We start from the raw sequence: 56,471 nt of genomic DNA, 5'->3' as shown, positions 1-56,471 counted from the left end.
CAGGAACCAGAGGAGGCACGTCAGGTAGAGCGGCCAGGCCAGCCAGCGGAGTCTCGACCAGCCCGTCACGCGTGGGCGGGGCGGAGGCACCGGGCGCGGCTGCCCGGCCCGCACGTCGTGCGGGGCCGGGGGGAGGGTCTTGGTCATGCGCACCGAACCTACCAACCCAAACTTGGAGGACTCTGGGTGAAATATGACCGGTTCGTAAGAACGCTCGATCCGGTCGACACCCGGTTCGACGGACGATCCGAAGGACGGTTCGACAGGTGGGTCGACAGGTGGTTCGACACTCCGTTCGACCGGCCGTCGGACACCGGCGGGCGCCGGTGGGGCACCGTCAGGCCACGATGCCCAGCTCGTGCGGAGTGTTGTTGAAGCGGCGGCCCCCGGCCGGGGTGACGGTGACGATGTCCTCGATCCGCACCCCGAACCGGCCCGGCAGGTAGATTCCGGGCTCGATCGAGAAGCACATGCCGGGCACCAGCGGCCGTTCCTCGCCCTCGACCAGGTACGGCGGTTCGTGCGTGGTGGTGCCGATGCCGTGCCCGGTGCGGTGGATGAAGTACTCGCCGTACCCGCCGTCGGTGATCACGCGGCGGGCGATCCGGTCGATCTCCTGGCAGCCGATCCCGGGGCGGACCGCCTCGAAGGCGGTCTGCTGGGCCAGCCGGACCAGGTCGTGCACCTTCCGCACCTCGTCCGGGACGTCCGGGCCGACGTGCACCGTCCGGGTGGTGTCGGAGCCGTAGCCGTCCTTGAGACCGCCGAAGTCCAGCACCACGGTGTCACCCGTACGGATGACCCGGTCACCGGCCTCGTGGTGCGGGTCGGCGCCGTTCGGGCCGGAGCCGACCACGGTGAAGTCGACCTGGCTGTGCCCGTACTGGATGAGCAGCGCGCCGAGGTCGGCGGCCACGTCGGTCTCCCGGCGGCCGGCGAAGTCGACCTCCAGGATGCCCCGGTAGGCGGCGTCCGCCGCGCCGCCGGCCGAGGCCAGGCGCTTCAGCTCCTCGGTGTCCTTGACGGCGCGCAGCATCGGCAGCGTCTCGGTGAGCGAGGTGAAGGAGACGCCGGGCAGCGCGGCCTGGAAACCGAGCAGGTGCAGCGCCCAGGTGTTGTCGGAGACGCCGTACCGCCCGGCCGGGTCGAGCAGCGGGCCCGCGGTGGCGAACGGGTCCGCGCCGTCGGACCAGTCGAGCAGCCGGACGGCCGGGGCGCCGACCGCCTTCTCGGCGTCCGGTCGCTCCAACGTGGGGACGACCAGCGTGGGTTCGCGTCCGGCGGCGAGGACGAGGGCGGTCAGCCGCTCGGTGATCGCGGTGGGCGTGTAGCCGCACAGGTAGGCCAGGTCGGGGCCGGGGGCGACGACCAGGCCGGACAGTCCGGCGGCGGTGGCCTCGGCGGTGGCGCGGGCCATCCGGGCGGTGTGGTCCTCGACGGTGAAGGGGCGGGGCACGGTGGTTCCTCCTCTGCGGCCGGACGGGCTCTGCTGAGCCTCCGTCGCGTCAACTCCATCACTTGGCGGTGGAGTTGGTGAAGCCCGAGGGGGGCGTGCGGCGCGATCCGGGCGGTGGGGCGGGCCCTTGCCGGCGGCCCGGGGTGGCCCGGGTTGGGCCTTGGACGGGTTCCTCGGGGGCAGGGTGAGGTGCGGCAGGGCGAGGACCGGGCCGTGGGCCACGGCCCGGACGTGGCGCAGAGCGGCCAGCGCGGCGGCGGCCAGCAGGGCGAGCGCCGGCCAGGACGGTCGTCGGGTGGCGGCCGTTCCGCCGGGGCCGCCGATGTCGCCGGTGCCGCCGCGACCGGGCGGGGGTGTGTCCGTGGAACTCATCCGGTCCTCCTCCCGGCGCGGCGCCACTCGGCCTCGGCCGGCCCCACGGCCGTGGGTTGTGGGGGCTGCGTGAGCCGCGCGGGGGTTCAGGCGCCCGGTCCGGCGCCGCGGGGTCGCGGCCGATCCCCGGGAGGACCCCGGGGGCGAGCCGTACCCGGCCAGTTCACCCGGTTGCCGGGTCCGCCGCATGCGGCGGGGGCCGTGCGGGTGACCGGCGGCAGGCCCGGGGCGTCAGTCCTGTCCGGCGGCCGGCGCGGCGGCGGGCCACGTGGCGCGGCGCAGCGTGGGGCTCGCGGTCGCGGCCAGCAGGGCGGCGGCGAGCAGGGCGCTGATCGCGACCAGCACGGTGGCGGGGGAGGAGCGGTCCAGCAGCAGGCCGGCGACGAAGGTCCCGGCGGGCATGCCGGCCGTGAGCAGCGTCATGGTCGCCGCGATCACCCGGCCGCGCAGCGCGTCCGGCACCTGGCGGAAGACCAGCAGGTCGAGCATCACCCGCAGGGACGGCACGCCCGCCCCGAACACGAACAGGGCGGCGAAGACGGTCGGCGCCCCGCCGGGCAGCAGCGGCGCCAGCGGGACGGGTACGGCGCTCCAGGCCACCGCCAGCAGCAGCACGCCGGGGCCGGCCAGTCGGTGCAGCCGGGCGACCAGGACGGTGCCGGCCAGCGCCCCGACCGCCTCGCCGGCCAGGGCCAGGCCGATCCCGGCGCTGCCGGTGCCGTGTTCGCGCAGCAGCACCATGACGGGCAGCAGCAGCGCGGCCCCGGTCAGATTGATCACCAGCAGGACGGCCAGGGCGGTCCGCAGCAGCGGGGAGGCGGCGAGGACGCGGAAGCCGGCCAGGGCGTTGCCCCCGGCGCTCCGGCCGGCAGTCCCGGACTCGTGCGGGCTGGGGAAGCGCACCACGAGGGCGGCGGCCAGCGCGAGCAGTGAGGCGAGTGCGGCCCCGAGGAAGGGGACCGCGCGGCCGAGCCCGAACAGGAACCCGGCCAGCGGCGGTCCGGCCAGCGCGGCGCCGCTCATCCGGGCCTCGTCCTGGGCCAGCGCCTGGGACAACTGCTCCGGCGGGACCACCGAGCGCAGTGCGAGCAGCCGGACCGGGCCGCTGTAGGAGACGGTCGCGCCGATCACGGCGGCGACCAGCAGCAGGTGGACCAGGTTCGGCGGGCCGAACGCCAGGGCGGCCGGGACGCTGGCGAGGGCGAGCAGCCGGGCACCGTCGGCGGCGATCAGCACCCGGCGGCGGTCCACCCGGTCGGCCACCACGCCGCCGTGGACGCCCAGCAGCAGGGTGGTGGCCATCTGTACGGCGCCGAAGGCCCCGGCGGCGGTGGAGGAGCCGGTGAGCGCGAGGACCAGCAGGGGGAAGGCGGTGTCGCCGATCACCATGCCGAGGGTCGCGGAGGCCTGGCCGGCCCAGAGGGCCTGGAACCGCAGGTTGCGCCGCAGCGGTACGAGCGGAGGAGGTGCGGGCGCAGGCGGTACGGGCGGAGGCGGGTCGGCCGGTTCGGGGTGCGCCGCTGTCGTCGCCGTCGGCTGGTCCGTCATGTCCGGCCTCCATCGTTCGCGCTCTCGCCATCGTTCACGTTGAAGTGAATGGTTACGCAATCATGATTGCTCACGCAAGACTGATTGGTAGTGGAATGGTGATCGATGGCTCAGCGGTGAGCGCTCACCGCGACGTGATTGCCGACGGAGCGGGCGATCTGGAAGGGTGGGCCCGTGGCCGAGCACGCACCGGAACCCGCCGACAGCGGCGAACAGCAGCCCGTCACCTGGGTCAAGGAGCGCCAGGTGTCCGATGTCGCCGTGCTCAAGGCGCTGGCCGACCCGCTGCGCCTGGCCATCCTCGGCGCCCTGCAGTCCTCCGAGGACCGCCCGCTGACGGCCAAGGAGCTCGCCGCCCGGCTCGACGAGCCGCAGACCAAGCTCTACCGGCACATCAGGCAGCTGGAGAAGGCCGGGCTGGTCCTGGTGGCCGGCACCCGGCTGGTCTCCGGCATCGTGGAGAGCCGCTACCGGGTCGCCCAGGGAGCGATCCGGCTGGCGCCGGAGATGTTCACCGCCGACTCCCCGGCCCGTTCAGGGGCGTACGACGCCATGCTGGCCGCGATGGACCGGGTGCGGACCGACTTCCGCGTCAGGATCGCCGAAGGCCGGCTGGACTTCGGCCGGCCGTCGGGCGGCTCGGGCCCGCCGTCCGGGCTGTTCGCGGACTTCGCGCTGCGGCTCAGCCCGGACCGGCTGGACCGGCTGCGCTCCCAACTGGCCGGAATCTTCGACGAACTGAACGAGGAAGGGCCGAGTACGGCCGAGGACGCGCTGGACGTGACCGTCTTCACCCTGCTCTACGGTCTCCGACCGGGCACGGAATCATAAATTCCGGGCCGACTGTCGGCGCGGTGGGACACCATGTCCGGCATGTCCTACGAACTCCAGGCGCTGATAGGAACATCGGAGCTGCTGACGGTCGCCGCGGCGGAGGTCCCGGCCGCCAGGGTGGTGCCGTTGCGGCAGGGATTGGCGCTGATCCCGGTCACCCCCGCCGTCCTCGCCGCGCTCCAGGGGGACGGCAGCGTGCGCAGGCGGGGCGGCGGCGGGGCCGGGTTCGGCTGGCACTCGGACGGCTTCGAACTCCGGCTGGCCGCCTGGTCGAAGGCCGGTCCGATCGCCTGTGTCGAGGCGGAGTACTTCGGCGGCAGCGGCACCCAGCGCGCCGCCGTCTGGACGGACGGCAAGGTCGTCCTCGGTCCGCTCACCATCGGCGAGTTCGAGCCCGCGCCGGCCGAAGGCACCCCGATCTCCCGCGCCCTGCGGGGCATCGGCGCGCGCACCGAGGAGGGGCTGGCGGACGAGTTCGAGTCGGTCGGCCTGGCCAGGCGCCGCAGCACCGACGGCTGGGCGGAGTCGGCCGGCTGAACCGGGTGCGGGCGCCCCGAGCCTCTGCGGCCGGACGGGCGCAAGGAACGGGGGCGCGGCACAGAAGAAGGTTTCGGTGCCGCGCCCCCGTTGCGTCCCGTGGCCGCTCCGAGCCCGCGTCCTCGCCGGCCGGGGCCCCGTACTAGCGGTAGTTCACGTACTGGATCGCGAAGTCCAGGTCCTTGCCCTTGAGCAGGGCCTGCACGGCCTGGAGGTCGTCGCGGCTCTTCGAGCTGACGCGCAGCTCGTCGCCCTGGACCTGCGCCTTGACACCCTTCGGGCCCTCGTCACGGATGATCTTCGCGACCTTCTTCGCGTCCTCCGTGGTGATGCCCTCCTTGATGTTGGCGAAGATCTTGTACTCCTTGCCGGACAGCTGCGGCTCGTTGGCGTCCAGCGCCTTCAGCGACAGGCCGCGCTTGACGAACTTGGTCTGGAGGATGTCGAGGACGGCGCGCACACGCTCCTCGCCGTTCGCCTTCATCTCGATCTTCTCGCCGGAGCGGCTGATCTCGGCGCCCACGTTCTTGAAGTCGAAGCGCGTCGCGATCTCGCGGGAGGTCTGGTTGATCGCGTTGTCGACCTCCTGCCACTCGACCTTCGAGACGATGTCGAAACTGGAGTCGGCCATGGGTGTTGGTCTCCTTGATGCTCTGGCTTCACTGGCGCGGGCCCGCCACACCGGGTGCCCGCGGTCCCAGCCTATCCAGCGCCACACCGGCCCCGCCCGTAGCGGCGGCCCCCGGCTTCTTGATCGTCGCGTGATCTATCGAGTGGCGGAGCACCCCCCGGGATCGGGTATGGTTTACCAAGTCGAACGGGGTGAACGCCCCGGGAAACGAAGATCCTGGCTGGTTGCCCGAGCGGCCAAAGGGAGCAGACTGTAAATCTGCCGCGCAAGCTACGCAGGTTCGAACCCTGCACCAGCCACAGGATAGAAAACAGGCCCTGATCTGCGGAAACGCGGATCAGGGCCTGTTTCGTTGCGTTCGAACGCCGGTCACGCCGGATGGTCGTTTTGGGTGGTTTGTCTCACCTGGTTTCGCCCGGATCCCAGTCCTGACCAGCGCATACGGACCAGCTACGGACCAGGATCCGGGGCCGGCGGCGCCGGGCGGTTCCGGTTGAGCCGCTTCGAGATCAGCTCGTTGGCGTACTCGACGGTGCCGTGCAGGCACTTCGCGTAGACCCGGAGCATGACGGCGACGCTGTGCCCCGCCCGCCGGGCGACCTCCGTTGGGTCGACTCCGGAGTTCAGCCCGAGCGAGATCCCGGCGTGCCGCAGGTCGTACGGGCGCTTGCCGAGCTTCGTCGCGCAGTCGGCTGGCGACAGCACCTCGGCCCGGGCCCGCTGCCAGACGACTCCGTAGCCGCTCTCCTGCACCATCCCGCCCCGGGACGTCCGGAACAGCCGCCCGTCGGGTGCCGCACCGAAGGCCTCGATGTGCTCCCGCAGGATCGCCACCAGCTCGGGCGGGACCGGGACGCGCCGGGTCGCCTTCTCGGCCCGGTGCTTGAGCCCGCGCTTGTCGTGCGACGTCCCGTCGTCCGTCCAGGACGAGCCGACCCGCGGCCGGGTCTCGTCCAGGACGACGTAGCCCCATCCCTCGACCGGGAGGTGGCAGCGGGCGAGCGTGAGGAACACGGCCTCGGCCGGCCGCAGCCAGCCGTAGTAGAGGCAGGCGAAGAAGGCCCGGAGGTGCGCCCCGCGCTTCCCCTGGCGTCCGGCCGCCTCGATCAGCGCCGCGGCCTGGTCCTCGTTGACGACCACGCCGGGGTCGACCTCCTCCTCGGTCTCCGGCGGCTGCCACTGGACGGTCGGGAAGGGGTTGGCGGTCAAGTAGCCCTCCTCCACGGCGTAGCCGAAGAGGTGGCCGAGGATGCGGCGCTTGCGCAGGATGACCGAGGGGGCGGCCTTCTTGCCGTCGAGCTTCACCGCGAGGGCGTTCAGCAGTCGGCGCACCATCGGCGGCTCCTCGAAGGCGGAGACCGACACGGACTGCTTCTGCACCCAGGCCAAGGCCTTGGCCCAGTCCGCCGGCGGCTCCTCCTCCCACGCGTTCACGTTGAACGCCCAGCTGTAGAGCGCCCGGCGGACGATCCGCTTGTCCGGCATGCCGGCCTTCGACTTCACCAGCTCGAACGTGACCGTGGCGAGGGCGTCGGCCCAGGTCGTGCGGGTCTTGGCCGGAGCCCCTTCCCACCGGGCCTCGACGTACCGCCTGCCGAGCTCGTACCAGGTGATCTGCTTCTCTCTGCGGAGCTCGGAGAGCGGCAGGCCCCGGTCGACGTCGAACGGCTGCCCGTCGCGGAGGGCGGAGATCAGCTCGGACTTCCGGCCGTCGGCCGCGGTCTTGGTCAGGAAGGACTCGGAGAACTCCCGCCCCGCGACGGTCCAGCGGACCATCCAGGGGGCCCGCCGGTCCGGGCGGTGTCGGTGGTCCCAGAACTTGACCTTGTACGAGGTGGGCATCAGGCGGCCACCTCGCAGGCGGCGAGCCACGAGTCCAAGTCAGCCCGGTCGACCCGGACCTGGCCGTTGGGGAGCTTGATAAGGCGCGGCGCCTGGCCTCGGGCGCGCATCCGGTAGAAGGCGGCACGGGACATGCCGAGTTCGGCGAGCACGACGGGGAGCTTGAGCAGTTCGCGCTTGGGCATGGCGAAGTCTCCTGCTGTGGGTGCGGATTGATGCCTGTGGCGTGTTGTGAGCCCTCTCGCGGGCGGACGCGGAGGGCGGAAAGCATCAGGGCTGTCAGGGGAACTCGCTGACCTGCGGATATGGCCCCTGCCGGGGCGTCAGGAGTTGTCAGGGCTGTCAGGGGATACCCGGAATCCCCTGACAGCCCTGACGTTCCCTGGCGGGCCGTCTGGTGGCGATTGGCCTGGTCAGGGCTTTGCCCTGACATCCCTGACGGTTACGCAGTCGCGTCCGGAGCCGTGGGGGTGCTCACGGCCGGGTGGACGCGGTAGGTGACGGCCTGGGGGCGGCCGCGCTGACCGTTGGCGGTGGGCTGGTCGGTGCGGAGCCAGCCGTGCTGTGCCAGCAGGTGCAGGGCGGGTTCGACGTCGGCGACCTTCTTGAACCGCCGGGACGACGCGACGGCGTCGTGGGCCTTGATGTGGGTGCGGTGGGTGCCGTCCTTCTTCGGCCGCTGGAGCCACTGGAGGAGGGCGTGGGCGTCCTCGGTGGCGGGGTCGGCGGCGATGAGGTCGAAGACCGCGAGGGTGTGAGCGGTGTAGTAGTCAGCGATCTCGGCGGCGCGGTCGACGACGGCGGCCTCCAGGCCGGCGCGCCAGGCGTTGCTGTCCCGGTCGGAGGCGATGTGGTCGGCGAGGTGGAGCAGAACGGCGATTCGCGCGATGTGGCCGACGAGCTTGCCGGCCCAGTCCTTGATGTGGGCGAGCGGCTGGTCGGGGCGGAGCTGGACCTCTACGCGCTCCTGGAGGCGCTCGATGGCGAGGTCGGCGGCCTGGTCCATGAGCACGGTGACCGGGTCGGTGAGGTCGGTCATGGCGCGGAGCAGGCGGGTCAGGTTGCGGTCGTAGGCGTTCGCGACCTTCTCCGGGATCGGCGCGGTACGGACCTTGCGGTAGCCCAGGTTGGAGGGCGGCAGGGAGTAGAGGAAGCGAGCGAGCAGGCCCCGGTCGCGGGCTCCGGGGGCGGTGCCGAGTTCCTGGAGGACGGCGGGCTGCGGGGTCACGCCGATGGTGAGGGCGGGCTTGTCGACCGTGGGCTGCTCGCGGGTGATGCGGTCGGACTGGAGCCGCTCGCCCTTGTGCGCCTGGAGGAACACCCCCAGGTTCGGCTTGCTGCTGTAGCGGCCGACCATGCTGTCGAACAGGTCGCCCTCCGGGGAGAGCGCGGCCAGGCACCGGTGGACGGCGAGCTGGCTGGTGACGGTCTCCGGGGTGATGTCCCCGGACAGCGTCAGGCGCGGGCTCGGCGGGACGGCGATCTCCTCGGCGAGCATCTTCGCGGCGGAGATCTCCGCGACGAGCCGGGAGCGGTCGAGGTCGGGGTTCTTGCGGGCCTTGGCCATCAGGGCGTCGACCTCCGCGAGCGCGGCGTCCTTGGCGGTCTCGGCCTCGATGATCACCGCCCTGGCGCCGGCCTGAAGCTCCGCCTCGACCTTGTAGACCGGGCCCATCGTGAACGCGAACACGTCGGACTTCCGGCTGGCCGGGGGCATCGCGCAGGTCAGGTAGAGGTTGGACTGCTCGCGCCAGCCGGGCCGGATCTCCACGTTCACCCGGCCGCCAGCGGCGGTCGACAGGGCGGCGAGGGCCATGGTGGCGGCGGCATCGGGCGGGGTCTGGGTGAACTCGGCGACCGCGGCGACGTAGGCGCCGACCCATCCGGGCAGGGCCTGGACGGGGAAGGTCGGCAGGGCGCCGTGAGAGCCGAGCGGGACGGGGTCGAGCCAGGTGTCTCCGGCGGCGAGGTCGGCGAGCATCGAGAGGGCAGCGGTGCGGACGGCGTCCAGGTCGGCCTGGTCCTCGCCAGCCATGGCCATGTTGGCGAGGCGGCTGGTGGCGGTGCCGATCCGGCGGCGCTCGGCGGCGAGGCGCACGATCTCGGCGTAGTAGTCGCCGTTGGCGGCGGTCGGGGTCGCCTCGACGCAGGCGTGCAGGTAGCCGGGCCCGCCGACGCGGCCCAGGTCGCCCTGGGCGCGCAGGACGCCGGCCAGCAGCATCGGGTCGACCGGCCGCTCGCCGCCGGCCATCCGGGTGATGGCGCGCCAGATCGTCTCGTGCGCGGGGTGGTAGAACGCGCTCGGATCGCCGAGCTGGGCGGCCAGCGCCGGGATCTGGGCGGGGTCGAGCAGGGCGGCGCCGATCACGGCCTGCTCGGCGGCCTTCACGTCAGCGGGCTCCGGCCGGAACGGGATCACGTTCAAGGAGTTCTCGGTCACCGCTCCTCCTCGTCGGGGAGCTGGTGGTGGTCGAGCCAGGCGAACGCGGAGGTGGTCTGGGCGCGGTAGTAGACCTCGATGGCAGCGTCGGGGACGCTGCCGACGTGGACGCGCGGGTCGACGAGGCTGGCGTACAGGCGCGCGCCGTGGTGCACGCAGGCCTTGGCGGCGTCGCCGTGCCGGTTGAGGACGGTCACGGCGTCGCGCGGGCCCTCGCAGGGGCTGGCGTCGCCGAGGTGAGCGGCCTCGCAGCGGGGCTGCGGCGAGGTGGTGTTTCCGGGCATGCTGGAGTCCTCTGGTCTCTGAGAGGGATCGGATTGGCCCCGCAGCAACCGCCCGTCACCCGGCAAGGTCGACGGTTGCTGCGGGGCTTCGTGCTGTGTCGGTCAGTCGTCCTCGGGGCCGCAGAGGCAGTCCTCGGGAGCGGCGCCCTGGCCGATCTGGCAGGCGCAGTAGATGAGTCCGAGCGGCGTTTCGACGGGCTCGCCGCCGGTGCAGTGGTCGCACTCGCCCGGCGCCCAGTCGGCGGCGTCGAACTCGTCGTAGTCGTCGTGCACGGTGATGCCTTTCAGCGGGCAGCCCGGCGCGGCGGCCGTCGCGGGGCCGCGACGCCAGGCTGCTGAGGGGGTGTCGATTGGTGGGGTAGGGCGGTAGGTAGGGGGCCGGTAGGGAGGGCGGTAGGCGCGCGCTGACCTGCGGTTCCTACCGCCCTACCGGCGTCCGAGAGGGGGTGTCAGGAGGGGGTGGGGGAGAGGGGCTCAGGCGGCCTTCTGGGCGACCGCCGGGACGGTGCCCGGGGCGGCCTCGGGAAGGGCGTCCAGCAGCACCGCGAGGCGGTTGCGCTGGCGCCCGTTGAAGGTGAGCTTCTTGCCCTCGACCAGGGCCACCCCCAGGCCCTCCAGGTGGGCCCTCAGGTCGGGGACCTTCCAGCCACCGAACAGACCCCTCGCCTGGCCCTCCTCCAGGACCTGGGAGAGGTGTGCGGCGGTGCCCTGGTCGGACATCCCGGCGACGTGCCGAATGAGGGCGTGAAGGTCGGCGTCGACGGGGGCGTCCTGGAGCTCGTCGTCCTGGTCGTCGGAGTCGTCCGGCCCGGCCTCGGTGGAGGCCTCTCCCTGGTCCCCGGTCTTGGCCTTGGCCGCCTTCTCCTTCGCGGCCTGGTCGGCCTCGGCCAGTTCGGCGGCGGCTTCGGTGTTGCCGACCACGACCGCCACGACCACCCACAGGACGAGGAGGACGGTGATCGTGGTCGGCGCGTACCGGGCGACGGGCCGGGCCAGGACGGGGGAGAGGAAGAGGCCGAGGGCGAGCGCTCCCCCGACCTGCTGGCGGGTGACGGTGACCTTCTCGGCGTGAGGCCGGACGGCCCGGATGATCAGCCTGTTGCCCAGGCCGAACGCGGTGACCGACACACCTTCGAGGTAGCGGTGCAACTTCATCAGGCACCGACCAGGCCCTTGAGGACCGAGCCGATCACGGTGAGCGGCAGGGCCCAGATCCCGCCGGCGGCGGCGTAGACGGAGGGCACGGTGGCGCCGAGGATGCTGTCCTTCCACGGGCCGGGCTTGGTGCCGAACAGGGCAAGGGTCAGGATCGCGGCGACCGCGCCGGCGCCGACGTTGCCGAACGCCTGGCTCTGCGAGGTGAAGGCGTGGGTGAGGGCGTCGCCGACCGTGCCCGGTGCGCTGAAGGCCTGTCCGGCACCGGCCGCGAAGATGCCGAAGACGATCATGAGCCAGGCGGTGTGCTCGTCCTTGTGCTTCTTGGCGAGCTTGCCCTGCTTCTCGGCCTTGCGGCTGCCGAGGATGATCCACACGGCGATGGCCAGGCAGAGGCCGCCGGAGCCGAACGAGCCGAGCAGCTGGGTGTCCATGGCGATCTCCTGACGGTCAGTGGTGGGAGCTGGAGAGGAGGGTGATCAACGGGGCCAGGCCGAGGGCGCCGACCAGGGCGGAGGCGAGCGGCACCCGGACGAGGACCAGGACGGTGAGGGCGCCGGGGCCGCGGACCTCGGACACCCGGACGTGGCCCCACCTGCGCATGCGCAGGTCGAGGACCCAGGCGCCGGCCGCGGCGAACGCGGCGACGGTGAGGGGCAGGTGGGCGGCCAGCTGGACGGCGCCGACGTTGAAGCCGACCACGGCGGAGGCGGTGGTGAGGATGCACCAGCGGCGGAAGCGGCGGGCGCGCTCGGACTGGGGCTGGCGCCACAGCACCGAGGCCTTGTGGCGCTGGGCCAGCCGCTCGGACCGGTGCCGGGCCTTGCGCTGGTCGGGGGTTTCCCCCTGTCGCCGGTACCAGTCCTCGCGTTCGTTGCGGATCCGCTCGGCCCGCTCTTCGGGCGTCTCACTGATCAGCAGGCCCAGGCGGTTCACCAGGCTGTCCATGTCGTAGGAGGGGGCGGGCGGCGGGACGGGCTGCTGCGGGTCGGCGGGGCCGGCCTCGTCGCCCTGGTCCTCGTCGGCCTGGTCCTCGCCGGCGTCGTCGGGGGCGGTTTTGCGGAGGTCGACGGGCTCGGCCTCGGGTTCGGGAGCGGTGCGCTGGCTCCACGGACCGCTCCTGCGCCACCACTCGACAACGGGCTCGGGTTCGGCGTCGGGCATGCCGACGGTCGGCGGCTGGGTCGGGGGCGGGGGAACGGTCACCGGTACCACCCCCGGCGGGCCAGCTCGCGCAGGGCCCACAGTCCGATCCCGGCGTCGACCAGGATCAGCAGCAGAACCAGGTAGATCACGGTCTGCCTCCATTGGCAGGTAGCGGGCCCGGCCGTAGCCGGGCCCGATGGCGGGTCAGGAGGAGAGCCACCAGCGGCGGGGGATCGGCCCGGGGCCGGGGGCGGTGCTGCGGTTCTCGGGGCGGGCGTTGATGGCGGCGTGCCCGGCCCGGTCCGCCTCGCGGACGGCCTTCGCCCTCCGCTGCTGGCGGGGCTGGGGCTGGGCGGGCTGCTTCTTGCCGATGCCGAACATCAGGCGCCCTCCCCGATCCGGCCGACGAGGACGAACGGCTCGCCGTCCAGCTCGCAGAGCGCACGGAACTCGGCGGGGCGCTCGCCGTCGGCGGAGGCGTCGGAGACCGTCAGGCGGCGGCACCAGGTCTCGCGGAGCAGGCCGGCGACCTCATCGATCGTCAGCGGCTCGGCGAGCCGGTAGGCGAGGCCGCCGTGGTCGAGGCGAGCGATGCCCAGACCGGGCACCTGCTTGAGCGTGTTCACCGGGCACCGCCCGTCTTGCCGACCTGGACGGTCAGCACGCGGTCGGCGCCGGCGGCGGCGCGGGTGCGGTCTTCGGGAGTGATCGGGGGGGCGGGGGGTGCGATCATGGTCAGGGCCATGACAGTGATCTCCTTGCTGAGGATCAGCCGAGCAGGTGTGGGGAGGCTGCGGGCCGCGACGGCGGTGCTGTCGGCGCAGGTCAGGCAGGTGCCATCCGGCGGGTGCCGTCCGCGTCCCAGCGCTGTCGGCGACCTACCGCTCGTCGTCCGTGTCGTGCGGGTAGAAGCCATACAGTTCGACCGGGACGCCACTGTGGGTGCCGGTGGCGATCAGCCAGGCGGTCATGCCGTGCTGCTTCTGCTCGACGGTGGCGGGGTCGAGACCGAGGGCGGCCCGCCACTGCTCGAACTGGCCGAGGCCGTAGTGCAGGGCGATGTACAGCCCCCACGTCCAGTCGTACGTGCCCGGCGCGGACGTCACCTTCAGCTGGACGTCCGGGGCGGGCAGGCTCGGGTGAGCGGTGAGGATGGCCAGCAGGGCGCTGGCGGCGCTGACCTGGTCGCTGGCAACGGCGGTGGTCTCGATGCTGGTGGTCACGATGCCTGCTCCTCGGGCGCGGTGGTCTCGTCGGTGCCGGGTACGGCGTGCAGGGCGGGGGGCTCGGTGGAGCGCAGTTCCTGGTAGCGGCTGGCGATCCATCCGGCGGACCAGCCGGTCAGCTCGACCGCCCGGCGCTGCGGGATGCGGGCCACGACGCAGTCCTGGACCTTCATCCGGGCCTGGTCCTCGGGCAGTCGCCCGTCCACGGCGGGGGCGGTGAGGAGTTTCTTCCGGAGCTGCTCGATCTCCCGCTCGGCGTCCTGCTCACGCTCGCGCTCACGGCGTTCACGCTCGCTCACCTCGCGCTCACGGCGTTCACGCTCGACCCGCTCGGCGTCCTGCCGGCGCTGCCGTTCGTCGCGGTCGGCGGCGTCCCGGCGGGCCTGCTCGTCCCGCTGTTCGCGGGCCATGCGCTCCTCGTGCTCACGCTGCTTGTCGGCCATCCGCTCGTCGTGCTCACGGCGCTCACGCTCGCGCTGCTCGGCCCGCGCAAAGTCCGCCAGCCGGTCCTCGCGTTCCTGCCGGAGGCGCTCCTCCTGACGGCGCTCTCGCTCTGTGCGCTCATCGCGCTCACGGGCCGCTCGCGCGGTCAGAGCGGCGGCGATCGCCCGCCGGTAGGCGAGAGAGGTCTCCGCCGTGACGATCAGCAGCAGTGGCGCCACCGAGTGGACCGCCACCCCGACTTTGTCGTGGTCCAGGGCGGACTGACCCACGTTGAGCAGCACCGTCATGGCGCCGGTCATCCAGCGCAGCACGGCCGGCCACCGGCCGCCGTCGCCGTCGAGGCGGGTGAGGGTGCTGTCCATCCGGACCACGATCACCACCGCTGCATCCACGACCAGCGGCAGGATCGGAGCCGTCCACCCCCAGTCCTTCGGGGTGTGGTGGGACATGAGCGGGGTCACCGTGAGCACGCTGTAGAGGACCGCTCCGAGCGTGATCGTCCACGTGCCGACCGCCAGCGCCTTCTCGGCCGAGCGGATCTGTTCCTGGCTCATCGGTGCCCTCACCGCGGCCACCGCCCGATGAGCGGAGAGCGCGTCGTGAGCGCGTCGTGAGCGGACGTGAGCGTCGTGAGTGCGAGTCCGGTGCTCACGCGGCCACCCGCTCGATGCTCGCGGTGCGGCGGATGACTGCCGGGCGCCGCAGCGGCACCGGCGCCATCTTCAGCTGCTGCTCGGCGAAGGCGGCCAGCTCCGGGTCCTCCCGGCGCAGGTCCGCCAGCACCGCGTACGCCACGTCCAACCGGGCCTGGCACTCGACCGCCGACTCGCCGGCCACGCCGGCGAACAGCTCCTCGTCCACGTCCAACGCCAGCTCCGCGAACTCCTCGGTACCCAAGGCGTGTTGACCTGCAACAATCGACTTCACGGGTCTACCTCTTCCAGTGGGAGGTGGGCCCCAGGGGCTGCCGCGCGCCCGGCCAAGGAAAGCGCGGCGGCCCCGAAACCAGGGCCAGCTACTCGTCATGTCACGAGCAGCCATGACCCCCGATCCGCCGCAGGCGGCGCGGATCGGGGACCAAAGACACTCGTTCGCTGAGACCGCGCCGGTCCGGCGCCGAGGAGTTCGGCGGTGAACTGGCGGGGGGGTGCGTCTTTCAAGGCAGACGCGGACCTCTCGGTCCATGCCATCCGCATGCCAAGGCGCGGTCGACCTCGGCCCGATCTGTCCCGGGCCCCTTCGCCTATCCCCATAGGCGCATTTGTGCAGCTCAGAGCAGCCCAAAGAAGGCCCCTCTGTGTCGCCCCTGTCTCACTTGGTGCGACACGCACAACATAGACAACCTGCTTAGGCAGGTCAAGAGAGTTGGGTTTCTCGCGCCTGTTGGGCACCTCCCCTAGCATTGGCCCATGGCCCTAGACCCGGATGACTCTCGCCCCCCGTATCAGCAGGTCGGCAGCTCTCTGCGGGCCTCGATCCTCACGAAGAAGCCGGGCTTCGAGACCGGCGACAAGCTCCCCTCCGGCCCCGAGCTGGCGAAGCACTTCGGCGTGGCGCGCGGCACGGTGGACAAGGCGCTCGACCTGCTCCGCACCGAGGGGCTGATCGTGACCCGGCAGGGGAGCGGCTCCTTCGTACGGGAGCGCACCTCTCGGCCGGTCGGGCTGCGGCCTCACCTCGAAGCGGCCTTCGAGCAGCAGCAGGTGACCCTCGACTTCGCCGGCTTCTCCAGCGAGACGCTGCACAACGCGCTGCAGGAGCCGCTCGACAAGGTCCGCTCCGGCCGGCTGGCGCCGGAATCCATCACGGTCCGCCTGCTGTTGCCGGACACCACGGCGCCGATGGCCGTGCCGGTCCTGGTCGACGGGCTTCAGGACGAGGCCGCCCTCCGGGAGCGCGCTCGCAACATCGCCCTGACGAACGCCGGCGGCATCGCGCACTCGGTGGAGATGCTGGCCGAGCTGGGCCTTGTCCAGAAGGCGAGCGTCCAGGTCAAGGTGCACCGGGCGTCCAGCCTGTTCAAGCTGTACATCCTGAACCGGTCGGAGGCGTTCTTCGGCTTCTACCCGCTCCGCGAGCGCACCGTGTCGATCGACGACACCGCCCACACCTTCTACGACGTGACCGGCAAGGACACCACCCTGTTCCACCACGCCGCCGGCCCGGACGACGCCTCGCTCGGATCGCAGTACGTCCAGCAGGCCCAGATGTGGTTCGACAGCGTGTGGTCCACGATCGCCTACGAGCGGCAGCCATGACCGCCACTCCTCAGCAACTCGCGGACGTGCTAAGGCCGGTGAAGCACATCCTCCTAGACTTTGACGGCCCGGTCTGCTCGGTCTTCGCCGGCCTTCCCGCTCCGGAGGTTGCGCGCCGACTCCGCGAGGGCCTTCTCGCCGCGGGCGAGCAGGCCCCGGCCGGGGCGGAGGCGGAGAACGACCCGCTTGCCCTGCTCCGCCTGGTCGCGGACGCTCGGCCCGGTCTCACGGAGAGCACGGACGCCGCGCTGGCCGCGCTGGAGACCGAAGCCGTCCGGGTCGCCTGCCCAACTCCGGGCGGAGAATCGGTTCTGCGAGCTGCCGTCTGCTCCGGTCGGCTGGTCTCCGTGGTCAGCAACAACGCGGGCGTGGCCATCGAGACCTACCTCGCCAAGCACGGTCTCCGCGACTACGTGGCCGGAGTCTTCGGGCGCGCCCCGGGCGACCCCTCGTCCATGAAGCCGAACCCGCGCCTTCTGCTCGAAGCTATGGAAGCTGCGGGCACCAGGCCGGAGCAATGCGTCTTCGTCGGGGACGCGGCGCGGGATGTCGAGGCCGGGGAGGCTGCCAGCATCCCGACGATCGGCTACGCCAACAAACCGGGGAAGGATGCCAAGCTGGCCGCCGCCGGCGCCGTGGTGATCGTGGACTCGATGCAGCTCATCGCGGATGCCCTGACCTGATGTTCAAGCTCCTGATGTTCGGTGCCCGAAACGTCGAGGCATGAGCGACATCGTGGCGACACATCCGCCGCCGCCGTCCCTCGATAAAACATCTGTCATCTGAGCCTTCCGGGTCGCATGCTGAATGCCGTTCTACTGGATCACGGGTACTCACTCGGCGAGGCAGCCAGCAGCCAGGCTGGCCCCTCGGGGGCGCAGAGAGCCCTGCGCGTAGGGCTTCTGCTGAGCCGCGATCACTCGCCAGCGCAGCTCTCGACGGGTTAGTCGATCTCCTGATTCTGCAGACATGCTGCACGCGCGGTGACAGAATTGATGAACCGGCCGATATGGGCACGAGGGGAGAGTAGTGAGCCAGCGGGAGCTAGTTTCCTATTTCAAGCAGGCAACCATGGAAATGCAGCTCGAATATGAGCGAATCCGTGCACGTGCCATGGAAGATCCAGGGACGGCCGGGGATGAAGGCGAAGAGAATTGGGCGTCACTCTTAAGGAAGTGGCTCCCCGGGGATTTGCAAATCGCCACGAAGGGGCGAGTTCTTTGCGGCGACGGAGAGGCGACTGATCAAGTCGATATCGTGGCCCTTTCTCCCCTTTATCCGCGCGGAATGCTGACTAAGAAGATGCATCTCGCTTCGGAGGTGATGGCCATCTTTGAGTGCAAGTCGACCCTGAAGGCGCAGCATATCGAGAAGACGATCGCAAGCGCCAGTCGCGCAAAAGAGGCCATCTATAGGGCGCATGGGAAGGAAGTAACTTACGGACTAGTGGCTCACTCTCACTCATGGAAAGCTGACAAGCTGGAAGTGGTGGACGCGATCTCGGGCATGCTTGCAGAGGGTGATAGAACTCATGTCGGCCACCCAAATAACTCGCTCGACTTTTTGTGCATTGCAGATCTGGGATCATGGGTTCTTCGCACAGATTCGGATGAGGATGTCTACGGTCCGGGAGTTATCAGCTACTATTCGGGCCCATCGTTCACTGGATTTGACGGAAAAAGTGTCGATACGTCTCCTATTGGAAGGATGATCGCATATGCGCTTCGGCGCCTTTCCCATCTAGATGGCAGATATCACGGATTGGCCGGATATTTCGGGATGGCAGGCCTCGAAGGAATGGGCTCTTTTGATACGAGTAACCTTCGGGCGTGGAAGGATTTCGAAAGTAGGCGTCGGCATGTCGATCTCTTCTTTTGAGGTAGCTACCGTCCCGTATAGAGATCGGCATGATTGGGCACCATGGCACCCGGCGAAGTTGACGATGCTGTCGCACAGATCAAAGCCGACTTGGAGAGAATCTCGCAGGAGCGTGCCTCACTTAGGCAGCAGACTGCTGACCTTGTGAGAGCGGCACGCGAGGCCGTCGCAGTCGCGCTTCTCTCTGGCATCAAGCCAGATGAGGCCACGGAGCTGACCGGCTACAGCAGTCGAACCATCGAGGGATGGGTGAAACGTGCGCGCCGGGCTCGCGTCGCGAGCGTGACTCTCGATGACGCGAAAACGGCCCTCCGGGCCGTCAAGCAGGCCCGGCATCGTCTGGCGGATGCCGACCGTGCTCTGGCGCGCCAGGCTGAACAAGCTGCAGGGCTTGCTTGGCAGCGCGGTGTTGCACCCGAAGACGTCGTAGACCTCAGTGGGTACACGCTTGGAACGGTCGAACGCTGGTATGCCACTGTTGACCGGATCGTTCGCCAGGCCGCGCGACAGGCTCGCGTGGAGCAGGTTCGCAGCGGACTGCGGATGACTCCAGCAAAGTGGACCACCCAGGGCCGCAACAGTTGGAGCGCCAAGCTGAGGGACGAAGCCTTGGCGGTCATGGCAGAGCGCCGAGCCGAGTGGAACGGACGGGACTGGCAGCCGCCGGCCGAAGGCAAGCTTCGGTACGTCCGGATCAGGTGGGAAGGCGAGCAGTACCCCTACCGGCTCCAGCCAGCCAAGCAACGGCGACGCAGGCGGAAGCGCCGGAAGAAGTAGCACCCATCCTGGGATATTCATAACGTCGAGATAACGAATATCCTCGCGCGCGCGCGCACGCGCGAACTGCACGCTTCATGGGCGTTTTTGATCTTCAACCGACCCAAACGGCCGGCCAGGAACCGCGCTACGTTCATGGCACCCCGATCGGGGCAACTCCCCTACCTCCCAGGAGGATTCGGCATGCCTATGCAGCTGCCTTCCAAGTCGGCGCGAGGCCTGGTCGTACGCGTGATCGTCGGGCCTCTGTCGACTCCCGCCACTCCCGACCCGTGGGGGCAGTGGTGGCGACGCGGGCGACCGCTAGTCATCGCGCTGGTCACTGGCGCGCTGACTACCACCGGCCAGCACCTCGCGTCCGCGATGTTGCGGCACTTCGGGTGAAGCCAATCCGGTTGCGGCCTCGACCCTGGCCGCAACCGGAAGGCCTTCGCAGGGAGTTCGTCGCGGAACCTGTGCTCTTTTGTGAGGCGTGTGGCGTCGGTAGGTTCTGGATGGTGATTACTCAGATCGTCACGCTGGTGGGCGTCCTGCTGGGTGCGCTCACCTCGTTCGTGGCCACCGGGTGGGCAGAGCGGACCAAGCACCGCCGGCTGATGGCCGCGCGGTGGGACGAGCGGAAGCTCGACACCTACGTGCAGTACGCGACCTGCGTGAAGGAGATCGACTCAGTCGCCAAGCGGGCCAGACAGGCCGAGGCGGGGTCGACGGCGCGGGCGGAGTTCCTGGCGACGATGGAGCAAGCGGAGATCCAGCGGTCGGCGCTCTTCGAGACGCTCGTCCTGCTCGCGAGTCCGGCTGCGGTGGAGGCGGCGAAGGCGGTCAACACCGTGCTGTGGGAGATCGAGATCGCCGCCCGCGAGCACACCGCAGTGCCGAACGGCTCTGCCTTGGTCGAGTTGCTTAACGCCTATCACGCGCAGGCCAGGCTCGACCTCGGAGTCGGCAATCCGGTCGGCGGGGCGTGAGGTGAAACACAGGAGGGCCGCGTCGGGCAGCGGAGATCGCAGCCCGACGCGGCCCGTTGGGTGCTCGCGAAGGTGGGGTGGCACGGGGGCGCCGAAACCATGATCCGGACCAGGGGCGGACCAGGCGCGGCCCGCGATCAAGAGTCCGCAGGTCAGAGCGTCCCTGGTCAGCGGCCTGTAAATCTGCCGCGTAAGCTACGCAGGTTCGAACCCTGCACCAGCCACAGGATAGAGAACAGCCCCTGATCTGCGGAAACGCAGACAGGGGCTGTTCTGTTTGCCCCGGGCCGCCCGTGCGCCGTCCGGGTGCCCCGCCGCTCCCCGCCGTCCCCTCGTCGCACCCCGGACGGGCTTCCGGGCGAACTTATTGCACATTGCTTGCAATTACGGGTTTCAGGCAGCAGAGTGGGGTGCCGGGGGTGGGAGTCCTTCGACAGAGCTGATCGTCTTCCCAGCCGGCGACCGCCGGGACAACGGCTCGCCCCACCCCCGCCAACAGCTACCGGGCGGCGCCCGGAGTGGCGCGGCGGTTGCCTCGTGGAGGCATCAAGAGGGCGTCAGGGGCGCTCGTGGCGGCGTCAGGAACGCGTAGGGCCCGCGGGGCGGCGGGAGTGTGGACCGCAGGATCGGACCAACTCACCGACTGCGGAGGTCCCGTCCGATGTCCAGCGCCATCACCACTGCGGCCGTCACGGCCGAACCCGAGCCGCCTGATACCGGTACGGGCGACGAGCGGCACCGGCTCAGCGCGCTCGGCGGACTGGCCGCGCTCTCGCTGGACGCCATGGCCTCGGTCGCGTACGGGCCGGAGTCGATCGTGCTGGTGCTGGCCGCCGCCGGTGCGTACGGGCTGGGCTTCACGCTGCCGGTCACCGCGGCGATCGCCGTGCTGCTGGCGGTGCTGGTCGCCTCCTACCGCCAGGTGATCGCGGCGTTCCCGGACGGCGGCGGCTCCTACGCGGTGGCCAAGGCGCACCTGGGCCGCAGGACCGCACTGACCGCGGCCGCCTCGCTGGTCGTCGACTACGTCCTGAACGTCGCGGTATCCGTCACGGCCGGCGTGGCCGCGCTCACCTCGGCCGTACCCGGCCTGTTCGGCGACCGGGTCTGGCTCTGCCTGGGCGTGCTGGCGCTGGTCACCGCGGTGAACCTGCGCGGGATCGCCGAGTCGGCGCGCTGGTTCATGGCGCCGACGGCCGTCTTCGTCCTCTCCATCCTGACGATCATCGTGGCCGGCCTGCTCCGGGACGCCCCGGCCAGCACCGCGGCCGCCGCCGGCCACGCCTCGACGCTCGCCGAGAACGCCTCCACCGTCGGCGCGCTGCTGCTGCTCAAGGCCTTCGCGGCCGGCTGCTCCGCGCTGACCGGGGTGGAGGCGGTGGCCAACGCCGTCCCCTCCTTCCGCACCCCGCGGGTCAGGCGCGCGCAGCACACCGAGGTCGCGCTCGGCGCCCTGCTCGGCGTGATGCTGATCGGGCTGGCCGTGCTGATCGGGCGCTTCCACCTCCAGCCGGTGGAGGGCGTCACCGTGCTCGCCCAGCTCGCCGACGCCTCGCTCGGCCACGGCTTCGGCTTCTACGTCGTCCAGTTCGCCACCGTGGTGCTGCTCGGGCTGGCCGCCAACACCTCCTTCGGCGGGCTGCCGGTGCTGCTCGACCTGCTCGCCAGGGACAACCACCTCCCGCACCTGTTCGCGCTGCGCGCCGACCGCCAGGTGTACCGGTACGGCGTGCTGTTCCTGGCCGGGGTGTCGGCGGCGCTGCTGGCCGGCTCCGGCGGGGACGTCAACAGCCTGGTGCCGCTGTTCTCGATCGGCGTGTTCGTCGGCTTCACCATCTGCCAGGTCGGCATGGTCCGGCACTGGCTGTCGCACCGGCCCTCCGGCTGGCGGTGGAAGGCCGCGCTGAACGGTTTCGGCGCGCTGCTCACCGGCGTCGCGGCGCTGGTCGTCACCGGCACCAAGTTCACCGAGGGCGCCTGGGGCATCGTGGTGGCCCTGCCGCTGCTGGTGCTGCTGTTCGAGGCGGTCCACCGCAGCTACGCGCGGATCGGCGAGCGGCTGGAACTCGGCCGGGTGCCGGGACCGGTGACCAGGCAGCGCAGCCTGGTCGTCGTCCCGGTGACCGCGATCACCCGGCTGACCAGGGACGGCCTGTCGGCGGCGCTCTCGCTCGGCGACGAGGTCATGGCGGTGACCGTGGTGCACGAGCCGGCCGCGGCCGAGGCGCTGCGCCGGGACTGGGAGCTGTGGCAGCCGGGCGTGCCGCTGGTGGAGCTCCCGGACGCGCACCGCCGGCTGGGCCGGCCGATCGCGGACTTCGTCAACGAGCTGGGGGCGGAGCACGCCTACGACCGGCTGACCGTGCTGATCCCCGAGGTGGAGCCGGCCCGCTGGTGGCAGCGGGCGCTCCAGAACCGGCGCGGCGCCGTGATCGACCGCGCCCTGCGCCGGCACACCGACGCGGTGGTCTGCCGGCTGCGCATGCGGATGTGACCGCGAGCGGTGACCACGGTCGGTGACCGCGATCGGTGACCACCACGAACGGCCCCGACAGGCCCCGGACGGCCCCGACAGGCCCCGGACGGCCCCGGACGGCCCCGGGCGGCAGCCCGCCGCCCGGGGCCCGCGGCTTTCCTGGCGACGGCGCGGACCAGGGCCACCGCCCGAACCCAGGCCCGAACCCCGGCGCGGACCACCACCCGCACCCCGGCCCGCACCCCGGCCCGGATCTCGGCCCGATCACGACGGTCTCGGTCCGGTGAAGCACCCGTCAACGTCGCGTCAACGTCGCGCTGTCACCCGTATGGAGGGCGTCAGGGCCTCATAACGCGCCTCTGACGGCTGCTTTGCTGCATCTGCCGGTCGTCCGCCGGCGCCGCGCGTGCCCTCGGGCCCAGGTCGCGGCATCTCCCGAACCGCTCTGGTGGAGCCCATGTCCGATCTCATCTACGTCGGTGTCACGGTCGCCGTGTTCGCCGTCATCGCCCTGATCGCGCGGGGGGTGGAGAAGCTGTGAGCGTCGAGAACATCGCTGGTCTGATCGTGGCCGTCGCCCTCGTCGGCTATCTCGTCGTGGCGCTGATCTTCCCGGAGAAGTTCTGACATGGGATCCACTCTCGCGGGCTGGCTCCAGGCCGTCGCCCTCGTCGGCGCGCTGGCCCTGTGCTACCGCCCCCTCGGCGACTACATCGCCAAGCTCCTCACCTCCGCCAAGCACCTCAGAGTCGAACGCGGCATCTACAAGCTGATCGGCGTCGACGGCGACGCCGATCAGCGCTGGCCGGTCTACCTCCGCTCGGTGCTGGCCTTCTCGGCCGTCTCCGTCCTCTTCCTCTACGGCCTGATCCGCCTCCAGGGCCACCTGCTGCTGAACCTGGGCGTTCCGCAGATGGAGGGCCACCAGGCCTGGAACACCGCGATCTCGTTCGTCGCCAACACCAACTGGCAGTCCTACGGCGGCGAGTCCGCGATGGGCCAGGTGGCGCAGATGGCGGGCCTGGCGGTGCAGAACTTCGTCTCCGCCGCCGTCGGCATCTCCGTCGTCGCCGCGCTGGTCCGGGGCTTCACCCGCAACAGGACCGACCGGGTCGGCAACTTCTGGGTGGACCTCACCCGGATCAACCTGCGCCTGCTGCTGCCGGTCTCGATCGTCTTCGCCCTGGTCCTGGCCGCCAACGGCGTGATCCAGAACTTCCACGGCTTCCACGAGGTCACCACCCTCGCGGGCGAGGTGCAGAAGATCCCGGGCGGCCCGGTGGCCTCCCAGGAGGTCATCAAGCTGCTCGGCACCAACGGCGGCGGCTTCTTCAACGCCAACTCGGCGCACCCGTTCGAGAACCCGACCGGTTTCACCAACCTGGTCGAGATCTTCCTGATCCTGGTGATCCCGTTCGCGCTGCCGCGGACCTTCGGCCGGATGGTCGGGGACAACCGCCAGGGCTACGCGATCGTCGCCGTGATGGGCCTGTTCTGGATCGCCTCGACGGCCCTGCTGACCCTCGCCGAGTCCCAGCACCACGGCAGCGCACTCCAGGCCGCGGGCGCCGCGATGGAGGGCAAGGAGCAGCGCTTCGGCATCGCCGCCAGCTCGCTGTTCGCCGCCTCGACGACGCTGACCTCGACCGGCGCGGTGAACTCCTTCCACGACTCGTACACGCCGTTCGGCGGCGGGCTGACGGTCTTCGACATGATGCTGGGCGAGATCGCGCCCGGCGGTGTGGGCTCCGGCCTGTACGGCATGCTGGTGCTGGCGGTCGTCGCGGTGTTCGTCGCCGGCCTGATGGTCGGCCGCACCCCCGAGTACCTGGGCAAGAAGCTCGGCGGCCGGGAGATGAAGTTCGCCTCGCTGTACATCCTCACCACGCCGACGATCGTGCTGGTCGGTACGGGCGTGGCGATGGCGCTGCCGGGCGAGCGGGCCGGGATGCTCAACTCGGGCGCCCACGGTTTCTCCGAGGTGCTGTACGCCTTCACCTCCGCCTCCAACAACAACGGCTCGGCCTTCGGCGGCATCACCGTCAACACCGACTGGTACGACACCGCGCTCGGCCTGGCGATGATCTTCGGCCGGCTGCTGCCGATCGTCTTCGTCCTGGCGCTGGCCGGCGCGCTCGCCCAGCAGCAGCCGGTCCCGGCCACCCCGGGCACCCTGCCCACCCACAAGCCGCTGTTCGTGGGCCTGCTGTCGGGCGTGATCCTGATCGTCGTCGGCCTCACCTACTTCCCGGCCCTGGCTCTCGGGCCGATCGCGGAAGGTCTCTCCTCCTGATGTCCACCCCAACGCTCACCCCCGCACCAGCCGACAAGGCGGAGCCCGCCGCGCCGCACAGAGTGTCGAGCGGCCTGCTCGACCCGAAGCTGATACTCGCGTCCCTGCCGGACGCGGTGAGGAAGCTCGACCCCCGGGTGATGGTCAAGAACCCGGTGATGTTCGTGGTCGAGGTCGGCTCGGTGGTCACCACCGTGTCCGCGATCGCCGACCCGTCCGTGTTCGCCTGGGCCATCACCGTCTGGCTCTGGCTCACCACGGTCTTCGCCAACCTGGCGGAGGCCGTCGCCGAGGGCCGCGGCAAGGCCCAGGCCGACACCCTGCGCAGGACCAAGACCGAGAGCGTCGCCCGCCGGCTCACGAACTGGCCGTCCACGGACGCCGAGGAGGAGGTGCCGGGCACCGCGCTGCGGCTCGGCGACCACGTGGTGGTCGAGGCCGGGCAGGTCATCCCCGGAGACGGCGACGTGGTCGAGGGCGTCGCGAGCGTCGACGAGTCGGCGATCACCGGCGAGTCCGCGCCGGTGATCCGCGAGTCCGGCGGTGACCGCTCCGCGGTGACCGGCGGCACCAAGGTGCTGTCCGACCGGATCGTGGTGAAGATCGCCTCGGAGCCCGGCAAGTCGTTCATCGACCGGATGATCGCCCTGGTCGAGGGTGCCGCCCGGCAGAAGACGCCGAACGAGATCGCGCTCAACATCCTGCTGGCCTCGCTGACCATCGTCTTCCTGGTCGCGGTCGTCACGCTCCAGCCGATGGCGACCTACGCGGGCGCCCCGCAGTCGATGATCGTCCTGGTCGCCCTGATCGTGGCGCTCATCCCGACCACCATCGGCGCGCTGCTCTCCGCGATCGGCATCGCCGGCATGGACCGGCTGGTCCAGCGCAACGTGCTGGCGATGTCCGGCCGCGCCGTCGAGGCCGCCGGCGACGTCAACACCCTGCTGCTCGACAAGACCGGCACCATCACCCTGGGCAACCGCCAGGCCGCCGAGTTCCTGCCCGCCCCGGGCGTGTCCACCGACGAACTGGCCGACGCCGCGCAGCTGTCCTCGCTCGCGGACGAGACCCCCGAGGGCCGCTCGATCGTGGTCCTCGCCAAGACCGAGTACGGTCTGCGGGCCCGCACCCAGGGCGAGCTGACCCACGCCACCTGGGTCCCGTTCACCGCCCAGACCCGGATGTCGGGCGTCGACCTGGCGGAAGCCGGGCCTGCGGGAACGGAAGGCGCGGAGCGAGGCGACCCGGACAACAACAGCGGCGGCGGGCGACGGGCGGGCGGCCTCCGCCAGGTCCGCAAGGGCGCGGCCGGCGCCGTCTCCAACTGGGTCGCCGAGAACGGCGGTTCGGTCGGCGACGAGGTCTCCGCCCTGGTCGACGGGATCTCCGCCGCCGGCGGCACCCCGCTGGTGGTGGCGACCAGGGTCGGCACCGGGCCGGCCCGCGTCCTCGGGGTCATCCACCTCAAGGACGTCGTCAAGGAGGGCATGCGGGAGCGCTTCGACGAACTCCGCCGGATGGGCATCAAGACCATCATGATCACGGGTGACAACCCGCTGACCGCCAAGGCGATCGCGGAGGAGGCCGGCGTGGACGACTTCCTCGCCGAGGCCACGCCCGAGGACAAGATGGCCCTGATCAAGAAGGAGCAGGAGGGCGGCAAGCTGGTCGCGATGACCGGCGACGGCACCAACGACGCCCCCGCGCTCGCCCAGGCCGACGTCGGCGTCGCGATGAACACCGGGACCATGGCGGCCAAGGAGGCCGGCAACATGGTCGACCTGGACTCCAACCCGACCAAGCTGATCGAGATCGTCGAGATCGGCAAGCAACTGCTGATCACCCGCGGCGCGTTGACCACCTTCTCGATCGCCAACGACGTGGCCAAGTACTTCGCGATCATCCCCGCGATGTTCGCCGGGGTGTACCCGGGCCTGAGCCACCTCAACATCATGGGCCTGCACAGCCCGCAGTCCGCGATCACCTCGGCGATCATCTTCAACGCCCTGGTCATCATCGGCCTGATCCCGCTCGCCCTGCGCGGCGTGCGCTACCGCCCGTCCGACGCCGGCTCGCTGCTGCGCCGCAACATCGGCGTCTACGGCTTCGGCGGCCTGGTGGTGCCGTTCGTCGGCATCAAGCTGATCGACCTGATCGTCCAGTTCATTCCCGGCCTCAGCTGACGGGGAAGGAGAGAAAACCATGTCCAAGCCCCTGCCGACCGCCGTGCGGACCCACTTCACGGCCCTGCGAGCACTCCTGGTGCTGACCGTGATCCTCGGGATCGCTTACCCGCTGCTGGTCACCGGCATCTCCCAGGTCGCCTTCACCGACAAGGCGAACGGCTCACCGGTCAAGGCCGACGGCAAGGAGGTCGGCTCCAGCCTGATCGGCCAGAGCTTCGACCTCCCGAAGACCGACCCCGGCGACCCGGAGGAGGAGGCCAGGCCGGACCCGAAGTGGTTCCAGCCCCGTCCCTCCGCGGCCGGGACCGGCTACGACGCGTCCTCCTCCAGCGCGAGCAACCTCGGCCCGAACAACGAGGACCTGCTGAAGGCCGTCGAGGACCGCCGCGCCGCCGTCGCCGCGTTCGACGGCGTCGACCCGGCGAGCGTGCCGGCCGACGCGCTGACCGCCTCCGGCTCCGGCCTCGACCCGCACATCTCCGTCGCGTACGCCAAGGAGCAGGTGAACCGGGTCGCCAGGAACCGCGACCTGCCGGTGGAGACGGTGAACAAGCTCGTCGACGAGTCCACCGAGAGCCGCTCGCTCGGCTTCCTCGGCGCCGCGGGCGTCAACGTCCTCCTGCTCAACAAGGCGCTCAGCGAGCAGAAGTGACATCACCTCAGATATGTGGGTGACCGGGCCGGCCCGGGTGCGGGGGACTCCTCCCGCACCCGGGCCGGCCGGCCCGCGTCCGCAGACGTGCACCGCCTCCCGATGGAAAGAGCAGCGCCCATGGCCCGCGACCTCACCCCCGGCACCGGAATCCGCGGCGGCCGGCTGAGGGTGTACCTCGGCTCCGCGCCGGGGGTCGGCAAGACCTACCGGATGCTGGACGAGGCCCGGCGCAGACAGGAGCGCGGGGCCGATGTCGTGGTCGGGTTCATCGAGTGCCACGGCCGGCGCCGCACCGAGGCCATGCTGGCCGGCCTGGAGGTCCTGCCGCGGGCCCACCGCTCCTACCGGGACGCCGAGTTCGAGGAGATGGACCTCGACGGCGTGCTCGCCCGCCACCCCGCCGTCGTGCTGGTGGACGAGCTGGCGCACACCAACATCCCCGGCGGCCGGCACGCCAAGCGCTGGCAGGACGTCGAGGAACTGCTCGCCGCCGGGATCGACGTCATCACCACCGTCAACATCCAGCACCTGGAATCGCTGAACGACGTCGTCCGGAAGATCACCGGTATCCCGCAGCGCGAGACCGTCCCGGACGAGGTGGTCCGCCGGGCCGACCAGATCGAACTCGTCGACATGGCCCCGCAGGCACTGCGCCGCCGGATGGCCCACGGCAACGTCTACCAGGCGGAGAAGGTGGACGCCGCGCTCTCCAACTACTTCCGGGTCGGCAACCTGACCGCCCTGCGCGAACTCGCCCTGCTCTGGGTGGCCGGGCGGGTGGACGAGGGCCTGCGCGACTACCGGGCCAGCCACAACATCGACCGGGTCTGGGAGACCCGCGAGCGGGTCGTGGTCGCCCTCACCGGCGGCCCCGAGGGCGAGACCCTGATCCGCCGCGGCGCCCGGATCTCCGACCGGACGGCCGGCGGCGAACTGCTGGCCGTCCACGTCTCCCGCAGCGACGGCCTGGCCGGCGCCTCCTCCGCCGCGCTCGCCCAGCAGCGGCAGCTGGTGGAGACCCTCGGCGGCAGCTACCACGTGGTGGTCGGCGACGACGTCCCCACCGCGCTGCTCGCCTTCGCCCGCGCCCACCACGCCACCCAGCTGGTGCTCGGCACCAGCCGCCGCGGCCGGATCAACCGCTTCCTCACCGGCCCCGGTACCGGGCAGACCACCGTGGACGACTCCGAGGACATCGACGTCCACATGGTCACCCACGAGTTCACCGGCCGCGGCCGGCTGCCCTCGCTCGGCCGCCGGCACTCCCGGCCCCGCACCATCGCCGGCTACCTGGCCGGCCTCGCGCTGCCCTGGCTGCTCACCGTCCTGCTCTCGCAGGCCGACCACAGCATCAACCTGACCACCGACGCGCTGATCTTCCAGCTCGGCGTGGTCATCGTCGCCCTGCTCGGCGGCGCGGTGTCGGCCCTGGTGGCCTCGGTCGTCGCCTCGGTGCTGCTCAACTACTACTTCATCCCGCCGATCCACAGCCTGACCATCGGCGAGACCAACAACATCGTCGCCCTGGTGGTCTTCGCGGCCATCGGGCTCACCGTCTCCACCGTGGTCGACCACGCCGGGCGGCTCACCAGCCGGGCCGCCAGGGCCACCGCCGAGGCCGAGACCCTCTCCACGCTGGCCGGCAGCGTGCTGCGCGGCGCCGACGCGCTGCCCGCCCTGCTGGAGAAGTCCAGGACGGCCTTCGGCATGCGGGCCGTCGCCCTGCTCTCCCGGGCCGACGGCGAGGTGCTCGCGTGCCGGGAGGACGACCCCAGGGGCGACGGTGCCGGGCCGCACGAGACCACCGAGGTCCCGGTCGGCGCGGACGCCGTCCTGGTGCTCACCGGCCGCCGGCTGCCCGCCGCCGACCAGCGGGTGCTGACCGCCTTCGCCGCCCACGTCGCCGCCGCGCTGGAACGCGACCGGCTGGCCGTGGCCGCCGCCGAGGTCGAGCCGATCAAGGCGGCCGACCGGATGCGCACCGCCCTGCTCGCCGCCGTCAGCCACGACCTGCGCACCCCGCTGGCCGCCGCCCTCGCCTCGGTCGGCTCGCTGCGCAGCCCCGACGTCGAGTTCTCGCCCGAGGACCAGGCCGAACTCCTCGCCACCGCCGACGAGTCGCTGGTCAAGCTCACCCGGCTGGTCGACAACCTGCTCGACATGAGCCGCCTCCAGGCCGGCGCGCTCACCCTGCACCTCACCGTGACCCACCTGGACGAGATCCTGCCCCGGGCGCTCGACAGCCTCCCCGACCCGTACGCCCCGGTCCAGCCGCTCGACTTCGACACCGTCCCGCCGGTGCTCGCCGACCCGCCGCTGCTGGAGCGGGTGCTCGCCAACGTGATCACCAACGCGCTGAGGTACAACGCCCCCGGCGCACCCGTCCTGGTCACCGCCAGCCACCACGCCGACCAGGTCGAGATCCGGGTGATCGACCGCGGCCCCGGCATCGCCCCGGAGGACCGCGACCGGGTCTTCCTGCCCTTCCAGCGCCTCGGTGACACCGACAACACCACCGGCGTCGGCCTCGGCCTCGCCCTCTCCCGCGGCCTCGCCGAGGCGATGGGCGGCAGCCTGGAGGTCGAGGACACCCCGGGCGGCGGCACCACCATGCTGCTCACCCTGCCCGCCGCGGACCCTGCCGCCGCCGAGCCCGCTCCCGCCGAGCCCGCTCCCACCGGACCCACTCCCGTCGAGCGCACTCCCGTCGAGCGCACTTCAGTCGAGCCCGGAGACCCCGGAGCCCTCCGAGAGGAGCCACCGCATGAGTGAGATCCTGGTCGTCGACGACGAGCCCGCCCTGCTGCGCACCCTGCGGATCAACCTCAGCGCCCGGCAGTACGCCGTCCGCACCGCCGCCAGCGGCGGCGAGGCGCTCGACCGCGCCGCGCACTCCGTCCCGGACGCCGTCCTGCTCGACCTCGGCCTGCCCGACCTCGACGGGATGGACGTGCTGCGCGGTCTGCGCACCCGCAGCGCGATGCCGATCATCGTGCTCTCCGGCCGGACCGACGCCGCCGACAAGGTGGGCGCCCTGGACGCGGGGGCCGACGACTACCTCACCAAGCCGTTCCTGATGGACGAACTGCTGGCCCGGCTGCGCGCCGTGCTGCGCCGGCCGCAGACCGGCCCGCCGCCGGGCCGGCCGGTGATCGGCGACCACACCGTGGACCTCGCGGCCACCACGGTGAACGGCCCGAACGGCCCGGTCCGGCTCACCCCGACCGAGTGGCGCATCCTCGCCCTGCTGCTCGCCGACCCCGGCCGGCTGGTGCCGGGGAGGCAGATCCTGCGCGAGGTGTGGGGCCCGGCCCAGGAGGGGCGCGGCAACTACCTGCGGGTCTACTTCGCCGGGCTGCGCCGCAAGCTGGAGCGCGACCCGGCCCGGCCGCGGCACCTGATCACCGAGCCGGGGATCGGGTACCGGTACGTGCCGTGAAGGACTGGTACGTGCCGTGACGGACCGGCGCGCGGTCGTCGGCGCGCGCCGTCAACGAGCCGTCAAGAGCGGCTCTCCGGGCGACAGGAGGGCGTCAAGGCCGTCCGGTGGCGGTGCTTCGCGGGCGTAGCGTCAGTGTCGTACCGAGCGGCCCTGCTCCGTGTGGGGGAGGCCTGGGGCCGTTCGAGCAGCCGTCCATGGACGGCCGGCAGGTGGGGGAGGGGCGCGCGACACTCGTCGCGCGCCCCCATCTGTCTCCGCCCCCGGCTCAGCAGTCGGTGCCGCCGGACTGCCGGGGCAGCGCCAGCGCCACCGTGTCCGCGAACTCCCGCACCGCGCTGGTCCGGCTGACCACCCGGCCGCTGTGCACCACCAGCCGGCTGTGCCCGCCCGCGAGCGCCCCGGACAGGCTGTCCCCGCGCACCGCCAGCAGCTCCGCGGGGAACCCGGCGTCCACCCGGACCGGCGGCAGGCCGAGTGCCGCCCGGGCCCGGTTCGCCACCGCGTCGTACGCCTCCTGCGGGTCCAGCTGCCCGCCGGCCGCCAGCAGATAGGCCGACTCCAGGGGATCGGCCCGGCCGACCGGGTTGGACGGATCGCGCAGCGCCCCGCTGCCCGCCGCCAGCGGCACCCGGGCGTCCGCCAACTCCCGTACCAGGCCGGGCCGCAGGCCCGTCGTCCGGCCTTCGATCCCGGTGCAGCAGCCGCTCTGCGGCAGGCAGACCACCCGCACTCCGCTGGTCGCCAGCACGGTCGACGCGCCCCGGGGCAGCGCTCCGCACGGGCCGAGCGTCACCCGTGGCCGCAGGGGCGCCAACGCCCCTGCCATTCGGGCGAGTTGGACCGGGTCGGCGGCGCTGGTGTGCAGGTCCACCGGGCAGTCCGCCTCCCGCGCCGCCTCCAGCAGCAGCTGGACGTAGCCGGCCGGGTCCGGGTCCAGTTCGGGGCAGCCGCCGGCCGCGGTGGCGCCCAGCTTGAGCGCGTCGCGCAGCTGGGCCCGGCCGTCCGCGCCGGCCCGTCCGGTGAGCAGCCGGGGCATCGCCACCGCCTGGAGCTCGGCCAGCCCGCGCAGCGCCTGCCGGGCGGTGAGCACCGCCTCCAGCCGGCGCAGCCCGTGCACGTCGCCGATCCGGACGTGGGTGCGCTGGGCGGTGGCGCCGTAGCCGAGGGAGGTCAGCGCGGCCTCGGTGACCCTGCGGGTGAGGTCGGCCGGGGTGTCCGGCGGCGGGGTGGACAGGGCGGCGGAGAAGGCGGCGTCGTAGTGGGCGTGCGCCTCGGCGGGGGCCGGCAGCAGCAGGTAGCCGCGCAGGTCGATCCGGGCGCCGGTGGTGACGGTGGGAGCGCCGGGCAGGGCGGGCAGCGGGCCGAGGCTGCCGACGGTGCCGACCGCCTGGATCCGGTCGCCGCTGATCCTGACGTCCACCACCCGCCCGTCGGCCAGCCGGGCGCCGGTGAGCAGCAGGACGGGGCCGTGCCCGAGCGGGTTGGCCGCCGGGCCGGGCCCGGAGTGCGGCCCGTCGGCGGCTGCGCTGTCCATCGCCGGCTCCTTCTCGGGGCGGCCCGTGCGGTCGGCCCCCGTACGGCTGGCCGGTACCGCCGGCCAGTCCTCCCGATCAATGAGCGTCGAGCCTATGGGCCCGGGGGGCGGGGCGCCGGGAGGCGGGCAATAGTCGTATCGGGTCGGGCCGCGGGGCTCGGGGGCCGATCGAACGCCGGGCCTTGGATCGTTCGTCCGTACCCCTTGCCCACCTGCGGTCTTCGCCGCGGGATACGGATTTCACCTCCGGGCGCGGAACGTGTAATCTCTTCCTCGTTCGCCCCTATAGCTCAGTCGGTAGAGCGTCTCCATGGTAAGGAGAAGGTCTGCGGTTCGATTCCGCATGGGGGCTCGGTGAGAAACGGTCAGCTTCGGCTGTGCCGCGGATCACTGTGGCGGTGTAGCTCAGTTGGTAGAGCAAGCGGCTCATAATCGCTGTGTCACCGGTTCAAGTCCGGTCACCGCTACCCCGCGTAGTCGGTCGGGAGATCGCACTCCCGGTCGGCTACTCTTGTCGTGTTCTTATTCGTTGTCCAAGGAAGGCACTCCCGTGGCTGCCACCGATGTCCGCCCGAAGATCACGCTGGCCTGCGTGGAGTGCAAGGAGCGGAACTACATCACCAAGAAGAACCGGCGTAACGACCCGGACCGTCTTGAGATGAAGAAGCACTGCCCCCGCTGCAACTCGCACACCGCGCACCGCGAGACCCGCTGACCCTCTCGCAGGGCAACGGGCCTGTGTGACACCAGGTCTTCGACTCCGGACCGCATCCCTCACAGGGGTGCGGTCCGGAGTCTTTTTCGTATCCATCCGCGTGACGAGGAGCTGCCATGGCGCTCGACCCCTCCTTCATCGGGCGTAGTTACCCGCCCACCGAGCCGTACGAGGTCGGCCGGGAGAAGATCCGCGAGTTCGCGGCCGCGATCGGCGACGCCAACCCGGCGTACACCGACCCGGAGGCGGCGAAGGAACTGGGCCACCCCGATGTGATCGCCCCGCCGACCTTCCCGTTCGTGATCACCTACCGCGCGGCCGGCCAGGTGGTCGAGGACCCGGAGCTGGGCCTGGACTTCAGCCGGGTGGTGCACGGAGACCAGAAGTTCGCCTACACCCGCCCGGTGCGGGCCGGTGACCGGCTGTCGGTCGCGGTGACCATCGACAACATCAAGTCACTGGCGGGCAATGACGTGCTCACCGTGCGTGGCGAGGTGACGGACGCGACCGGCGAGCACGTGGTGACGTCGGTCATGACCCTGGTGGCCCGGGCCGCCGACGAGGCGGGGGAGTGAGCGCGATGGCGATCAGCTACGACGAGGTCGAGGCCGGCACCGAGCTGCCGGCGCAGTCCTTCCCGGTGACCCGCGACGCGCTGGTGCGGTACGCGGGCGCCTCCGGTGACTTCAACCCGATCCACTGGAACGAGAAGTTCGCCCTGGAGGTCGGGCTGCCGGACGTGATCGCGCACGGCATGTTCACCATGGCCGAGGCGATCCGGGTGGTCACCGACTGGGTCGGCGACCCGGCCGCGGTGGTCGAGTACGGCGTGCGCTTCACCCGCCCGGTGCCGGTGCCGAACGACGGGGTGGGCGCGGTGGTCGAGGTCACGGCCAAGGTCGCCAAGAAGCTGGACGGCGGCCGGGTGCAGGTCGACCTGCTGGCCACCACGGGCGGCCTGAAGGTGCTCGGCATGGCCCGGGCCGTCGTCCGGCTCGGCTGAGCGGCTCGCCCGGCCGGACGGCGCGGCGGCCGGAGCCCCGTACCCACGGGAGCTCCGGCCGCGGCCGCGGGTCTTGTGCTGATAGTGATTGACCACTAACTTGGTACCCATGGCGAAGTCGAGCATCAGGATGAGCGCGGAGGAGCGGCGCGAGAGCGTCGTCCGGGCCGCCCTGACCGAGTTCGCCAGGGGTGGGTACCACGGCACCTCCACGGAGGCGATCGCCCGCCGGGTGGGCGTCTCGCAGCCGTACCTGTTCCGATTGTTCCCTGGCAAGCAGGCGATCTTCGCCGCGGCCGCCGAACGCTGCGTCGAGGAGACCTGGCGGGTCTTCGACGAGGCCTCGGCCGGGCTGTCCGGCGAGGAGGCCGCCGAGGCGATGTCCGTCGCGTACATGGGCCTGGTCGAGGACCGTGACCAGCTGATGATGCAGATGCAGATCTACGTCTCGGTCTCCGCGGCGAGGGCGGCCGGCGAGGAGGAGGTCGGCGAGGCCGCCCGGCGGCTCTGGGCGGACCTGTTCGACCGGGTGAGGGTCAGGATCGGCGGTGACGTGAAGGACGCCACGCGGTTCTTCGCGCACGGCATGCTGATCAACACCCTGGTGGCGCTCGGCTACCCGCAGGACCACCGGGTCTGGAGCGGTCTGGACGAGTGCAAGGCGTCCGAGCAGTAGTCCGGCCGCGCGGTGTGTCCGTGCGGCCTCTTTTCGGCCCATCAAAGTTATTGAGCAATAACTACCTAGAGGAACCTGGGGGAAGAAGTCATGACGGAGAAACCGGCCTTGGGCAGAGCCGCGATCTGGACCCTGGTGATCGTCAGCGTGGCGAGCTTCATGGCCGCGCTGGACAACCTGGTGGTCACCACCGCACTGCCGTCGATCCGCGAGGAGCTCGGCGGCGGGCTGTCCGACCTCGAATGGACGGTCAGCGCCTACACCCTCAGCTTCGCGGTGCTGTTGATGTTCGGCGCCGCCCTCGGCGACCGCTTCGGCCGCCGCCGGATCTTCCTGGTCGGCCTGGCGGTGTTCACCGCGGGCTCCGCCGCGGCCGCGCTGTCCCCGGGCATCGGTGAGCTGATCGCCGCCCGCGCCGTGCAGGGCACCGGGGCCGCGGTGATGATGCCGCTCACCCTCACCCTGCTCACCGCCGCCGTGCCCGAGGCCAAGCGGGGGCTGGCCTTCGGCATCTGGTCGGGGGTCAGCGGCCTCGCCGTCGCCGCCGGGCCGCTGATCGGAGGCTCGCTGACCGAGCACTTCTCCTGGCAGTGGATCTTCTGGGTGAACGTCCCGGTCGGCCTCGTCCTGCTGCCGCTGGCCTTCCTGCGGCTCGGCGAGAGCCGGGGCGAGGGCAGGGCCCTGGACGTGCCCGGAACCCTGCTGGTCAGCCTGGGGATGTTCGGGATCGTGCTCGGCCTGATCCGCGGCAACCCGGACGGCTGGACCAGCCCGCTGGTCCTCGGCACCCTGATCGGCGGCACCCTGCTGCTGGCCGTCTTCGTCTGGTACGAGCAGCGGGTGGCCGCCCACCCGATGCTGCCGATGCGGCTGTTCCGCAGCCGGGCCTTCTCCGCCGTCAACGCGGCCAGCCTGCTGATGTACCTGGGGATGTTCGGCTCGATCTTCCTGATCAGCCAGTACCTCCAGGGCGTCGGCGGCTTCAGCCCGCAGGAGGCCGGCATCCGGATGCTGCCCTGGACGGCGATGCCGCTGCTGGTCTCGCCGGTCGCGGGCATCGTCTCCGACCGGATCGGCGGCCGGCCGATCGTGGTCGCCGGGCTGGCGTTGCAGGCCGCGGGTCTGGCGCTGTTCGCCCTGGTCGCGGACGGGAGCACCGGCCTCGACTACGTCGCCCAGATCCCGGCCATCGTGATCAGCGGGATCGGCATGTCGCTGTACTTCGGCCCGACCGCCCAGCTGGTGATGGCCAGTGTCAGGCCGCAGGAGCAGGGGATCGCCTCCGGCGCCAACAACGCGCTGCGCGAGGTCGGCGGGGCGCTCGGGGTCGCGGTGCTCGCGGCGGTGTTCTCGGAACAGGGCGGCTACCAGTCGGCGCGGGCCTTCACGGACGGGTTGGTCTCCGCGCTGTACGTCGGCGCGGCAGCCGTCGCGCTCGGGGCGCTGGCCGCGGTGTTCATCCCGCGGCGGCGCAAGTCGCCGGTCGCGGCGGCGGGGGAGCCGGCCGGGCAGCGGGCCGAGCCCGCGCGGATCTGAGGGCCGCCGGGTGGCGGGGGTGCCGGGGGGCACCCCCGCCACCCGTACGCTGGTGGGCGTGCTGGTAGAAAACGACGCTCCCCTCGCCCCGCTGACCACGCTCCGGCTCGGTGGCCCGGCCCGCCGCCTGGTGACCGCGCACACCGACGACGAGGTGATCGCGGCCGTCCGCGAGGCCGACGCGGCCGGCGAGCCGCTGCTGGTCCTCGGCGGCGGCTCCAACCTGGTGATCGGCGACGCCGGCTTCCCCGGCACCGTGCTGCGGATCGCCACCGAGGGCTTCGTCCTGGACGGCACCGGCCTGGAGGTCGCGGCCGGCGAGAACTGGTCCGAGGTGGTCCGCCGCACCGTGCTGGACCACGAGCTGGCGGGCATCGAGTTCCTGGCCGGCATCCCCGGCTCGGTGGGCGCCACCCCGGTGCAGAACGTGGGCGCGTACGGCCAGGAGGTCGCGCAGTCGATCACCGAGGTGGTCGCGTACGACCGCTCCGCCGACGAGGTGGTCACGCTCTCGAACGACGGGTGCGCGTTCTCCTACCGGCACAGCCGCTTCAAGGCGGAGCCGGACCGCTACGTGGTGCTGCGGGTCCGCTTCCGGCTGGAGGACGGCGGCGGGCTCTCCACTCCCGTCCGCTACGCCGAGACCGCCAGGCACCTGGGCGTCGAGCAGGGCGAGCGGGTGGCGGTCGGCACGGCCTGGAACGCGGTGCTGCTGCTGCGCGCCGGCAAGGGCATGGTGCTGGACCCGGCGGACCACGACACCTGGTCGGCCGGCTCCTTCTTCACCAACCCGGTGCTCACGGCCGCGCAGTACGAGTCCTTCCGCACCCGCCCCGGCGCGGCGGACGCCCCCGCCTACCCGGCGCCCGAGGGCCGCACCAAGACCTCGGCGGCCTGGCTGATCGACCGGGCGGGCTTCGGCAAGGGCTACGGCACCGGCCCGGCGACGCTCTCCACCAAGCACACCCTGGCGCTCACCAACCGCGGCGCGGCCACCGCCGACGACCTGCTGGCGCTGGCCCGGGAGATCCGGGACGGGGTCCGCGAGGCCTTCGGGGTGGAGCTGGTGAACGAGCCGGTGATGGTGGGCGTCAAGCTCTGAGCCGCTACGGCGGCAGGCCCTAAGCGGGTACGGCGGCCGCGCCCGCGGGGGCACGGCTGCCCGCCAGCCAGGCGTCGATGTCCGCCAGCAGCTCCTTGCGGACGGCCTCCGGCGCGACCGATCCGCGCACCGACTGCCGTGCCAGCTCGGCGAGTTCGGCGTCGGAGAAGCCCAGCACGTCCCGGACCAGCTCGTACTGGGCGACCAGTCGGCTGCCGAACAGCAGCGGGTCGTCCGCGCCCAGCGCGAGCGGCACCCCGGCGTCGAAGAGCCGGCGCAGCGGCACCTCCCCGGGGTGCTCGTAGACGCCCAGCGAGACGTTGGAGGACGGGCAGACCTCGCAGGTGACCTGCCGGTCCGCCAGCCGCTGCATCAGCCGGGGGTCCTCGGCGGCCCGCACGCCGTGGCCGATCCGGCCGGCGCCCAGGTCGTCCAGGCAGTCCCGGATCGACTCGGGGCCGGACAGTTCGCCGCCGTGCGGAGCGGCCAGCAGCCCGCCCCTGCGGGCGATCGCGAAGGCCCGGTCGAAGTCCCTGGCCAGGCCCCGGCGCTCGTCGTTGGAGAGGCCGAAGCCGACCACCCCGTGGTCGGCGTAGCGGACGGCCAGCCTGGCCAGCGTCCTGGCGTCCATCGGGGACTTCATCCGGTTGGCCGCGACCAGGACCCGGATGCCCACCCCGGTGGCCGCGGCGGCGTGCTCCACGGCGTCCAGGATCAGTTCCAGGGCCGGGATCAGTCCGCCCAGCCGGGGCGCGTAGGAGGTCGGGTCGACCTGGATCTCCAGCCAGCGGGAGCCGTCCCGCCGCTCGTCCTCGGCGGTCTCCAGGACCAGCCGGCGGATGTCCTCCTCGTCCCGCAGCACCGAGCGGGCGGTGTCGTACAGCCGCTGGAAGCGGAACCAGCCGCGTTCGTCGGTGGCCCGCAGCTTGGGCGGCTCGCCGGAGCTGAGTGCCTCCGGCAGCCGGACGCCGTGCTTGTCGGCCAGCTCCAGGAGGGTGGCGGGCCGCATCGAGCCGGTGAAGTGCAGGTGCAGGTGGGCCTTCGGGAGGTCCCTGACGTCTCGCGGGTTCAACAGGCGTTCCATTCACCGATACTGCCGTATCCGACCCCCGAACGGGAACCGCCCCCTATCCATCCCCTGAAGGGGTGAAAGGGGGCGGTTCGTCGGGTGAAACCCCGGCGTCGGGTTGACGTCCGTCGGCAATCCGAGGTCAGTCGCGGGCCTCGCCGAGCAGCTTCTGGACCCGGCTGATGCCCTCGACCAGGTCGGCGTCGCCGAGCGCGTAGGAGAGCCGCAGGTAGCCGGGGGTGCCGAAGGCCTCGCCCGGGACGACCGCGACCTCGGCCTCGTCCAGGATCAGGGTGGCCAGCTCGCCGGAGGTCTGCGGGCGCCTGCCGCGGATCTCCTTGCCCAGCAGGTCCTTCACCGACGGGTAGACGTAGAAGGCGCCCTCGGGCTCGGGGCAGAGCACGCCGTCGATCTCGTTGAGCATCCGCACGATGGTCCTGCGGCGGCGGTCGAAGGCCTCGCGCATCTCGGCGACCGCGTCCAGGTCGGCGGCCACGGCGGCCAGGGCGGCGCGCTGGGCGACGTTGGAGACGTTCGAGGTGGCGTGCGACTGGAGGTTGGTCGCGGCCTTGACGACGTCCTTGGGGCCGATCACCCAGCCCACCCGCCAGCCGGTCATCGCGTAGGTCTTGGCGACGCCGTTGACCACGATGCACTTGTCGGCCAGCTCGGGCAGCAGGGCCGGCAGCGAGGTGAAGGTCGCGTCGCCGTACACCAGGTGCTCGTAGATCTCGTCGGTGAGCACCCACAGGCCGTGCTCCAGGGCCCAGCGGCCGATCGCCTCCGCCTCGGCCTCGGTGTACACCGCGCCGGTCGGGTTGGACGGCGAGACGAACAGCACGACCTTGGTGTTCTCGGTGCGGGCGGCCTCCAGCTGCTCGACCGAGACCTTGTAACCGGTGGTCTCGTCGGCGACGACCTCCACCGGGACGCCGCCGGCCAGCTGGACCGACTCCGGGTAGGTGGTCCAGTACGGGGCCGGGATGATGACCTCGTCGCCCGGGTCCAGGATCGCCGCGAAGGCCTCGTAGATCGCCTGCTTGCCGCCGTTGGTGACCAGCACCTGGGAGGCGTCCACCTCGTAGCCGGAGTCGCGCAGCGTCTTGGCGGCGATCGCGGCCTTCAGCTCGGGCAGGCCACCCGCCGGGGTGTAGCGGTGGTTCTTCGGGTCGCGGCAGGCCTCGACGGCCGCCTCGACGATGTAGCCCGGGGTCGGGAAGTCGGGCTCGCCGGCGCCGAAGCCGATGACCGGGCGGCCGGCCGCCTTGAGGGCCTTGGCCTTGGCGTCCACGGCGAGGGTCGCGGACTCGGCGATCGCGCCGATCCGGGCGGAGACCCGGCGGTCGGCGGGGCGGATGGACTGGTCGGGCTGCGGGGTGGAAGCGCTCATGCCTGCATCGTCGCAGAACCGGGACGGACCGGGCATCGGGGTATCGGCATCCGTACGCCCCCGTCCGGATCGTGGCCCCGGCGATCCGTCGGCGGGAGCCCCGCCGGGCCGGACATCCGCCGGGGGAGCGGCCGGTCCGGAAGAAGAGGTTCGACCAAACACCCCTCGACCACGTACACTCGCTGCTCGACGGCCCGCCGAAAGAAACCGGAGCTTTCACCGCCTGTACGAAGGGCGGGGGGAGATGCGGTAGGTTGGTCGCCACCGGAGCCGCGAGGCACCGTAGGGCAATAGCTCAATTGGTAGAGCACCGGTCTCCAAAACCGGCGGTTGGGGGTTCGAGTCCCTCTTGCCCTGCTGCTAGATCCGTTTTCAGCCCGTTCGCTCCACAGGAGTGAGCGGGCTTGATGCGGAGATGGCACCGATCAGCACCGCTAGCCGACTGGTCGTGCCCCACCTGGTGCGCGGCGAAGCTCGGCAGGACCCGGATTCAGGTGAGGACGAGTGACGGAGACCACGGGCTCCACCGCAACGCCTGAGAGCGGCAACCCCGAGGGTGCCGACGGCGCCGCCGAGGCCACGCCCGCCGAGGGCGAGAAGTCGGGCAAGCGCGGCGGCCGCGAGAAGAAGTCCGGCAAGCGGGCCAAGAAGGGCGCGTTCGCCCGGATCGGTCTGTTCTACCGCCAGATCATCGCGGAACTGCGCAAGGTCGTCTGGCCCACCAAGGGCGAGCTCACCAGCTACACCGCCGTCGTGGTCACCTTCGTCGTGGTCATGATGGGCATCGTGGCCGGCCTGGACTACGGCTTCTCCAAGCTGAGTCTCTGGGTCTTCGGCTGACCGGCCGCCCCACCTCCGTAGACAGCTTTCCGACCCGGGCCGATTCATCGGTCCGGGTCGAGCTGTCGGCGCCGGACGTACGCGCGGCTACCGTGGACTCGGTACTGTTGAAGTCTCCGAGACCTCATCTGGCGCCCGCGCGAGCGGACGCGTACCGGGCGGGTCGAGGAGCGCGCCACCTTCACCATCTCCAGGAAAGAAGCAGCCACCGTGTCTGAGTCCCCCCTGTACGACGCCGACGAGACCGTCCGCGAGGCGGATGTCGCCGCCGAGCCGGACGCGGCCGAGCTGGCTGACGACGTCGAGTCCGCCGAGCAGATCGTGGACGCCGCGGACAGCGACGAGGACGAGGCCGAGGCGCACGACGAGGCCGAGGCCGGCGAGCCCGCCGAGGAGGCCGCGCTGCACGTGGAGGGCGACGCCGAGGAGGCCGACGCGGAGGAGACCGAGGAGGAGGCCGCCGAGGAGGAGGCCGCCGAGGTCGACCCGGTCGCCAAGTTCCGTGAGGACCTGCGCTTCATGCCGGGCGAGTGGTACGTGATCCACACCTACGCCGGCTACGAGAACCGGGTGAAGCAGAACCTGGAGCAGCGCGCCGTCTCGCTGAACGTCGAGGAGTACATCTTCCAGGCCGAGGTGCCGCAGGAGGAGGTCGTCCAGATCAAGAACGGCGACCGCAAGACCATCCGCCAGAACAAGCTCCCCGGCTACGTCCTGGTGCGCATGGACCTCACCCCCGAGTCCTGGGGCGTCGTGCGCAACACCCCGGGTGTCACCGGCTTCGTCGGCAACGCCTACGACCCGTACCCGCTGACCCTGGACGAGGTCGTCAAGATGCTCGCCCCGGACGTCGAGCGCCAGGCGGCCAAGGACGCCGGCAAGCCCTCGCCGGTCAAGCCGAGCGAGATCCAGGTGCTGGACTTCGAGGTCGGCGACTCGGTCACCGTCACCGACGGTCCGTTCGCGACCCTCCAGGCGACCATCAACGAGATCAACCCGGACTCGAAGAAGGTCAAGGGCCTGGTCGAGATCTTCGGCCGGGAGACCCCGGTCGAGCTCTCCTTCGACCAGATCCAGAAGAACTAGTCGTACGGTCTTCGGATCCGGGGCGGGGCCGAGGGCCCTGCCCCGGATCCGTTTTGGTCCAGCGGCGCGAACGCGTTAGCCTGGTCCGATGTGTGTGCTGGCGGCAGGGTGTCGCCCCGGTCCCGCACGCACCAGCAATCACCTCTCGGAAGGACCCGGAGAGACATGCCTCCCAAGAAGAAGAAGATCACGGGGCTTATCAAGCTCCAGATCAACGCCGGTGCGGCCAACCCGGCGCCGCCGGTCGGCCCCGCGCTGGGTCAGCACGGCGTCAACATCATGGAGTTCTGCAAGGCCTACAACGCCGCGACCGAGTCGCAGCGCGGCATGATCGTGCCGGTGGAGATCACGGTCTACGACGACCGTTCCTTCACCTTCATCACGAAGACGCCGCCGGCCGCGCGCCTCATCCTGAAGGCCGCGGGTGTCGAGAAGGGCTCCGGCGAGCCGCACAAGACCAAGGTCGCCAAGCTCACCAGCGCCCAGGTCCGTGACATCGCCACGGTCAAGATGCCCGACCTGAACGCCAACGACCTGGACGCCGCGGAGAAGATCATCGCCGGCACCGCCCGGTCGATGGGCATCACCGTCGAGGGCTGAGAACCTCCCTTCCCGTCAGGGAAAAGCTGATTCAGCCATCCCCGTGGTAGGGCCCGCGCAGGCCCGTGACACCACAACTCCATTCATCATTCAGGAGCAGCCATGAAGCGCAGCAAGGCCCTGAAGGCCGCGGACGCCCAGGTCGACCGCGAGCGCCTTTACGCCCCCCTCGAGGCCATCCGCCTCGCCAAGGCGACCAGCACCAGCAAGTTCGACGGCACCGTCGAGGTCGCCATGCGTCTGGGTGTCGACCCGCGCAAGGCCGACCAGATGGTCCGCAGCACCGTGATCCTCCCGCACGGCACCGGTAAGACCGCTCGGGTCCTGGTCTTCGCGACCGGCGAGCGTGCCGAGGCCGCGCGTGCTGCTGGCGCCGACATCGTCGGTGCCGACGAGCTGATCGACGAGGTCGCGAAGGGCAAGCTGGACTTCGACGCCGTCGTCGCCACCCCGGACCTCATGGGCAAGGTCGGCCGCCTCGGCCGCGTGCTCGGTCCCCGTGGTCTGATGCCGAACCCGAAGACCGGCACCGTGACCCCGGACGTCGCCAAGGCTGTCAACGACATCAAGGGCGGCAAGATCGAGTTCCGCGTCGACAAGCACTCGAACCTGCACTTCATCATCGGTAAGGCCTCCTTCACCGACGAGCAGCTGATCGAGAACTACGCCGCCGCGCTGGACGAGGTGCTCCGCGCCAAGCCGTCCGCCGCCAAGGGCCGCTACATCAAGAAGACCGCGTTCTCGACCACCATCGGCCCCGGCATCCTGGTGGACCCGAACCGCACCCGTAACCTCCTCGTCGAGGAGGACCCGGCCGCCGTCTGAGCACCCGTGCTCTAGCGCAGTCCGTACGACGGGCCCGCACCCCCTTCACCGGGGGCGCGGGCCCGTCGTCGTTCCCCGAACGGTTGCCGGATCGGGACGTCGGCGGAGAGGAGCGGGCGGCCGAACCGTCGTACGCTCTGGCGGTCAGACCACGTGGAGAACCTGTGACCGCCGGAGTGTGCCGTGCCGCCCGCCCCTCGCCCCACCGTTCTCGTGGCGGCCCTGCTGCTCGCCACCACCACCGGGTGCAGCCTGCTGGCCGCCCCGACCACGGGGACCCCGGGCGGTCCCGCGCCGGTGCCGCCCAAACAGGTGGTGCTCGCCGCCGCGCAGGCGCTCGACGACGCCGGCAGCGCCCGGATCGAGGTGGTCCGGGAGGGCCCGGACGGCCGGCGGACCGCGAGCGGCTCGCTGGTCTGGGGTGCGTCGGACGAGGCCGCGCTGACCGTCACCGACGAACTGGGCAGCGGACGGCTGACTGTGAAGGACGGCGTGCTCGACCTCGTGTACCAGGACGGCGCGGCCAAGCGCGCGGAGCGGAGCACCGCGGAGTCGGTCGACCCCGGGGCGGGCGCCGGCCCCGGCGGCTTCGCGGGCGGCTGGACGAGCACGCTGATCACCGGCCCCGGCAGCCGGGCGTACGCGGTCGCGCAGGGCGTCACCCTCGGCTCGCTCGGCGCCGAGCAACTGGCCGGGACCACCGTCGCGCACTACCGGGGCTCCGCGCCGGTGGCCGAACTCTTCGGAAGCGACAAGGAGTTGAGCCCGCAGCGGCGCGCCGCCACGCTGGACTGGTACCAGCGGCGCGGGGTGACGACGATCGGCTACGACGTCTGGGTCGGGCCCGGCAGGCAGCTGCTGCGGCTGCGTGAGACGGTCCGGGGGAGCGCGGGAACCACGGTGACCACGACCGATGTCTCGGTCCCGGGGGCGGCGGACCCGGCGCCTCCCGCGGGCGGGTGACGGGGAGGGGATATCGGGTGGGTGGGGCGTCCGACGATCCGTTAGAGTCCGCCTGAGAAATACATGAGAAGAGCTGACAATCGGCCTTTCTCGGGGCCGATCGGATCTCACGGGGGCAGCAAGGGCGCCGTCACCGGCACGGACGCGAACCGCGGCAGTTCCGCCGCGATCGCGGCACCGGCCGTCGGCGTCCTCGGCAGCGAGGCCGACCTGCCCGAGCCGCTCGGCTGATCCGGCGCGGCCCGTCCACCGGGCCCACCGGCAGCACGACCGGCTACCACCCGGGCGCATCGAGGGCCCGGGGTCCTCAAGGGGGGAATCATGGCTGGAACCCGCAAGACCGCCGTCGCCGTCGTCCTCGCCGCCCTGGCGCTGACCGCGACCGCGTGCAACGACAACGCCGACAAGGGCGCCGACAAGAACGCCGCCCCGGCCGCGCCGACCTCGGCCGCCGCCACCACGCCGGCCGGCACCCCGTCGGCCGCCCCGACCGGTGGCGCCAAGCCGGAGAAGGCGAGCCCGGCGGTCTACCTGGAGCAGGTCACCCAGAAGACCGGCGCGGCCAAGTCGGCGAAGATCACCGAGACGATCACCATCGGCGACAACGCGATGAAGGGCACGGGCGCGGTCTCCTGGGCCGACGGCCTCCAGGGCGAGCTCACGATGGACATGTCCCGCTCTCCGATGGGCAAGCTCATCTCGGTCCTCACCGGCAGCGAGTCCGCGTCGTACCGTTTCACCAAGGACGGGATGTACATGCGCGTCGACGGCGACGCGCTCGGGGCCCTGGACGGGAAGCACTGGCTGCACTACAGCGCCGCCGACCAGGCCAAGGCGTCCGGGGGCACGACCGAGCAGTTCAAGGACGCGGACCCGGTCGACGGCGTGCGGCGGCTGATCGCGACCGGCAAGGTCACCGAGGTCGGCGACGAGACGGTGGCCGGCAAGGCCACCACCCACTACTCCGGTGTGCTCAACGCCGACGAGATCGCCAAGGCGTCCGGCAAGGGCCTGAGCCAGGAGAAGCTCGACCAGATCAAGCAGAAGCTGGCCGCGTCCGGCATCACCAGCGAGCGGATCGACGTGTGGGTCGACACCGACCAGCTGGTGGTCCAGCGGACCGAGACCGGGGACACCGCGGCGGGCGCCTTCAAGGCCTCGGTCCTCTACTCGGACTACGGGACCAGGGTGGAAACCACAGCCCCGCCCGCGTCCGACGTGGCGGAGGCCTCCGCGCTGTCGAAGGCGGGCAAGGGCGCCGGAACCGCCACCGGCTGATCACCCGGCCGAATTCGGCCGACCGGTGGATCCGCCAGGGGTGGCGGCCCCCGAGGAGGGGGCCGCCACCGGGCGGGCCGGGGACGGGTGGCAAGGTGGCCGGAGCGAGGGCCGCCGTCGGACGGGGCCGGGGCGAGAGGGGTACGGGCGATGGCGGGACGGCAGCGGTTGGCGGCAGCGGCCGTCGTCGCCCTGCTGGTGAGCGGGCTGAGCGGGTGCGACGGGGGCGCGCCCGCCGGGCCGTCCGGCGGCCCGACCCCGACCGACGCCTCGCCGGCCGCCGCCTCCCCGAGCGCCCAGGCGAAGCCGACCGACCGGTCGCCGCACGGGGTGCTGCTCTCCGCCCAGCTGGCCATGCAGACCGCCCGCCGGGCCAAGGTCAGCTACCGGCTCGGCCAGGACGCCGGCTCGGGCCCGCTGTTCTGGCAGCCCAAGACCGCGCTCCAGATCAAGCGCTCCACCCCGTCCGGGTCCGAGCAGCTGATCGTCGTGGACACCGTCGCCTACCAGGGCGGGGACGCCGCCACCGCGGCCAGGAACGGCGGCAGGCACTGGGAGCGCTTCACCGTGCCGCCGGACGCGGACGGCCACAAGGAGATCCCCTACGCCGGGCTGATCGACCTGCTGAACCCGGTCGAGGCGCTGACCGCGGCCACCGCCGAGGGGGCGGACCCGGTCTTCGTCGGCGAGGAGAAGTACGAGGACTCGACCGTCGAGCACTACCGGATCACCACCACCGCCGAGAAGTACGCGGCCGCCCAGACCCAGCTGACCCAGGCCCGCAGGGACGGCCTCCGGGCCGCGCTCGCGCCGGGCGGCTCGCTCTCGCTCACCGTGGACCTCTGGCTCAACGACAAGGACCAGCTGGTCCGGCTCCAGCGCACCGGCAGCGGGGACAGCGGCAGCGCGGACGACTCGGTGCTCTACACCGACTTCGGCGGGGCGCTGCTCTCGGCGCAGGCGCCGGCCGAGTCGGACACCGTGGACACCGGGGTCCGGACGGTCTCCCCGCTGGCCCGCTGAGCCGCCCCGACGCGCGCCCGCGGTTGCTCCGTCCGAGGGCGATTTGCACCTTGCGACCGGCTCCGGCTAATCTAACCGAAGCCAAAGACCGCTGGTTGTCATCGCGCCCCCGTCAGGGAGCCGGTGGCCGAAGGATCTGCGTTTCGTCGCAGGCAGCCCGCGCAGGTGTGTCTGGAGCTTCGACTTCCGGGTACCGCGTCCGCGCGGCCGCCCGTTGAGGTCGCTACGAGCCCCGTGCGCCTGCGCACCGGGGCTCATTGCGTTTCCGCAGGAGCTTTCCTTCCGTCCGGTCGGTCCACGGCGACCCAGGTCGACTTTCGCGGTCGGCCCGACTTCGACATCACGGAAGGAGGCGTAAGCCTATGGCCAGGCCCGACAAGGCTGCTGCCGTCGCCGAGATCACGGACAAGTTCCGTGGCTCCTCCGCGGCGCTGCTGACCGAGTACCGCGGTCTCTCGGTGAAGCAGGTCAAGACCCTGCGTCGCTCGCTCGGCGACAACGCCGAGTACGCCGTGGTGAAGAACACGCTGACCAAGATCGCGGCCAATGAGGTCGGGATCACGGAGCTCGACGACCTGTTCAGTGGTCCGACGGCTGTCGCCTTCGTCACCGGTGACCCGGTGGAGTCGGCGAAGGCTCTGCGTGACTTCGCCAAGGAGAACCCCGCTCTCATCATCAAGGGCGGTGTCCTTGACGGTAAGGCGCTGTCCGCCGATGAGATCAAGAAGCTCGCGGACCTCGAGTCCCGCGAGGTGCTGCTCGCCAAGCTGGCGGGTGCCCTGAAGGCCAAGCAGTCCCAGGCTGCCGCGCTCTTCCAGGCCCTGCCGTCGAAGCTCGTCCGCACTGTGGACGCGCTGCGCGACAAGGTCGAGCAGGGCGGTGCCGGTACGCCGGCTCCCGCCGCCGAGGACGCCGCCGCGGAGTAATCCGCAGGCTCACGCCTCGCTGCGGGCCCGTGCCCGCCCAACCCGTACATACGGCACCAACCTGCCGATTTAGTGGAAGGACGCCATCATGGCGAAGCTGTCCCAGGACGAGCTGCTCGCGCAGTTCGAGGAGCTCACCCTCATCGAGCTGGCCGCCTTCGTGAAGGCCTTCGAGGAGAAGTTCGACGTCACCGCCGCCGCGCCGGTCGCCGTTGCCGCCGCCGGTGTCCCCGGTGCCGCCGCCGAGGCCGTCGAGGAGCAGGACGAGTTCGACGTCATCCTCGAGGGTGCCGGCGACAAGAAGATCCAGGTCATCAAGGAGGTGCGCACCCTGACCTCCCTCGGCCTGAAGGAGGCCAAGGACCTCGTTGACACCGCTGGTGCCAAGGTCCTGGAGAAGGTTGCCAAGGACGTTGCCGAGAAGGCCAAGGCCGCCCTCGAGGGTGCCGGCGCCAAGGTCACCGTCAAGTGATCTCGCGCCCCCTCTGAGGGGGCGTAGGGCCGGGCCGATCACCCTTGCGGGTGGTCGGCCCGGCCTTTTCGCGTTTCCGGGCCCGGAGCGGTTCCCCCGGGCGGCCGACAGGGCCCACCGTGTGGCCGAGAGGGCACTCGGCACCGTCGGTGCCGGGAGGTATGGTGATCACCGTCGTCGAGGGCGGCCCCACCACGGCTTCTGTAACGCCGAGGGGGTCCGGATCGATAGACAGGTCGAGGCCCGCGCCGTCGGCGGGCCCTTGACGAACCTGGCGCGGCGCGCGATTCTCAAGGCGCGAGTCCGCCCGGTTGGTTCGCCGCTGGATGCATAACCAGTGGCGCGGCGGGAAATGACTCCACGTGAGTGAGAGCAGTACCCGGTGGGCGTCCGCGCTCGCCGGCTACCGGGAGGAGTCTCCGATTCGGTCTCCGAATCAGAGCTGGACAGCAGTGTCGCCATTGGCTACACTGTCCCTTTGCGCTGCCTGTTAGCTGCTCCGTGACTCGTCGCCCGGAGTTTGCGTTGCCCTGAAGGGGCCTGGCATCGCCTCCGCAAAGCGGCTCTGACCTGGGGTTCCGACCCCGGCGGAGGCCAGTGGCGAGGGAGGCGGGACCAAGCCCAAGCAGGCCCGGCTGGTACGCGCGTAGTGAGCTCCGAGCCCTCGGAAGGACCCCCCTCTTGGCCGCGCCGCGCAACGCCTCGAACAATTCCGCCGCATCCACCGCTCCGCTTCGCGTCTCGTTCGCGAAGATCAAGGAGCCCCTCGAGGTCCCGAACCTCCTGGCCCTGCAGACCGAGAGCTTTGACTGGCTGCTCGGCAATGCGGCCTGGAAGTCCCGGGTCGAGCGGGCGCTGGAGTCTGGTCTGGACGTCCCCACCAAGTCCGGTCTGGAGGAGATCTTCGAGGAGATCTCGCCGATCGAGGACTTCAGCGGGTCGATGTCGTTGACCTTCCGCGACCACCGTTTCGAGCCGCCGAAGAACTCCATTGACGAGTGCAAGGACCGCGACTTCACGTTCGCGGCCCCGCTCTTCGTCACGGCCGAGTTCACCAACAACGAGACCGGTGAGATCAAGTCTCAGACGGTCTTCATGGGCGATTTCCCGCTCATGACCCACAAGGGCACGTTCGTGATCAACGGCACCGAGCGTGTCGTCGTGTCGCAGCTCGTCCGCTCCCCGGGTGTGTACTTCGACTCCACCCTGGACAAGGTGTCCGACAAGGACATCTACTCCTGCAAGGTCATCCCCTCGCGTGGTGCCTGGCTGGAGATGGAGATCGACAAGCGCGACATGGTCGGCGTCCGCATCGACCGCAAGCGCAAGCAGTCCGTCACCGTGCTGCTCAAGGCCCTCGGCTGGACCAACGAGATGATTCTCGAGGAGTTCGGCGAGTACGAGTCGATGCGCAACACCCTGGAGAAGGACCACACCCAGGGCCAGGACGACGCGCTGCTGGACATCTACCGCAAGCTGCGTCCGGGCGAGCCGCCCACGCGCGAGGCCGCGCAGACGCTTCTGGAGAACCTGTACTTCAACCCGAAGCGCTACGACCTCGCCAAGGTCGGCCGTTACAAGGTCAACCGCAAGCTGGGCAACGCCGAGTCGCTGGACTCCGGCGTGCTCACCGAGCCCGACATCATCGGTGCGATCAAGTACCTGGTGAAGCTGCACGCGGGCGAGACCGAGTGGCGTGACGGCGAGGGCCGCGACATCGTGGTCGAGGTCGACGACATCGACCACTTCGGCAACCGTCGCCTCCGCAACGTCGGCGAGCTCATCCAGAACCAGGTCCGTACGGGTCTCGCCCGTATGGAGCGCGTCGTGCGTGAGCGCATGACCACCCAGGACGTCGAGGCGATCACGCCGCAGACCCTGATCAACATCCGGCCGGTCGTCGCCTCCATCAAGGAGTTCTTCGGCACCAGCCAGCTGTCGCAGTTCATGGACCAGACGAACCCGCTGTCGGGCCTGACCCACAAGCGCCGTCTGTCCGCCCTCGGCCCCGGCGGTCTCTCCCGTGAGCGCGCCGGCTTCGAGGTCCGTGACGTGCACCCCTCGCACTACGGCCGCATGTGTCCGATCGAGACGCCCGAAGGCCCGAACATCGGTCTGATCGGCTCGCTGGCCTCGTACGGCCGGGTCAACGCGTTCGGCTTCATCGAGACCCCGTACCGCAAGGTCGTCGACGGTGTGGTCACCGAGAAGGTGGACTACCTCACCGCCGACGAGGAGGACCGCTACGTCATCGCCCAGGCGAACGCGCCGCTGACCGCGGACCTGCACTTCGCCGAGCCGCGTGTCCTGGTCCGCCGCCGTGGTGGCGAGATCGACTACATCCCGGGCACCGAGATCGACTACATGGACGTCTCGCCGCGCCAGATGGTGTCGGTCGCGACCGCCATGATCCCGTTCCTCGAGCACGACGACGCCAACCGCGCGCTCATGGGCTCGAACATGATGCGTCAGGCGGTGCCGCTGCTGAAGAGCGAGGCCCCGCTGGTCGGCACCGGCATGGAGTACCGCTGCGCCGTCGACGCCCAGGACGTCATCTCCGCCGAGAAGGCGGGTGTCGTCCAGGAGGTCTCGGCCGACTACGTCACCGTGGCGAACGACGACGGCACGTACACCACGTACCGCGCCGCCAAGTTCACCCGCTCCAACCAGGGCACCGCCTTCAACCAGAAGGTGCTCGTGGACGAGGGCGCCCGGGTCGAGGCCGGCCAGGTGCTGGCCGACGGCCCGTGCACCGACGAGGGCGAGATGGCCCTCGGCAAGAACCTGCTCGTGGCGTTCATGTCGTGGGAGGGTCACAACTACGAGGACGCGATCATCCTGTCGCAGCGCCTCGTGCAGGACGACGTCCTCTCCTCGATCCACATCGAGGAGCACGAGGTCGACGCCCGTGACACCAAGCTCGGCCCCGAGGAGATCACCCGGGACATCCCGAACGTCTCCGAGGAGGTCCTCGCCGACCTCGACGAGCGCGGCATCATCCGCATCGGCGCCGACGTCGTCACCGGCGACATCCTGGTCGGCAAGGTCACCCCGAAGGGTGAGACCGAGCTGACCCCCGAGGAGCGCCTGCTCCGCGCGATCTTCGGTGAGAAGGCCCGTGAGGTCCGCGACACCTCGCTGAAGGTCCCGCACGGTGAGTCCGGCAAGGTCATCGGCGTCCGCGTCTTCGACCGTGAAGAGGGCGACGAGCTGCCCCCGGGCGTCAACCAGCTGGTCCGCGTCTACGTGGCCCAGAAGCGCAAGATCACCAACGGTGACAAGCTCGCCGGCCGTCACGGCAACAAGGGCGTCATCTCCAAGATCCTGCCGGTCGAGGACATGCCGTTCCTGGAGGACGGCACCCCGGTCGACATCATCCTGAACCCGCTGGGTGTCCCGTCCCGAATGAACCCGGGACAGGTCCTGGAGATCCACCTCGGGTGGCTCGCCAAGCAGGGCTGGGACGTCTCCGGCCTCGCCGACGAGTGGGCCCAGCGCCTCCAGGTGATCGGCGCGGACAAGGTCGAGGGCGGCACCAACCTCGCCACCCCGGTCTTCGACGGCGCCCGCGAGGACGAGATCACCGGTCTGCTGGACAACACCACCCTCACCCGCGACGGTGAGCGCCTGGTGAACTCCACCGGCAAGGCCCGGCTGTTCGACGGCCGCTCCGGCGAGCCGTTCCCGATGCCGGTCTCGGTCGGCTACATGTACATCCTCAAGCTGCACCACCTGGTCGACGACAAGCTGCACGCCCGCTCGACCGGTCCGTACTCGATGATCACCCAGCAGCCGCTCGGTGGTAAGGCGCAGTTCGGTGGCCAGCGCTTCGGTGAGATGGAGGTGTGGGCCCTCGAGGCGTACGGCGCGGCCTACGCACTCCAGGAGCTGCTCACCATCAAGTCCGACGACGTCCTCGGCCGAGTGAAGGTCTACGAGGCCATCGTCAAGGGCGAGAACATCCCCGAGCCCGGCATTCCCGAGTCCTTCAAGGTCCTCATCAAGGAAATGCAGTCGCTCTGCCTCAACGTGGAGGTGCTGTCCTCGGACGGCCAGTCCATCGAGATGCGGGACTCGGACGAGGACGTGTTCCGCGCCGCCGAGGAGCTCGGCATCGACCTGTCCCGGCGCGAGCCGAGCAGCGTCGAAGAGGTCTGACGGAGGTGGGGCCGGCCGCAGCAGCGGCCGGCCCGCCCCCAGGCCCCCCTCAGACCACATTGAACGACTCTCGACTTACGAAAGAGGGCTTGACGACCAGTGCTTGACGTCAACTTCTTCGACGAGCTCCGCATCGGCCTGGCCACCGCCGACGACATCCGCCAGTGGTCCCACGGCGAGGTCAAGAAGCCGGAGACCATCAACTACCGCACCCTGAAGCCCGAAAAGGACGGACTCTTCTGCGAGAAGATCTTCGGCCCCACCCGGGACTGGGAGTGCTACTGCGGTAAGTACAAGCGCGTCCGCTTCAAGGGCATCATCTGCGAGCGCTGCGGCGTCGAGGTGACCCGCGCCAAGGTGCGCCGCGAGCGGATGGGCCACATCGAGCTGGCCGCCCCGGTCACCCACATCTGGTACTTCAAGGGCGTGCCGTCCCGCCTGGGCTACCTGCTCGACCTGGCGCCGAAGGACCTCGAGAAGGTCATCTACTTCGCCGCCTACATGATCACCTGGGTCGACGACGAGCGCCGCCAGCGCGACCTGCCGTCCCTGGAGGCGCACGTCTCGGTCGAGCGCCAGCAGATCGAGAACCGTCGCGACTCCGACCTCGAGGCCCGCGCCAAGAAGGCCGAGACCGACCTGGCCGAGCTGGAGGCCGAGGGCGCCAAGGCCGACGTGCGCCGCAAGGTGCGCGAGGGCGCCGAGCGCGAGATGAAGCAGCTGCGCGACCGCGCGCAGCGCGAGCTCGACCGCCTCGACGAGGTGTGGGCCCGCTTCAAGAACCTCAAGGTCCAGGACCTGGAGGGCGACGAGCTGCTCTACCGCGAGCTGCGCGACCGCTTCGGCACCTACTTCTCCGGCTCGATGGGCGCGGCGGCCCTCAAGGACCGCCTGGAGACCTTCGACCTGGCGGAGGAGTCCGAGCGCCTGCGCGAGATCATCCGCACCGGCAAGGGCCAGAAGAAGACCCGCGCGCTGAAGCGCCTCAAGGTCGTCTCCGCGTTCCTCCAGACCACCAACAAGCCCAACGGCATGGTGCTGGACTGCGTCCCGGTCATCCCGCCGGACCTGCGTCCGATGGTGCAGCTGGACGGTGGCCGCTTCGCGACCTCCGACCTGAACGACCTGTACCGCCGCGTCATCAACCGCAACAACCGCCTGAAGCGGCTTCTCGACCTCGGTGCGCCCGAGATCATCGTGAACAACGAGAAGCGCATGCTCCAGGAGGCCGTCGACGCGCTGTTCGACAACGGCCGCCGCGGCCGTCCGGTCACCGGCCCGGGCAACCGCCCGCTGAAGTCCCTCAGCGACATGCTGAAGGGCAAGCAGGGTCGTTTCCGTCAGAACCTGCTCGGCAAGCGAGTCGACTACTCGGCCCGTTCGGTCATCGTCGTCGGCCCGCAGCTCAAGCTGCACCAGTGCGGTCTGCCGAAGGCCATGGCGCTGGAGCTCTTCAAGCCGTTCGTGATGAAGCGCCTGGTCGACCTGAACCACGCGCAGAACATCAAGTCGGCCAAGCGCATGGTCGAGCGTGCCCGTCCGGTCGTGTGGGACGTGCTCGAAGAGGTCATCGCCGAGCACCCGGTCCTGCTGAACCGTGCGCCCACCCTGCACCGCCTCGGCATCCAGGCCTTCGAGCCGCAGCTGGTCGAGGGCAAGGCCATCCAGATCCACCCGCTCGTCTGCACCGCGTTCAACGCGGACTTCGACGGTGACCAGATGGCCGTCCACCTGCCGCTCTCCGCGGAGGCGCAGGCCGAGGCCCGCATCCTGATGCTGTCCTCGAACAACATCCTGAAGCCGGCCGACGGTCGCCCCGTCACCATGCCGACCCAGGACATGGTGCTCGGTCTGTTCTTCCTGACCTCGGACCGCGACAACGTGAAGGGCGCCGGCCGCACCTTCTCGTCGACCGCCGAGGCGATCATGGCCTTCGACGCCCGCGACCTGGACGTGCAGGCCCCGATCGAGCTGCGCCTCCAGGCCGGCACCGTCCCGCCGCGCGGCTGGACCCCGCCGGTGGACGAGGACGGCCGGTCGTCCTGGTACGAGGGCGAGCCCTTCCGCCTGACCACCACCCTGGGCCGCGCGCTCTTCAACGAGCTGCTGCCCGAGGACTACCCGTTCGTCGACTACGAGGTGGGCAAGAAGCAGCTCTCCGCGATCGTCAACGACCTGGCGGAGCGCTACCCCAAGGTCGTCGTCGCGGCGACCCTGGACAACCTGAAGGCGTCCGGCTTCCACTGGTCGACCCGCTCGGGTGTCACCGTCTCGATCTCGGACGTCGTCGTCCCGCCGAACAAGCCCCAGATCCTCGAGGGCTACGAGGCGAAGGCGGAGAAGGTCCAGCGTCAGTACGAGCGCGGCCTGATCACCAACGACGAGCGCAAGCAGGAGCTCATCGGCATCTGGACCCAGGCGACCAACGAGGTCGCCGAGGCCATGAACGAGAACTTCCCGAAGACGAACCCCATCTTCATGATGGTCGACTCGGGTGCTCGTGGAAACATGATGCAGATGCGCCAGATCGCCGGTATGCGTGGTCTGGTGTCGAACGCGAAGAACGAGACCATCCCGCGTCCGATCAAGGCCTCGTTCCGTGAGGGCCTGTCCGTGCTGGAGTACTTCATCTCCACCCACGGTGCCCGTAAGGGTCTGGCCGACACCGCCCTCCGTACCGCCGACTCCGGCTACCTCACCCGTCGTCTGGTCGACGTCTCCCAGGACGTCATCATCCGCGAGGAGGACTGCGGCACCGAGCGCGGCCTGAAGCTGTCGATCGGCTCCGTGGGCGCGGACGGCGTGCTGCGCAAGGCCGACGACGTCGAGACCAGCGTCTACGCCCGGATGCTCGCCGAGGACATCACGGTGGACGGCAAGCTCCTTGCCACCGCCAACACCGACCTCGGTGACGTGCTGATCGACGAGCTGATCCGCCACGGCATCGGCGAGGTCAAGACCCGCTCGATCCTGACCTGTGAGTCGGCCGTCGGCACCTGCGCCATGTGCTACGGGCGTTCGCTGGCCACCGGCAAGCTGGTCGACATCGGTGAGGCGGTCGGCATCATCGCCGCCCAGTCCATCGGTGAGCCCGGTACCCAGCTGACCATGCGTACCTTCCACACCGGTGGTGTGGCCGGTGACGACATCACCCAGGGTCTGCCGCGTGTCGTCGAGCTCTTCGAGGCCCGTACCCCCAAGGGTGTGGCCCCGATCTCGGAGGCGCAGGGCCGGGTCCGCATCGAGGACACCGAGAAGACCCGCAAGCTGGTCGTCACGCCGGACGACGGCACCGACGAGATCGCCTACCCGGTCTCGAAGCGTGTGAAGCTGCTCGTCAGCGAGGGCGAGGCGGTCGCGGTCGGCCAGAAGCTGACCATGGGTGCCACCAACCCGCACGACGTCCTGCGCATCATGGGCCAGCGTGCCGTCCAGGTCCACCTGGTCGCCGAGGTCCAGAAGGTCTACAACTCGCAGGGCGTGTCGATCCACGACAAGCACATCGAGATCATCATCCGGCAGATGCTCCGCCGCGTGACGATCATCGAGTCGGGCGACGCCGAGCTGCTCCCGGGCGAGCTCGTCGAGCGCGGCCGCTTCGAGACCGAGAACCGTCGCGTGGTCGCCGAGGGCGGTCACCCCGCCTCCGGCCGTCCGCAGCTGATGGGTATCACCAAGGCCTCGCTGGCCACCGAGTCCTGGCTGTCGGCCGCCTCCTTCCAGGAGACGACCCGGGTCCTCACCGACGCGGCGATCCACGCCAAGTCGGACCCGCTGCTGGGCCTCAAGGAGAACGTCATCCTCGGTAAGCTCATCCCGGCCGGTACGGGTCTGCCCCGCTACCGCAACATCCGGGTCGAGCCGACCGAGGAGGCCAAGGCCGCGATGTACTCGGCCGTCGGCTACGACGACTACGACCTGTCGCCCTTCGGCGCCGGCTCCGGCCAGGCGGTTCCGCTGGACGACTACGACTACGGCCCGTACACCGGCTGAGTCCCCCTTCCCGCCCGTCACCGGGCGGGAGGGGCCCAGGTCACTGATCGCAGGGCGGTCACCCCTCAGGGGGTGGCCGCCCTGCGGCGTTTCCGGGCCCGTGCCGGCATCGCGGACGGTGCCGGCGGGGGCCGGAGGGGAGGCGATTAGGTGATTCGGTTGAAGTCGCGTAGATTCGTGTTCACCGACGCGGGGTGGAGCAGCTCGGTAGCTCGCTGGGCTCATAACCCAGAGGTCGCAGGTTCAAATCCTGTCCCCGCTACGAAGACGAAGGGCCCGGAGGCATCAAGCCTCGGGGCCCTTCGGCGTTTCCGGGCCCCGGTCGGGCCAGTCGGCCCCGCCGGCGGGGGCCGGAGGGGAGGCGATTAGGTGATTCGGTTGAAGTCGCGTAGATTCGTGTTCACCGACGCGGGGTGGAGCAGCTCGGTAGCTCG

At 70.9% G+C, this 56,471-nt stretch carries 53 protein-coding genes and 5 tRNA genes (1 of these 58 only partly in view); 36 read left to right on the top strand and 22 right to left on the bottom strand.

The annotated features are described in order from the left end of the window. The 3 genes from ACIQOW_RS05430 to ACIQOW_RS05420 all read right to left on the bottom strand — a co-directional run. Positions 1-147: the beginning of a phosphatase PAP2 family protein gene (locus ACIQOW_RS05430; RefSeq protein ID WP_401080007.1), read on the bottom strand. Its footprint begins 951 nt before the window's first position; only the first 147 of its 1,098 coding nucleotides appear in the window; its start codon is at positions 145-147; the stop codon falls past the left edge of the window. A 190-nt stretch (positions 148-337) separates the two neighbouring features. After that, complete coding sequence (locus tag ACIQOW_RS05425) at positions 338-1,417, bottom strand: aminopeptidase P family protein (protein WP_401081300.1); 1,080 nt, start codon at positions 1,415-1,417, stop codon at positions 338-340. A gap of 642 nt (positions 1,418-2,059) precedes the next feature. Next, entirely contained in the window at positions 2,060-3,376 is a 1,317-nt protein-coding gene (locus tag ACIQOW_RS05420; RefSeq protein WP_401080005.1) for an MFS transporter, read from the bottom strand. 174 nt (positions 3,377-3,550) lie between these two features. Between ACIQOW_RS05420 and ACIQOW_RS05415 the strand changes: the two genes are divergently transcribed. Beyond that, a complete protein-coding gene (locus ACIQOW_RS05415; RefSeq protein WP_401080003.1) occupies positions 3,551-4,207 on the top strand; it encodes an ArsR/SmtB family transcription factor in 657 nt (218 codons plus the stop codon). Positions 4,208-4,249: 42 nt separating this feature from the next. Beyond that, on the top strand, positions 4,250-4,747 hold the full coding sequence (locus ACIQOW_RS05410; RefSeq protein ID WP_401080001.1) for a hypothetical protein: 498 nt from the start codon (positions 4,250-4,252) through the stop codon (positions 4,745-4,747). A 142-nt stretch (positions 4,748-4,889) separates the two neighbouring features. Here ACIQOW_RS05410 and ACIQOW_RS05405 read toward each other — a convergent pair whose 3' ends face one another. Then, on the bottom strand, positions 4,890-5,378 hold the full coding sequence (locus ACIQOW_RS05405; RefSeq protein ID WP_188295359.1) for a YajQ family cyclic di-GMP-binding protein: 489 nt from the start codon (positions 5,376-5,378) through the stop codon (positions 4,890-4,892). A gap of 218 nt (positions 5,379-5,596) precedes the next feature. Here ACIQOW_RS05405 and ACIQOW_RS05400 point away from each other — a divergent pair. Further along, positions 5,597-5,677 (top strand) — tRNA-Tyr (locus tag ACIQOW_RS05400). Between the two features lie 151 nt (positions 5,678-5,828). Here the strand turns inward: ACIQOW_RS05400 and ACIQOW_RS05395 are convergent. The 14 genes from ACIQOW_RS05395 to ACIQOW_RS05330 all read right to left on the bottom strand — a co-directional run bounded on the left by ACIQOW_RS05395 (position 5,829) and on the right by ACIQOW_RS05330 (position 14,842). Further along, positions 5,829-7,220 carry a tyrosine-type recombinase/integrase gene (locus tag ACIQOW_RS05395; protein ID WP_401079999.1) on the bottom strand — a complete coding sequence of 464 codons (1,392 nt, stop codon included), beginning with the start codon at positions 7,218-7,220 and terminating at the stop codon, positions 5,829-5,831. Next, positions 7,220-7,405 carry a helix-turn-helix transcriptional regulator gene (locus ACIQOW_RS05390; protein ID WP_400672201.1) on the bottom strand — a complete coding sequence of 62 codons (186 nt, stop codon included), beginning with the start codon at positions 7,403-7,405 and terminating at the stop codon, positions 7,220-7,222. Before ACIQOW_RS05390 ends, ACIQOW_RS05395 begins: the two co-directional genes overlap by 1 nt. A 257-nt stretch (positions 7,406-7,662) precedes the next feature. Then, positions 7,663-9,660, bottom strand: coding sequence for a DUF3987 domain-containing protein (locus ACIQOW_RS05385; protein WP_401079997.1), 1,998 nt, complete (start codon positions 9,658-9,660; stop codon positions 7,663-7,665). Next, a complete protein-coding gene (locus tag ACIQOW_RS05380; protein WP_401079995.1) occupies positions 9,657-9,944 on the bottom strand; it encodes a hypothetical protein in 288 nt (95 codons plus the stop codon). The genes ACIQOW_RS05385 and ACIQOW_RS05380 overlap by 4 nt, the downstream gene beginning before the upstream one ends. 102 nt (positions 9,945-10,046) lie before the next feature. Then, entirely contained in the window at positions 10,047-10,217 is a 171-nt protein-coding gene (locus tag ACIQOW_RS05375) for a hypothetical protein (protein ID WP_401079993.1), read from the bottom strand. Between the two features lie 201 nt (positions 10,218-10,418). Continuing rightward, positions 10,419-11,099, bottom strand: coding sequence for a hypothetical protein (locus ACIQOW_RS05370; RefSeq protein ID WP_401079991.1), 681 nt, complete (start codon positions 11,097-11,099; stop codon positions 10,419-10,421). Next, complete coding sequence (locus tag ACIQOW_RS05365; RefSeq protein ID WP_280675274.1) at positions 11,099-11,533, bottom strand: hypothetical protein; 435 nt, start codon at positions 11,531-11,533, stop codon at positions 11,099-11,101. Before ACIQOW_RS05365 ends, ACIQOW_RS05370 begins: the two co-directional genes overlap by 1 nt. Positions 11,534-11,549: 16 nt before the next feature. Beyond that, the gene (locus tag ACIQOW_RS05360; RefSeq protein ID WP_401079989.1) at positions 11,550-12,305 is read right to left on the bottom strand and encodes a hypothetical protein; all 756 of its coding nucleotides are present in this window, start codon (positions 12,303-12,305) and stop codon (positions 11,550-11,552) included. Between the two features lie 144 nt (positions 12,306-12,449). Then, positions 12,450-12,626 (bottom strand): hypothetical protein, encoded by a 177-nt coding sequence (locus ACIQOW_RS05355; RefSeq protein ID WP_401079987.1) that lies wholly within the window; start codon positions 12,624-12,626, stop codon positions 12,450-12,452. Beyond that, complete coding sequence (locus ACIQOW_RS05350; protein WP_401079985.1) at positions 12,626-12,871, bottom strand: hypothetical protein; 246 nt, start codon at positions 12,869-12,871, stop codon at positions 12,626-12,628. Before ACIQOW_RS05350 ends, ACIQOW_RS05355 begins: the two co-directional genes overlap by 1 nt. Next, entirely contained in the window at positions 12,868-12,990 is a 123-nt protein-coding gene (locus ACIQOW_RS05345; RefSeq protein WP_401079983.1) for a hypothetical protein, read from the bottom strand. The genes ACIQOW_RS05350 and ACIQOW_RS05345 overlap by 4 nt, the downstream gene beginning before the upstream one ends. A 133-nt stretch (positions 12,991-13,123) precedes the next feature. After that, positions 13,124-13,468, bottom strand: a complete 345-nt coding sequence (locus ACIQOW_RS05340) for a hypothetical protein (RefSeq protein ID WP_401079981.1) — start codon at positions 13,466-13,468, stop codon at positions 13,124-13,126. After that, entirely contained in the window at positions 13,465-14,469 is a 1,005-nt protein-coding gene (locus ACIQOW_RS05335; RefSeq protein WP_401079979.1) for a DUF2637 domain-containing protein, read from the bottom strand. The genes ACIQOW_RS05340 and ACIQOW_RS05335 overlap by 4 nt, the downstream gene beginning before the upstream one ends. A gap of 94 nt (positions 14,470-14,563) precedes the next feature. Then, positions 14,564-14,842: a hypothetical protein gene (locus ACIQOW_RS05330; protein WP_401079977.1), complete on the bottom strand. Its 279-nt coding sequence runs from the start codon at positions 14,840-14,842 to the stop codon at positions 14,564-14,566. A gap of 482 nt (positions 14,843-15,324) precedes the next feature. On the opposite strand from ACIQOW_RS05330, the gene ACIQOW_RS05325 reads away from it, so the two are divergent. The 3 genes from ACIQOW_RS05325 (at position 15,325) to ACIQOW_RS05315 (ending at position 18,051) form a co-directional block, all read left to right on the top strand. Further along, positions 15,325-16,173: a GntR family transcriptional regulator gene (locus tag ACIQOW_RS05325; protein ID WP_401079975.1), complete on the top strand. Its 849-nt coding sequence runs from the start codon at positions 15,325-15,327 to the stop codon at positions 16,171-16,173. Continuing rightward, positions 16,170-16,856 (top strand): HAD family hydrolase, encoded by a 687-nt coding sequence (locus tag ACIQOW_RS05320; RefSeq protein WP_401079973.1) that lies wholly within the window; start codon positions 16,170-16,172, stop codon positions 16,854-16,856. Before ACIQOW_RS05325 ends, ACIQOW_RS05320 begins: the two co-directional genes overlap by 4 nt. Before the next feature lie 346 nt (positions 16,857-17,202). After that, on the top strand, positions 17,203-18,051 hold the full coding sequence (locus ACIQOW_RS05315) for a DUF6602 domain-containing protein (RefSeq protein ID WP_401079971.1): 849 nt from the start codon (positions 17,203-17,205) through the stop codon (positions 18,049-18,051). Positions 18,052-18,168: 117 nt separating this feature from the next. On the opposite strand, the gene ACIQOW_RS05310 is transcribed toward ACIQOW_RS05315, so the two are convergent. After that, a complete protein-coding gene (locus ACIQOW_RS05310) occupies positions 18,169-18,900 on the bottom strand; it encodes a hypothetical protein (protein WP_401079969.1) in 732 nt (243 codons plus the stop codon). 422 nt (positions 18,901-19,322) lie between these two features. On the opposite strand from ACIQOW_RS05310, the gene ACIQOW_RS05305 reads away from it, so the two are divergent. The 8 genes from ACIQOW_RS05305 (at position 19,323) to ACIQOW_RS05270 (ending at position 30,845) form a co-directional block, all read left to right on the top strand. Then, a complete protein-coding gene (locus tag ACIQOW_RS05305; protein WP_401079967.1) occupies positions 19,323-19,796 on the top strand; it encodes a hypothetical protein in 474 nt (157 codons plus the stop codon). A gap of 661 nt (positions 19,797-20,457) precedes the next feature. Further along, positions 20,458-22,290, top strand: coding sequence for an APC family permease (locus ACIQOW_RS05300; RefSeq protein WP_401079965.1), 1,833 nt, complete (start codon positions 20,458-20,460; stop codon positions 22,288-22,290). A gap of 519 nt (positions 22,291-22,809) precedes the next feature. Beyond that, positions 22,810-22,899 carry a K(+)-transporting ATPase subunit F gene (gene kdpF / locus ACIQOW_RS05295; protein WP_035794954.1) on the top strand — a complete coding sequence of 30 codons (90 nt, stop codon included), beginning with the start codon at positions 22,810-22,812 and terminating at the stop codon, positions 22,897-22,899. A 1-nt stretch (position 22,900) separates the two neighbouring features. Continuing rightward, the gene (gene kdpA, locus ACIQOW_RS05290; RefSeq protein ID WP_401079962.1) at positions 22,901-24,565 is read left to right on the top strand and encodes a potassium-transporting ATPase subunit KdpA; all 1,665 of its coding nucleotides are present in this window, start codon (positions 22,901-22,903) and stop codon (positions 24,563-24,565) included. Next, on the top strand, positions 24,565-26,748 hold the full coding sequence (kdpB, locus tag ACIQOW_RS05285; protein ID WP_401079960.1) for a potassium-transporting ATPase subunit KdpB: 2,184 nt from the start codon (positions 24,565-24,567) through the stop codon (positions 26,746-26,748). Before kdpA ends, kdpB begins: the two co-directional genes overlap by 1 nt. 19 nt (positions 26,749-26,767) lie before the next feature. Beyond that, the gene (gene kdpC, locus ACIQOW_RS05280; protein ID WP_401079958.1) at positions 26,768-27,403 is read left to right on the top strand and encodes a potassium-transporting ATPase subunit KdpC; all 636 of its coding nucleotides are present in this window, start codon (positions 26,768-26,770) and stop codon (positions 27,401-27,403) included. Between the two features lie 120 nt (positions 27,404-27,523). Further along, on the top strand, positions 27,524-30,178 hold the full coding sequence (locus tag ACIQOW_RS05275) for an ATP-binding protein (RefSeq protein WP_401079956.1): 2,655 nt from the start codon (positions 27,524-27,526) through the stop codon (positions 30,176-30,178). Next, entirely contained in the window at positions 30,171-30,845 is a 675-nt protein-coding gene (locus ACIQOW_RS05270) for a response regulator (RefSeq protein ID WP_188295365.1), read from the top strand. Before ACIQOW_RS05275 ends, ACIQOW_RS05270 begins: the two co-directional genes overlap by 8 nt. Positions 30,846-31,113: 268 nt before the next feature. On the opposite strand, the gene ACIQOW_RS05265 is transcribed toward ACIQOW_RS05270, so the two are convergent. Beyond that, on the bottom strand, positions 31,114-32,382 hold the full coding sequence (locus ACIQOW_RS05265; RefSeq protein WP_401079954.1) for a hydrolase: 1,269 nt from the start codon (positions 32,380-32,382) through the stop codon (positions 31,114-31,116). A 279-nt stretch (positions 32,383-32,661) separates the two neighbouring features. Here ACIQOW_RS05265 and ACIQOW_RS05260 point away from each other — a divergent pair. From ACIQOW_RS05260 to ACIQOW_RS05225, 8 genes are all read left to right on the top strand, one after another. Further along, positions 32,662-32,734, top strand: a tRNA-Thr gene (locus tag ACIQOW_RS05260). Positions 32,735-32,776: 42 nt separating this feature from the next. Further along, positions 32,777-32,849: transfer RNA gene (locus ACIQOW_RS05255), tRNA-Met, on the top strand. Positions 32,850-32,932: 83 nt separating this feature from the next. Beyond that, positions 32,933-33,097 (top strand): 50S ribosomal protein L33, encoded by a 165-nt coding sequence (gene rpmG, locus ACIQOW_RS05250; protein ID WP_006604855.1) that lies wholly within the window; start codon positions 32,933-32,935, stop codon positions 33,095-33,097. 116 nt (positions 33,098-33,213) lie between these two features. After that, the gene (locus ACIQOW_RS05245; RefSeq protein WP_401079952.1) at positions 33,214-33,672 is read left to right on the top strand and encodes a MaoC family dehydratase N-terminal domain-containing protein; all 459 of its coding nucleotides are present in this window, start codon (positions 33,214-33,216) and stop codon (positions 33,670-33,672) included. 5 nt (positions 33,673-33,677) lie between these two features. After that, entirely contained in the window at positions 33,678-34,100 is a 423-nt protein-coding gene (locus tag ACIQOW_RS05240) for a MaoC family dehydratase (RefSeq protein ID WP_188295368.1), read from the top strand. Positions 34,101-34,209: 109 nt separating this feature from the next. Beyond that, the gene (locus tag ACIQOW_RS05235) at positions 34,210-34,776 is read left to right on the top strand and encodes a TetR/AcrR family transcriptional regulator (RefSeq protein WP_401079949.1); all 567 of its coding nucleotides are present in this window, start codon (positions 34,210-34,212) and stop codon (positions 34,774-34,776) included. Between the two features lie 90 nt (positions 34,777-34,866). Continuing rightward, positions 34,867-36,312 carry an MFS transporter gene (locus tag ACIQOW_RS05230; RefSeq protein ID WP_401079947.1) on the top strand — a complete coding sequence of 482 codons (1,446 nt, stop codon included), beginning with the start codon at positions 34,867-34,869 and terminating at the stop codon, positions 36,310-36,312. Between the two features lie 58 nt (positions 36,313-36,370). After that, a complete protein-coding gene (locus ACIQOW_RS05225; RefSeq protein WP_401079945.1) occupies positions 36,371-37,414 on the top strand; it encodes a UDP-N-acetylmuramate dehydrogenase in 1,044 nt (347 codons plus the stop codon). A gap of 19 nt (positions 37,415-37,433) precedes the next feature. Here ACIQOW_RS05225 and ACIQOW_RS05220 read toward each other — a convergent pair whose 3' ends face one another. Continuing rightward, positions 37,434-38,498 (bottom strand): adenosine deaminase, encoded by a 1,065-nt coding sequence (locus ACIQOW_RS05220; RefSeq protein WP_401079943.1) that lies wholly within the window; start codon positions 38,496-38,498, stop codon positions 37,434-37,436. Between the two features lie 127 nt (positions 38,499-38,625). Next, entirely contained in the window at positions 38,626-39,873 is a 1,248-nt protein-coding gene (locus ACIQOW_RS05215; RefSeq protein WP_401079941.1) for a pyridoxal phosphate-dependent aminotransferase, read from the bottom strand. A 284-nt stretch (positions 39,874-40,157) separates the two neighbouring features. Between ACIQOW_RS05215 and ACIQOW_RS05210 the strand changes: the two genes are divergently transcribed. The 14 genes from ACIQOW_RS05210 (at position 40,158) to ACIQOW_RS05145 (ending at position 56,299) form a co-directional block, all read left to right on the top strand. Next, positions 40,158-40,230: transfer RNA gene (locus tag ACIQOW_RS05210), tRNA-Trp, on the top strand. Between the two features lie 147 nt (positions 40,231-40,377). After that, the gene (secE, locus tag ACIQOW_RS05205; RefSeq protein WP_188295373.1) at positions 40,378-40,713 is read left to right on the top strand and encodes a preprotein translocase subunit SecE; all 336 of its coding nucleotides are present in this window, start codon (positions 40,378-40,380) and stop codon (positions 40,711-40,713) included. Between the two features lie 210 nt (positions 40,714-40,923). Continuing rightward, the gene (gene nusG / locus ACIQOW_RS05200) at positions 40,924-41,799 is read left to right on the top strand and encodes a transcription termination/antitermination protein NusG (RefSeq protein ID WP_401079939.1); all 876 of its coding nucleotides are present in this window, start codon (positions 40,924-40,926) and stop codon (positions 41,797-41,799) included. Positions 41,800-41,964: 165 nt separating this feature from the next. Continuing rightward, positions 41,965-42,399: a 50S ribosomal protein L11 gene (rplK, locus tag ACIQOW_RS05195; protein WP_188295375.1), complete on the top strand. Its 435-nt coding sequence runs from the start codon at positions 41,965-41,967 to the stop codon at positions 42,397-42,399. Positions 42,400-42,501: 102 nt separating this feature from the next. Then, positions 42,502-43,224 (top strand): 50S ribosomal protein L1, encoded by a 723-nt coding sequence (rplA, locus tag ACIQOW_RS05190; protein WP_401079936.1) that lies wholly within the window; start codon positions 42,502-42,504, stop codon positions 43,222-43,224. A gap of 183 nt (positions 43,225-43,407) precedes the next feature. After that, positions 43,408-44,187 (top strand): hypothetical protein, encoded by a 780-nt coding sequence (locus ACIQOW_RS05185; protein ID WP_401079934.1) that lies wholly within the window; start codon positions 43,408-43,410, stop codon positions 44,185-44,187. A 63-nt stretch (positions 44,188-44,250) separates the two neighbouring features. Beyond that, positions 44,251-44,418, top strand: a complete 168-nt coding sequence (locus tag ACIQOW_RS05180; RefSeq protein WP_401079932.1) for a hypothetical protein — start codon at positions 44,251-44,253, stop codon at positions 44,416-44,418. 90 nt (positions 44,419-44,508) lie between these two features. After that, positions 44,509-45,465 (top strand): hypothetical protein, encoded by a 957-nt coding sequence (locus ACIQOW_RS05175; protein ID WP_401079930.1) that lies wholly within the window; start codon positions 44,509-44,511, stop codon positions 45,463-45,465. Between the two features lie 150 nt (positions 45,466-45,615). Next, positions 45,616-46,488 (top strand): hypothetical protein, encoded by an 873-nt coding sequence (locus tag ACIQOW_RS05170; RefSeq protein WP_401079928.1) that lies wholly within the window; start codon positions 45,616-45,618, stop codon positions 46,486-46,488. 362 nt (positions 46,489-46,850) lie between these two features. Further along, a complete protein-coding gene (gene rplJ, locus ACIQOW_RS05165; protein WP_030232356.1) occupies positions 46,851-47,414 on the top strand; it encodes a 50S ribosomal protein L10 in 564 nt (187 codons plus the stop codon). A gap of 88 nt (positions 47,415-47,502) precedes the next feature. Beyond that, on the top strand, positions 47,503-47,886 hold the full coding sequence (rplL, locus tag ACIQOW_RS05160) for a 50S ribosomal protein L7/L12 (RefSeq protein WP_188295380.1): 384 nt from the start codon (positions 47,503-47,505) through the stop codon (positions 47,884-47,886). Between the two features lie 681 nt (positions 47,887-48,567). Next, positions 48,568-52,044: a DNA-directed RNA polymerase subunit beta gene (gene rpoB, locus ACIQOW_RS05155; protein WP_188295381.1), complete on the top strand. Its 3,477-nt coding sequence runs from the start codon at positions 48,568-48,570 to the stop codon at positions 52,042-52,044. Between the two features lie 99 nt (positions 52,045-52,143). Further along, positions 52,144-56,037 carry a DNA-directed RNA polymerase subunit beta' gene (locus tag ACIQOW_RS05150; RefSeq protein WP_188295382.1) on the top strand — a complete coding sequence of 1,298 codons (3,894 nt, stop codon included), beginning with the start codon at positions 52,144-52,146 and terminating at the stop codon, positions 56,035-56,037. Between the two features lie 188 nt (positions 56,038-56,225). Then, positions 56,226-56,299 (top strand) — tRNA-Met (locus ACIQOW_RS05145). Positions 56,300-56,471 lie beyond the last annotated feature (172 nt).

This window comes from Kitasatospora sp. NPDC091335 (genome assembly GCF_044757205.1).
Taxonomy (GTDB): domain Bacteria; phylum Actinomycetota; class Actinomycetes; order Streptomycetales; family Streptomycetaceae; genus Kitasatospora.
This window is presented reverse-complemented; position numbering and strand designations above follow the sequence as displayed.

Coding starts and splice junctions, on each gene's coding strand:
- ACIQOW_RS05425 (WP_401081300.1), bottom strand. CDS start 1,417: ATGGCCCGCGCCACCGCCGAGGCCACCGCCGCCGGACTGTCCGGCCTG.
- ACIQOW_RS05420 (WP_401080005.1), bottom strand. CDS start 3,376: ATGACGGACCAGCCGACGGCGACGACAGCGGCGCACCCCGAACCGGCC.
- ACIQOW_RS05410 (WP_401080001.1), top strand. CDS start 4,250: ATGTCCTACGAACTCCAGGCGCTGATAGGAACATCGGAGCTGCTGACG.
- ACIQOW_RS05405 (WP_188295359.1), bottom strand. CDS start 5,378: ATGGCCGACTCCAGTTTCGACATCGTCTCGAAGGTCGAGTGGCAGGAG.
- ACIQOW_RS05395 (WP_401079999.1), bottom strand. CDS start 7,220: ATGCCCACCTCGTACAAGGTCAAGTTCTGGGACCACCGACACCGCCCG.
- ACIQOW_RS05390 (WP_400672201.1), bottom strand. CDS start 7,405: ATGCCCAAGCGCGAACTGCTCAAGCTCCCCGTCGTGCTCGCCGAACTC.
- ACIQOW_RS05380 (WP_401079995.1), bottom strand. CDS start 9,944: ATGCCCGGAAACACCACCTCGCCGCAGCCCCGCTGCGAGGCCGCTCAC.
- ACIQOW_RS05370 (WP_401079991.1), bottom strand. CDS start 11,099: ATGAAGTTGCACCGCTACCTCGAAGGTGTGTCGGTCACCGCGTTCGGC.
- ACIQOW_RS05365 (WP_280675274.1), bottom strand. CDS start 11,533: ATGGACACCCAGCTGCTCGGCTCGTTCGGCTCCGGCGGCCTCTGCCTG.
- ACIQOW_RS05355 (WP_401079987.1), bottom strand. CDS start 12,626: ATGTTCGGCATCGGCAAGAAGCAGCCCGCCCAGCCCCAGCCCCGCCAG.
- ACIQOW_RS05345 (WP_401079983.1), bottom strand. CDS start 12,990: ATGGCCCTGACCATGATCGCACCCCCCGCCCCCCCGATCACTCCCGAA.
- ACIQOW_RS05335 (WP_401079979.1), bottom strand. CDS start 14,469: ATGAGCCAGGAACAGATCCGCTCGGCCGAGAAGGCGCTGGCGGTCGGC.
- ACIQOW_RS05325 (WP_401079975.1), top strand. CDS start 15,325: ATGGCCCTAGACCCGGATGACTCTCGCCCCCCGTATCAGCAGGTCGGC.
- ACIQOW_RS05320 (WP_401079973.1), top strand. CDS start 16,170: ATGACCGCCACTCCTCAGCAACTCGCGGACGTGCTAAGGCCGGTGAAG.
- ACIQOW_RS05305 (WP_401079967.1), top strand. CDS start 19,323: ATGGTGATTACTCAGATCGTCACGCTGGTGGGCGTCCTGCTGGGTGCG.
- ACIQOW_RS05300 (WP_401079965.1), top strand. CDS start 20,458: ATGTCCAGCGCCATCACCACTGCGGCCGTCACGGCCGAACCCGAGCCG.
- kdpA (WP_401079962.1), top strand. CDS start 22,901: ATGGGATCCACTCTCGCGGGCTGGCTCCAGGCCGTCGCCCTCGTCGGC.
- kdpB (WP_401079960.1), top strand. CDS start 24,565: ATGTCCACCCCAACGCTCACCCCCGCACCAGCCGACAAGGCGGAGCCC.
- kdpC (WP_401079958.1), top strand. CDS start 26,768: ATGTCCAAGCCCCTGCCGACCGCCGTGCGGACCCACTTCACGGCCCTG.
- ACIQOW_RS05275 (WP_401079956.1), top strand. CDS start 27,524: ATGGCCCGCGACCTCACCCCCGGCACCGGAATCCGCGGCGGCCGGCTG.
- ACIQOW_RS05270 (WP_188295365.1), top strand. CDS start 30,171: ATGAGTGAGATCCTGGTCGTCGACGACGAGCCCGCCCTGCTGCGCACC.
- ACIQOW_RS05265 (WP_401079954.1), bottom strand. CDS start 32,382: ATGGACAGCGCAGCCGCCGACGGGCCGCACTCCGGGCCCGGCCCGGCG.
- ACIQOW_RS05245 (WP_401079952.1), top strand. CDS start 33,214: ATGGCGCTCGACCCCTCCTTCATCGGGCGTAGTTACCCGCCCACCGAG.
- ACIQOW_RS05240 (WP_188295368.1), top strand. CDS start 33,678: ATGGCGATCAGCTACGACGAGGTCGAGGCCGGCACCGAGCTGCCGGCG.
- ACIQOW_RS05235 (WP_401079949.1), top strand. CDS start 34,210: ATGGCGAAGTCGAGCATCAGGATGAGCGCGGAGGAGCGGCGCGAGAGC.
- ACIQOW_RS05230 (WP_401079947.1), top strand. CDS start 34,867: ATGACGGAGAAACCGGCCTTGGGCAGAGCCGCGATCTGGACCCTGGTG.
- ACIQOW_RS05220 (WP_401079943.1), bottom strand. CDS start 38,498: ATGGAACGCCTGTTGAACCCGCGAGACGTCAGGGACCTCCCGAAGGCC.
- ACIQOW_RS05215 (WP_401079941.1), bottom strand. CDS start 39,873: ATGAGCGCTTCCACCCCGCAGCCCGACCAGTCCATCCGCCCCGCCGAC.
- rplK (WP_188295375.1), top strand. CDS start 41,965: ATGCCTCCCAAGAAGAAGAAGATCACGGGGCTTATCAAGCTCCAGATC.
- rplA (WP_401079936.1), top strand. CDS start 42,502: ATGAAGCGCAGCAAGGCCCTGAAGGCCGCGGACGCCCAGGTCGACCGC.
- ACIQOW_RS05180 (WP_401079932.1), top strand. CDS start 44,251: ATGAGAAGAGCTGACAATCGGCCTTTCTCGGGGCCGATCGGATCTCAC.
- ACIQOW_RS05175 (WP_401079930.1), top strand. CDS start 44,509: ATGGCTGGAACCCGCAAGACCGCCGTCGCCGTCGTCCTCGCCGCCCTG.
- ACIQOW_RS05170 (WP_401079928.1), top strand. CDS start 45,616: ATGGCGGGACGGCAGCGGTTGGCGGCAGCGGCCGTCGTCGCCCTGCTG.
- rplJ (WP_030232356.1), top strand. CDS start 46,851: ATGGCCAGGCCCGACAAGGCTGCTGCCGTCGCCGAGATCACGGACAAG.
- rplL (WP_188295380.1), top strand. CDS start 47,503: ATGGCGAAGCTGTCCCAGGACGAGCTGCTCGCGCAGTTCGAGGAGCTC.